Genomic DNA, 53,773 nt, shown 5'->3' with positions numbered 1-53,773 from the left:
CTGGTTGAAACTCTGGACAGCTACATCCCAGACCCAGTTCGTGTTATCGACAAGCCGTTCCTGATGCCAATCGAAGACGTATTCTCGATCTCTGGTCGCGGTACTGTTGTGACTGGTCGTATCGAGCGCGGTATCGTTAAGGTTCAAGATCCACTGGAAATCGTTGGTCTGCGTGACACTACCGTCACCACCTGCACCGGTGTTGAAATGTTCCGTAAGCTGCTCGACGAAGGTCGTGCTGGCGAGAACTGCGGCGTTCTGCTGCGTGGTACCAAGCGTGACGACGTTGAGCGTGGCCAGGTTCTGGTTAAGCCAGGTTCGGTTAAGCCGCACACCAAGTTCGAAGCTGAAGTGTACGTGCTGAGCAAAGAAGAAGGCGGTCGTCACACTCCGTTCTTCAAAGGCTACCGTCCACAGTTCTACTTCCGTACTACTGACGTGACTGGCAACTGCGAACTGCCGGAAGGCGTTGAGATGGTAATGCCGGGCGACAACATCAAAATGGTTGTTACCTTGATCAAAACCATCGCAATGGAAGACGGTCTGCGTTTCGCTATTCGCGAAGGCGGCCGTACCGTTGGTGCTGGCGTTGTAGCTAAAATCATCGAGTAATTATCTCTTTCGAGATAGCTCTTGGTTTTGAGAAGGCCCCCGCTTAGCGGGGGCCTTTTTTATTGGGTTGACACCTATCTGGGGCGTCTATAGAATTGCGCCTCCTTTTAACGGGCGTATTGCGCTCGCTGGGAATAGCAGCCGGAGTCTGAAATCCAATGCAAAATCAGCAAATCCGTATCAGGTTGAAGGCTTTTGACCATCGCCTGATCGACCAATCCACCCAGGAAATCGTGGAAACCGCGAAACGTACTGGTGCACAAGTGCGTGGTCCAATTCCACTGCCTACCCGTAAAGAGCGGTTCACCGTTCTGGTCTCCCCGCACGTCAACAAAGACGCGCGTGACCAGTACGAGATCCGTACTCATAAGCGCGTACTGGACATCGTCCAGCCAACGGATAAAACCGTTGATGCACTTATGAAGCTCGATCTGGCGGCCGGTGTGGAAGTACAGATCAGCCTCGGCTAAGACTTGGGTCTTAGTCGTGTAACGCTCTGAAATGGGCGGCCATAGCGGGTGAAAGCCCCGTACACTCATGAGGTTTACAACATGACTATTGGTGTAGTCGGTCGTAAATGCGGTATGACCCGTATTTTCACCGAAGAAGGTGTCTCCATTCCGGTCACGGTCATTGAGATCGAGCCGAATCGCGTCACCCAGTTCAAAACTGAAGAAACCGATGGCTATCGTGCAGTGCAAGTCACTGTAGGCGAGCGTCGTGCTTCGCGTGTGACTGCTGCTCAAGCGGGTCACTTCGCTAAAGCAAACGTTGCAGCTGGTCGCACTGTTATGGAGTTCCGTCTTGAAGACGGCGACTACCAGGCTGGCGATCTGATCAACGCTGAAATCTTCGCCGCTGGTCAACTGGTTGATGTAACCGGTCAGTCCAAGGGTAAAGGCTTCCAGGGTACGATCAAGCGTTGGAATTTCCGTGGCCAAGACAACACTCACGGTAACTCCGTCTCCCACCGCGTCCCGGGCTCTATTGGCCAGTGCCAGACTCCTGGTCGTGTATTCAAGGGCAAAAAAATGTCCGGTCATATGGGCGCTGAGCGCGTGACCGTGCAGTCCCTCGAAGTAGTGCGCGTCGACGCTGAACGCAATCTGTTGTTGGTCAAGGGTGCTGTTCCTGGCGCTACTGGCGGCAACCTGGTTGTACGTCCAGCGGCCAAGGCTCGCGGTTAAGGGGAAGCTGACATGCAATTAAATGTAAATGACGCTCAAGCGATCGAAGTTTCCGAACTGACATTTGGCGGCGAATTCAACGAGACGCTGGTTCACCAAGCAGTCGTGGCCTACATGGCCGGCGGCCGTCAAGGTAGCAAGCAGCAAAAGACCCGTTCCGACGTTCGTGGTGGCGGTAAGCGCCCTTGGCGTCAGAAAGGCACTGGCCGTGCTCGTGCCGGTACTATCCGTAGCCCAATCTGGCGTGGCGGCGGTACCACTTTCGCAGCTCGTCCACAGGATCACTCTCAGAAGCTCAACAAGAAGATGTACCGCGCAGCTCTGCGCTCCATCCTTGCTGAACTCGTGCGTACTGATCGTCTGGTCGTGGTTCAGGACTTCGCTGTTGAAAGTCCAAAAACCAAAGATCTGCTGGGCAAACTGAACAACATGAGCCTGACCGACGTTTTGATCGTGTCTGAAGCTGTTGATCAGAACCTGTACCTGGCTGCTCGCAACCTGCCACACGTTGATGTACGTGACGTGCAAGGTTCCGATCCAGTTAGTCTGATCGCATACGACAAGGTGTTGATCACCGTGTCGGCCGTGAAGAAATTCGAGGAGCTGCTGGGATGAACCAGGAACGCGTATTTAAAGTTCTGCTTGGCCCGCACGTTTCCGAAAAGGCTACGGTTCTGGCTGACAAGAAAGGCCAGTTCGTTTTCAAGGTTGCAACTGACGCAACCAAGCTGGAAATCAAGAAGGCCGTCGAAAGCCTGTTCAGCGTGAAAGTAGAGCGTGTTACTACCCTGAACGTTCTGGGTAAGAGCAAGCGCACTGCTCGCGGTCTGGGCAAGCGTAATGACTGGAAGAAGGCAGTTATCTCCCTTCAGCCAGGCCAAGATCTCGATTTCAGCAGCAGTGCTGAGTAAGGAAGGGGTGCATCATGGCAATCGTTAAATGCAAACCGACTTCCCCTGGCCGCCGTTTTGTGGTCAAGGTGGTCAACCAGGAGCTGCATAAAGGCGCTCCTCACGCACCGCTGCTCGAGAAAAAATCGAAGACTGGTGGTCGTAACAACAATGGTCGTATTACCACTCGTCACATCGGTGGTGGCCATAAGCAGCATTATCGTCTGGTCGACTTCCGTCGCAACGACAAAGATGGCATCTCTGCCACTGTCGAGCGTATTGAATACGATCCAAACCGTACTGCTCACATCGCTCTGCTGCTGTACGCAGATGGCGAGCGTCGCTACATCATCGCCCCTAAAGGCGTGAGCGCTGGCGACCAGCTGATCGCAGGTGCTCTGGCGCCGATCAAGCCGGGCAACGCTCTGCAGCTGCGTAACATTCCAGTTGGTAGCACCGTACACGGCATCGAATTGAAGCCAGGTAAAGGCGCGCAAATCGCTCGTTCCGCTGGTGCTTCGGCTCAGCTGATCGCTCGTGAAGGTGTCTACGTGACCCTGCGTCTGCGTTCTGGTGAGATGCGTAAAGTGCTGGCTGAATGCCGCGCGACCCTGGGTGAAGTCTCGAACTCCGAGCACAGCCTGCGTTCGCTGGGTAAAGCTGGTGCCAAACGCTGGCGTGGCGTTCGCCCAACCGTTCGTGGTGTTGCCATGAACCCGGTTGACCACCCACACGGTGGTGGTGAAGGTCGTACCTCTGGTGGTCGTCATCCGGTATCGCCATGGGGCTTCCCGACTAAGGGCGCGAAGACTCGTGGTAATAAGCGTACCGACAAAATGATCGTCCGTCGTCGCAAGTAAATAGAGGGATACGACAGTGCCACGTTCTCTGAAAAAAGGTCCTTTTATTGATCTTCACCTACTGAAGAAGATCGAAGTGGCGGCGGAAAAGAACGATCGCAAACCGGTGAAAACCTGGTCGCGCCGTTCGATGATCCTGCCACAAATGGTCGGTTTGACCATCGCTGTACACAACGGTCGTCTGCACGTCCCAGTTCTCGTGAACGAAGACATGGTTGGCCACAAACTGGGCGAGTTCGCCGGTACCCGCACTTATCGTGGGCACGTGGCTGACAAGAAAGCCAAGCGTTAAGGGGTTAGGAAATGGAAGTAGCCGCTAAGTTGTCGGGCGCTCGAATCTCCGCCCAGAAAGCCCGCTTGGTCGCCGACCAGATCCGCGGGAAGAAGGTGGGCGAAGCGCTCAACCTGTTGGCTTTCAGCAGTAAGAAAGCCGCCGAGATCATGAAGAAAGTGCTGGAGTCGGCCGTAGCCAACGCCGAGCATAACGAAGGCGCAGACGTTGATGACCTGAAGGTCAGCACCGTTTTCGTCAACGAAGGGCGTTCGCTGAAGCGCATCATGCCACGTGCCAAAGGCCGTGCTGATCGCATCGTCAAGCGGTCTTGCCATATCACTGTCAAGGTTGCTGACAAGTAACGGAGTCGAAGAGATGGGTCAGAAAGTACATCCCATTGGCATTCGCCTGGGAATCGTCAAGGAGCACACCTCCGTCTGGTACGCAGACGGTCGGACTTATGCGGACTACTTGTTCGCTGATCTGAAGGTGCGTGAGTATCTCCAAGACAAACTAAAAAGCGCGTCCGTAAGCCGTATCGATATCCATCGTCCGGCCCAAACTGCACGTATCACCATCCACACCGCTCGTCCAGGTATCGTTATCGGGAAGAAAGGTGAAGATGTTGAGAAACTGCGTCAGGACCTGACCAAGCAAATGGGTGTGCCTGTGCACATCAATATCGAAGAGATCCGTAAGCCGGAACTCGACGGTATGCTGGTTGCGCAGAGCGTAGCTCAGCAGCTGGAGCGTCGCGTAATGTTCCGTCGCGCTATGAAGCGCGCTGTACAGAACGCCATGCGCATTGGTGCCAAAGGCATCAAAATCCAAGTGAGCGGTCGTCTCGGCGGTGCTGAAATCGCACGTACTGAATGGTATCGCGAAGGTCGTGTGCCACTGCACACCCTGCGTGCCGACATCGACTATGCCAACTACGAAGCTCACACCACTTATGGTGTGATCGGTGTAAAGGTTTGGATCTTCAAAGGCGAAGTAATTGGTGGTCGCCAAGAAGAACTGAAACCACAAGCACCAGCGCCTCGTAAAAAAGCTGCTAAGTAAGGGGTACGCCAAATGTTGCAACCAAAGCGTACGAAGTTCCGCAAGCAGATGACAGGCCACAACCGTGGTCTGGCTCAGCGCGGTAGCAAAGTCAGCTTCGGCGAGTTCGCGCTGAAGTCTGTAGCTCGTGGTCGTCTCACCGCTCGTCAGATCGAGTCAGCGCGTCGTGCACTGACCCGTCACGTTAAACGTGGCGGCAAGATCTGGATCCGTGTATTCCCGGACAAGCCGATCTCCAAAAAACCTCTCGAGGTTCGGATGGGTAAAGGTAAGGGTAACGTGGAATACTGGGTAGCCCAGATTCAGCCAGGCAAAGTCCTGTATGAAATCGAGGGTGTAACTGAAGAGCTGGCGCGTGAGGCTTTTGCCCTGGCTGCTGCAAAGCTGCCGCTCGCCACCGCCTTTGTTAAACGGACGGTGATGTGATGAAAGCGAATGAACTTCGTGAAAAATCCGCACAGCAGCTGAACGAGCAACTGCTCGGCCTGCTGCGCGACCAGTTCAATCTGCGTATGCAGAAAGCAACTGGCCAGTTGGGGCAGTCTCATCTGCTCTCGCAAGTTAAGCGTGACATTGCTCGCGTGAAGACTGTGCTCAACCAGCAGGCAGGTAAGTGATCATGGCTGAAGCCGAAAAGACTGTCCGTACGCTGACTGGCCGTGTTGTCAGCGACAAGATGGACAAAACCATCACCGTTCTGATCGAGCGTCGCGTTAAGCACCCGATCTACGGTAAATATGTTAAGCGTTCGACTAAGCTGCACGCGCACGACGAAACCAATCAGTGCCACATCGGCGACAAAGTCACTATTCGTGAAACTCGTCCGATGGCCAAGACCAAGTCTTGGGCGCTGGTTGATGTTCTCGAACGCGCTGTGGAAGTCTAAGGACTAGGGGTCGGAGAAATTATATGATTCAGACTCAATCCATGCTCGATGTGGCCGATAACAGCGGCGCTCGCCGTGTTATGTGCATCAAGGTGCTGGGTGGCTCCCATCGTCGTTACGCTGGTATCGGTGACATCATCAAAGTTACCGTCAAGGAAGCAATTCCTCGCGGTAAAGTGAAAAAAGGCCAAGTGATGACTGCTGTTGTAGTCCGCACTCGTCACGGCGTACGCCGTGCAGATGGCTCCATTATCCGCTTTGACGGCAACGCTGCTGTTCTTCTGAACAACAAGCAAGAGCCGATCGGCACCCGTATCTTTGGGCCAGTGACCCGTGAACTTCGTACTGAGAAGTTCATGAAGATCGTCTCGCTCGCCCCAGAAGTGCTGTAAGGAGATCCGACATGCAAAAGATTCGTCGTGACGACGAGATCATCGTGATCGCCGGCAAAGACAAAGGTAAGCGCGGTAAGGTGCTGAAGGTTCTCGCTGATGACCGTCTGGTCGTTGGTGGTCTGAACCTGGTCAAGCGTCATACCAAGCCTAACCCGATGTCGGGCGTACAGGGCGGTATCGTCGAAAAAGAAGCGCCACTGCACGCTTCTAACGTCGCCATTTTCAACGGCGAAACCAACAAGGCTGATCGTGTTGGTTTCAAAGTAGAAGACGGTAAGAAAATTCGTGTCTTCAAGTCGACCCAAAAAGCGGTTGATGCTTGAACACTGCTAGGTAGATAAGACCATGGCACGACTACAAGAGATTTACCGGAAGGAAATCGCCCCCAAGCTTAAGGAAGAACTTAAGCTCGGGAACGTGATGGAAGTTCCGCGCGTTACCAAAATCACCCTGAACATGGGTCTGGGCGAAGCGATCGGCGACAAAAAAGTCATCGAGCACGCTGTTGCTGACCTGGAAAAGATCACCGGCCAGAAAGTCGTTGTGACCTACGCTCGGAAATCCATCGCTGGCTTTAAAGTCCGTGAAGGTTGGCCGATCGGCGTCAAAGTGACCCTGCGCCGTGAGCGTATGTACGAATTCCTGGATCGTCTGCTGTCGATCTCCCTGCCTCGGGTTCGCGACTTCCGCGGCCTGAATGCCAAGTCCTTCGATGGTCGTGGTAACTACAGCATGGGCGTGAAAGAGCAGATCATCTTCCCGGAAATCGACTACGACAAGATCGATGCTCTCCGCGGTCTGGACATCACCCTGACCACCACTGCCAAGAACGATGATGAAGGTCGCGCCCTGTTGCGTGCTTTCAAATTCCCGTTCCGCAACTGATTGGAGTAGGACCATGGCCAAGATGAGCATGAAAAATCGCGAGCTGAAGCGTCAGCTCACGGTTGCCAAGTACGCCAAAAAGCGTGCAGCACTGAAAGCAATCATCGTTGATCTGAACGCAAGTCCAGAAGCGCGTTGGGAAGCTACAGTTGCCCTGCAGAAGCAGCCACGTGACGCAAGCGCCTCGCGCATGCGTAACCGCTGCCGCCTGACTGGTCGTCCGCACGGTGTTTACCGCAAGTTCGGCCTCGGCCGTAACAAGCTGCGTGAAGCGGCAATGCGTGGTGACGTACCAGGTCTGGTTAAAGCCAGCTGGTAAGTACTTTCAACGTCCAGGTGGTCTGAATCGAAAGATACTGACCACCGGTGACCTTGAATCTGGAACAAGCCCCTTTTGGGGCTTGTTTCATTTCCGGAGTGTGTCTAGAATACCCGGCTCGCCTGAGCCCGTGTTTTCTATGCTCGGAGATTCTCGGCGACATATGTAGCCGTAAGGCTAATTTTTTTGTATTAGGAGCGTCTAGCCCATGAGTATGCAGGACCCGTTAGCGGACATGCTAACTCGTATCCGTAATGCCCAGATGGCTGAAAAGTCCGTCGTAAGCATGCCATCTTCCAAGTTGAAGGTAGCTGTTGCCAAAGTCCTGAAAGACGAAGGCTACATTGCGGGTTATCAGATCAGCAGCGAAATCAAACCACTGCTGTCCATCGAGCTGAAGTACTTCGAAGGCCGTTCGGTCATCGAGGAAGTGAAGCGCGTTAGCCGTCCAGGCCTGCGTCAGTACAAGTCCGCTGAAGATCTGCCGAAAGTTCGTGGCGGTCTGGGCGTGTCTATCGTCTCCACCAACAAAGGTGTGATGACGGATCGTGCTGCGCGCGCTGCCGGTGTCGGCGGCGAAGTTCTTTGCACTGTGTTCTAAGGGGGGATAAGCATGTCTCGCGTCGCTAAGAACCCCGTTAAGCTGCCAGCCGGTGTCGAAGTCAAATTCGCAGGCCAACAGCTTTCGGTGAAGGGTGCCAAGGGCACTCTTGAACTGAACATCCATTCGTCCGTTGAGATCGTTGAAGAAGCTGGTGAGCTGCGTTTCGCTGCTCGCAATGGCGATCAACAAACTCGCGCAATGGCCGGTACCACGCGTGCGTTGGTAAACAACATGGTCCAAGGCGTAAGCCAAGGCTTCGAGCGTAAGCTCCAGCTGGTCGGTGTTGGTTACAAAGCGCAAGCAAAAGGCACGGTTTTGAACCTGGCCCTTGGCTTCTCGCACCCAGTGGATTACGAACTGCCGGAAGGCATCACCGCTGAGACCCCTAGCCAAACCGATATCCTGATCAAGGGTATTGATAAGCAGCTGGTAGGTCAGGTGGCCGCTGAGATCCGCGACTTCCGTCCACCAGAGCCGTACAAAGGCAAAGGTGTGCGCTACGCGGACGAAGTCGTCCGTCGTAAAGAAGCCAAGAAGAAGTAGGGCATAGCAAATGACCGACAAAAAAGTTACTCGACTGCGTCGCGCTCGCAAAGCACGCCTGAAAATGCACGAACTCGAAGTCGTGCGTCTCTGCGTGTTCCGCTCGTCGCAGCACATCTACGCCCAGGTCATCTCGGCCGACGGCAACAAAGTTCTGGCAAGTGCCTCGACTTTGGATAAAGAACTGCGTGATGGTGCCACTGGCAACATCGACGCGGCCACAAAGGTTGGCCAGCTGGTCGCTACGCGTGCTAAGGCCGCTGGCGTCTCGCAAGTGGCTTTCGACCGCTCTGGCTTCAAGTACCATGGCCGCGTTAAAGCGCTGGCTGATGCTGCTCGTGAAGCTGGGCTGGAGTTCTAAGTTATGTCAAATAACGACCAAAAGCGCGACGAAGGCTACATTGAGAAGCTGGTTCAAGTTAACCGCGTAGCCAAAACCGTTAAAGGCGGCCGTATCTTCACTTTCACCGCGTTGACCGTGGTGGGTGATGGTAAAGGGCGTGTTGGCTTCGGCCGTGGCAAGTCGCGTGAAGTGCCTGCTGCGATCCAGAAGGCAATGGAAGCTGCTCGTCGCAACATGATCCAAGTTGATCTGAACGGCACCACTCTGCAGTACGCAATGAAATCCGCCCATGGCGCTTCGAAGGTGTACATGCAGCCTGCTTCTGAAGGTACCGGTATCATCGCTGGCGGCGCTATGCGTGCTGTTCTCGAAGTTGCTGGCGTTCAGAACGTTCTGGCCAAGTGCTACGGCTCGACTAACCCAGTAAACGTGGTTCACGCCACTTTCAAGGGTTTGAAAGCTATGCAATCTCCTGAATCCATTGCCGCCAAGCGTGGCAAAAGCGTCAAGGAGATCTTCTGATCATGGCTACCGTTAAAGTAACGCTGATCAAAAGCATGACCGGTCGCATCCCTAACCACAAATTGTGCGTTAAGGGTTTGGGTCTGCGTCGCATCGGTCACACTGTAGAAGTCCAGGATACTCCCGAGAATCGCGGGATGATCAACAAGGCTTACTACATGCTGCGTGTCGAGGGTTAATCGATGAAACTCAATGATCTGAGTCCAGCGCCGGGTTCCCGTCGTGAAAAGCATCGTCCGGGCCGTGGTATCGGTAGCGGTTTGGGTAAGACTGGTGGCCGTGGCCACAAAGGTCAAACCTCCCGCTCCGGTGGCACCATTGCTCCAGGCTTTGAAGGCGGTCAACAGCCGCTGCATCGTCGCCTGCCTAAGTTCGGTTTCGTATCCCTGAAAGCCATGGACCGCGCAGAAGTGCGTCTGTCCGAGCTGGCTAAAGTGGAAGGCGACATCGTTACTGTGCAGACCCTGAAAGATGCCAACGTGATCAACGTCAACGTACAACGTGTGAAAATCATGTTGTCCGGTGAAGTGACTCGCGCTGTCACTATCGGCAAGGGAATCGGCGCCACCAAAGGTGCGCGTTCGGCTATCGAAGCAGCTGGCGGCAAGTTCGAGGAATAAATGGCTAAGCAAGGTGCTCTCTCAGCGCTCGGCAAAGGCGGTATGTCTGAACTTTGGGCTCGTCTGCGTTTTCTGTTCCTGGCGATTATCGTCTACCGAATAGGCGCACACATCCCGGTTCCAGGTATCAACCCGGACCGACTCGCAGACCTGTTTCGACAGAATGAGGGGACCATTCTTAGCTTGTTCAACATGTTTTCCGGTGGCGCGCTGGAACGGATGAGCATCTTTGCGTTGGGGATCATGCCGTACATCTCGGCATCGATCATCATGCAGTTGATGACCGCCGTCAGTCCGCAACTGGAGCAGTTGAAGAAGGAAGGTGAAGCTGGTCGTCGCAAGATTAGCCAGTACACCCGCTACGGCACTGTCGTCCTCGCCCTGGTCCAAGCTATCGGCATGTCCGTTGGCTTGGCCGGGCAGGGCGTTGCGTTCACTGGTGACTTTGGCTTCCATTTCGTCGCGGTATCCACGTTTGTGGCTGGTGCGATGTTCATGATGTGGCTGGGTGAGCAGATTACTGAGCGTGGTGTTGGCAACGGTATCTCGATGTTGATTTTCGCAGGTATCGTCGCCGGTCTTCCGAGAGCGATAGGGCAGTCTTTCGAGTCTGCGCGTCAGGGTGATATCAACATTTTCGCCTTGGTTGCCATCGGTTTGCTGGCAGTAGCGATTATCGGTTTTGTGGTGTTCATTGAGCGTGGTCAGCGTCGTATTGCTGTTCACTACGCCAAGCGTCAGCAGGGCCGTAAGGTTTTTGCCGCGCAGACCAGCCACTTGCCGCTGAAAGTGAATATGGCCGGTGTTATTCCGGCAATTTTCGCGAGCAGCATTTTGCTGTTTCCGGCTTCGTTGGGTACCTGGTTTGGTCAGTCTGAAAATATGGGCTGGCTGCAGGACCTCTCTCAGTCGATCGCTCCTGGTCAGCCGTTGAATATTCTGCTGTTTAGTGCAGGGATTATTTTCTTCTGCTTCTTCTATACGGCGTTGATGTTCAATCCGAAAGACGTAGCGGAAAACCTGAAGAAGTCCGGTGCCTTTATTCCGGGCATTCGTCCAGGTGAGCAGTCTGCACGCTACATTGATGGCGTTCTGACCCGTTTAACCCTGTTCGGTGCTCTATATATGACGGCCGTGTGCTTGTTGCCCCAGTTCCTGGTGGTTGCAGCAAACGTTCCGTTCTACCTTGGCGGGACCTCGTTGCTGATCGTCGTCGTGGTTGTGATGGACTTCATGTCCCAAGTACAATCGCACCTCGTTTCGCACCAGTACGAATCCCTGATGAAGAAAGCCAACCTGAAGGGCTACGGCAGCGGCATGTTGCGCTGAGTACCCCATAAGGTTCGAGGAGTTGGTGATGAAAGTTCGTGCATCGGTGAAAAAGCTGTGCCGTAACTGCAAGATTATTCGCCGCGAAGGTGTTGTTCGAGTAATTTGCAGCGCGGAACCGCGTCACAAACAGCGCCAAGGCTGAGTGTGATCCGCTTGAAGCCCGGCAGCTAGTGCGCTGCCGGGTTGATTATTTGTTATTACAGCGATATTATCTCGCGCCCTATTTCTTGGCTTCCGGGGCGTAGGTAGCTGTCAATTGGAGTCCCACTGAATGGCCCGTATTGCAGGCGTTAACATTCCAGATAACAAGCACACTGTTATCTCGCTGACCTACATCTATGGTGTTGGTCGCACTACTGCGCAGAAAATTTGCGCAGTTGCTGGGGTAAACCCAGCCGCTAAGATCAAGGATCTGAGCGACGAGCAGATTGAACAGCTGCGTGGCGAAGTGGCGAAGTTCACCACTGAAGGTGACCTGCGTCGCGAAATCAACATGAAAATCAAGCGTTTGATGGACCTCGGTTGCTATCGCGGTCTGCGTCATCGTCGTGGTCTTCCAGTACGCGGTCAGCGTACCAAGACTAACGCGCGTACCCGTAAAGGTCCGCGTAAGCCGATCCGCAAGTAATCGCCCCAGCGAATCGACAGGAAAATTATCATGGCAAAACCTGCTGCTCGTCCTCGTAAAAAAGTTAAAAAGACAGTGGTTGATGGCATCGCCCACATCCATGCATCTTTTAACAACACCATCGTGACCATCACCGACCGTCAAGGTAACGCGCTTTCTTGGGCTACCTCCGGTGGTTCGGGTTTCCGCGGTTCCCGCAAGTCCACCCCGTTTGCTGCTCAAGTAGCTGCTGAACGTGCTGGTCAAGCTGCGCTGGAATACGGCCTGAAAAACCTCGACGTTAACGTCAAAGGTCCAGGTCCAGGTCGTGAGTCTGCTGTCCGTGCTTTGAACGGCTGTGGCTATAAGATCGCCAGCATCACCGACGTGACGCCAATCCCGCACAACGGGTGCCGTCCGCCGAAGAAGCGCCGCGTGTAATCCAGGAGATTGTAAAGAATGGCTCGTTACATTGGTCCAAAATGCAAACTCGCTCGTCGCGAAGGCACCGATCTCTTCCTGAAGAGCGGCGTGCGCGCGATCGAATCGAAGTGCAACATTGAAGCAGCACCTGGTATCCACGGCCAACGCCGCGGTCGCCAGTCCGATTACGGCACCCAACTGCGTGAAAAGCAGAAGGTCCGTCGTATCTACGGCGTTCTCGAGCGTCAGTTCAGCGGCTACTACAAAGAAGCTGCTGGCAAGAAAGGTGCAACCGGTGAAAACCTGCTGCAACTGCTCGAATGCCGTCTGGACAACGTTGTATACCGTATGGGCTTTGGTTCTACTCGTGCCGAATCCCGTCAGCTGGTATCGCACAAGTCGATCAGCGTTAACGGTCAGACCGTAAACGTTCCGTCCTACCAGGTTCGTGCTGGTGACGTGGTCGCAGTTCGCGAGAAAGCTAAAAACCAACTTCGCATTGTCCAAGCTCTCGATCTGTGTGCCCAACGTGGCCGCGTAGAATGGGTAGAAGTAGACACTGAGAAGAAGTCGGGCGTTTTCAAGAACGTTCCAGCTCGCAGTGATCTGTCCGCCGACATCAACGAAAGCCTGATTGTCGAGCTCTACTCCAAGTAAGGGCTAGAAAATAGGTGCATCCATGCAGATTTCGGTAAATGAGTTCCTGACACCCCGCCACATTGATGTGCAGGTTGTCAGTCCAACCCGCGCCAAGATCACTCTCGAGCCTCTCGAGCGTGGTTTTGGCCACACCCTGGGCAACGCGCTGCGCCGCATCCTGTTGTCCTCAATGCCCGGCTGTGCAGTAGTCGAGGCCGAGATTGACGGTGTGCTCCACGAGTACAGCGCCATCGAAGGTGTACAGGAAGACGTAATTGAAATCCTGTTGAACCTTAAAGGTCTGGCTATCAAGCTGCACGGCCGTGACGAAGTTACGCTGACCTTGTCGAAGAAGGGTTCGGGGGTGGTTACCGCTGCCGATATTCAGCTGGATCATGATGTCGAGATCGTTAACCCCGATCACGTAATCGCTAACCTGGCGTCTAACGGCGCCCTGAACATGAAGCTCACTGTAGCTCGTGGTCGTGGTTATGAACCGGCCGACTCGCGTCAGAGCGATGAAGACGAAAGCCGCAGCATTGGTCGCTTGCAGCTTGACTCTTCGTTCAGCCCGGTTCGCCGTATCGCATACGTGGTGGAAAACGCCCGTGTCGAACAGCGTACTAACCTGGACAAGCTGGTTATTGATCTGGAAACCAACGGTACTCTGGATCCTGAAGAGGCTATTCGCCGCGCTGCAACCATTCTGCAACAGCAGTTGGCTGCGTTCGTCGACCTCAAAGGTGACAGCGAACCAGTGGTAATCGAGCAGGAAGACGAGATCGATCCGATCCTGCTTCGCCCGGTTGACGATCTGGAACTGACTGTACGTTCGGCTAACTGCCTTAAGGCGGAAAACATTTACTACATCGGTGACCTGATTCAGCGTACCGAAGTAGAACTGTTGAAGACTCCGAACCTGGGCAAGAAATCCTTGACTGAAATCAAGGACGTTCTGGCCTCCCGCGGTCTGTCCCTCGGCATGCGCCTCGACAACTGGCCGCCTGCAAGTCTTAAGAAGGACGACAAGGCGACTGCCTGATCGTCGTAATCACCGAACGTGAGTTTGGTAAGGAATGAACCATGCGTCATCGTAAAAGTGGTCGTCACCTGAGCCGTACCAGCTCGCACCGCAAGGCCATGTTTCAAAACATGGCGGTGTCGCTGTTCGAGCACGAGCTGATCAAAACTACACTGCCGAAAGCTAAAGAACTGCGTCGCGTTGCTGAGCCGCTGATCACTTTGGCCAAGACAGACAGCCTGGCTAACCGCCGTCTGGCTTTCGACCGTACTCGTTCGAAAGCTATCGTTGGTAAGCTCTTCAACGACCTGGGCAAGCGTTACGCTACCCGTGAGGGTGGCTACCTGCGCATCCTCAAGTGCGGTTTCCGCGCTGGTGACAACGCGCCTATGGCGTACGTTGAGTTGGTTGATCGTGCTACTGCCGGCGAAGCTGTAAGCGCCGAGTAAGACGACAAGCTGTAACGAAGAACCGGGCCTTAGTGCCCGGTTTTTTGTGGGCGATAGAAAAGCCATCTATATTATTCGGGTCGCTACCGGTTCTCTTTTAAGCAGACGCTATTCGCCCTGACGGGTAATTAGTTATTTTCTATCAAAGCCCATAATTTAATGCATTTGATGGTGTCATCTTGATGGTCAATACTCCCTCCAAGCCGATAGCCGGCAGTTAAGCCTGACCTGAGGAAGATTGAGCATGAGCCTGAAAACGCTTACGACCGCCAGTGGCGCTCCCGTTGCTGACAACCAGAACTCCCGCACTGCTGGCCCGCGCGGCCCGTTGCTGCTTGATGACTTTCATCTGATTGAAAAGCTTGCGCACTTCAACCGCGAAAACATTCCTGAGCGTCGTGTGCACGCCAAGGGTTCAGGTGCCTACGGAACGTTCACCGTTACACGCGACATCACTCAATACACACGTGCCAAGTTGTTCGAGACCGTTGGTAAACAAACGCCAACGTTCCTGCGCTTCTCTACCGTGGGTGGTGAGCGTGGTTCGGCAGACACTGCGCGTGACCCGCGGGGCTTCGCTTTGAAGTTCTATACCGAAGAAGGTAACTGGGACATCGTTGGCAATAACACCCCGGTATTCTTCATCCGCGATCCGCTCAAATTTCCCGATTTCATCCACACCCAGAAGCGACTGCCGCAGAGCAACCTTGGCAGTAACCAAGCCAAATGGGACTTCTGGTCACACTCGCCCGAGGCGCTGCATCAGATCACCATTCTGTTTTCGGACCGCGGTATCCCCGACGGCTACCGTCATATGCACGGCTTTGGTAGCCACACCTACAGCCTGATCAACGCTAAGGGTGAGCGTCATTGGGTGAAGTGGCACTACAAAACCAAACAAGGCATCAAGAACCTGGCGCCAGATGTGGCTGCGCGCTTGGCCGGTACCGATCCTGATTACGCTCAACGCGACCTGTTTGCTGCGATTGAGCGCGGCGACTTTCCGAAATGGAGTGTCAATATCCAAATCATGACCGAGGCTCAGGCTGCCGCTCACTATGAGAACCCCTTCGATGTGACCAAGACCTGGTCGCAGCAGGAGTTCCCACTGATCGAAGTCGGCGAGTTGGAGCTGAATCGCAATCCCTTGAATTATTTTGCCGAGGTCGAGCAGGCTACATTTGGCCCAAGCAACATGGTGCCTGGTGTTGGGTTGTCGCCGGATCGCATGCTGCAAGGTCGCGTGTTTGCCTATGCTGATGCACACCGCTATCGCGTAGGGACCAATCACCAGCAACTGCCGGTGAACGCCCCGCGAAGCCCGGTGAACAGCTATCAGCGTGACGGCTCCATGGCATTTGGTAGCAATGGCGCAGCTGCACCAAATTATGAGCCTAACAGTTACGCTGATGCTCCAAAGCAGGCACCCCAGTATGCAGAGCCGCCCCTGCCGTTGAACGGTGCAGCAGACCGGTATGATCAACGTGAAGACACCGATTACTACAGCCATGCAGGTGCGCTGTACCGGTTGATGGATGATGCCCAGAAAGCTCTGCTGGTCAGCAACATCGCCGGTGCGATGGAAGGCGTCACCAGCGCAGTGGTACAGGTCCAACTGCAACACTTCTACAAGGCCGACCCGGCTTATGGAGAAGCAATCGCAAAGGCGCTGGGTGTAACGCTTAGCTGACTCTAAACGAGAAGCAGAACCGCCCTCATTTGGGCGGTTTTTGCGTTATTTCAGCTACTTTTCTCCGGAAATCTGCACTTTTATGCCGTTGATCCCGTGACCTCCGAGTCATGATGGTTCAAACTACAGGCTTTCAAGCAGGGAGATGTAGGGCGATGCAAGGTCACCCCGACGTAATCGATTACCTCAACACGTTGCTGACGGGCGAACTGGCAGCTCGTGACCAATATTTCATCCACTCGCGTATGTACGAAGACTGGGGTTTTACCGAACTCTACGAGCGTATTAACCATGAGATGGAAGAAGAGGCACAGCACGCCGATGCATTGATGCGCCGGATTCTAATGCTCGAAGGCACGCCGCGTATGCGTCCCGACGATCTGGATGTGGGCACCAGCGTACCTGACATGCTTGCAGCTGATCTTCGTCTTGAATACAAGGTGCGTGCCGCACTCTGCAAGGGCATCGAGCTCTGCGAGCAGCACAGCGACTTCGTCACGCGGGAGATTCTGCGGGTGCAGTTGAACGACACCGAAGAAGATCACACCTATTGGCTGGAAAAGCAGTTGGGCCTGATCAAACTGATTGGCCTGGAAAACTACCTGCAATCGCAATTCTGATTTCCGCTTACAAAAAAGCCCCTGTCACCGCAACGTGACAGGGGCTTTTTCTTGGGCCTGAATCACTCAGGCCCGATCGCGTTCCAACAACGGTTTCAAGTAGTAACCGGTGTGGGACTGCGCCATCTCGCTGACCTGCTCCGGCGTACCTACCGCAATGATCTGGCCACCCTTGGAACCGCCTTCCGGCCCCAGATCCACCAGCCAATCCGCGGTCTTGATCACATCAAGGTTGTGCTCGATCACTACCACCGTATTGCCGTGGTCGCGCAACCGGTGCAACACGTCCAACAGTTGCTGGATATCCGCAAAATGCAGCCCCGTGGTCGGTTCGTCGAGGATATACAGAGTCTTGCCGGTATCGCGTTTGGACAGCTCGCGAGACAGCTTGACCCGTTGCGCCTCGCCACCAGACAGCGTGGTCGCCGATTGCCCCAGCTTGATATACGACAGGCCCACATCCATCAACGTTTGCAGCTTGCGCGCCAACGCTGGGACCGCGTCGAAAAACATACGAGCTTCCTCGATAGTCATCTCCAGGGTTTCGTGGATGCTCTTGCCTTTGTATTTGATCTCCAGGGTTTCACGGTTATAGCGTTTGCTCTTGCACACATCGCACGGCACGTAGATGTCCGGCAAAAAGTGCATCTCTACCTTGATCAAGCCATCGCCCTGGCATGCTTCGCATCGCCCGCCCTTGACGTTGAACGAGAACCGACCAGGCCCGTAACCGCGCGAGCGGGACTCCGGTACTCCGGCAAACAGCTCGCGAATCGGCGTAAACAGCCCGGTATAGGTTGCCGGGTTGGAGCGCGGTGTACGGCCGATCGGGCTCTGGTCGATGTCGACCACCTTGTCCAGGTGCTCCAGGCCCTTGATGCTGTCATGCGCAGCGGCTTCCAGGGTAGTCGCGCCGTTCAGGGCAGTGGCGCTCAAAGGGAACAGCGTGTTATTGATCAGCGTCGATTTGCCTGAGCCGGAAACACCGGTCACGCATGTCAGCAGGCCCAACGGAATCTCCAGGTCGACATTGCGCAGGTTGTTACCGCGCGCGCCCTTGAGGTGCAACGCCATCTTTTTGTTACGCGGTGTACGTTTGGCCGGTACTTCGATCTTGACGCGGCCGGACAAGTACTTGCCGGTCAACGAGTCGGGATGCGCCATCACTTCGGCCGGGGTGCCCTCGGCAACGATATGCCCACCATGCACACCGGCGCCCGGGCCGATATCGACTACATAGTCCGCCAGGCGGATCGCGTCTTCATCGTGCTCGACCACGATCACGGTGTTGCCAATATCGCGCAGGTGTTTCAGCGTACCCAGCAGGCGATCATTATCCCGTTGGTGCAAGCCAATCGACGGCTCATCGAGGATATACAACACACCCACCAGGCCGGCACCGATCTGGCTGGCCAGACGAATGCGCTGCGCCTCACCGCCGGACAACGTGTCGGCGCTACGATCCAGCGACAGGTAGTCGAGGCCCACGTTAACCAGGAACTGTAACCGCTCGCGGATTTCCTTGAGGATCTTGTCGGCAATTTCCCCGCGGCGTCCGGTCAGCTTGAGTACGCCAAAGTACTCGCAGGCATCGCCGATGGGCAGGTTGGTCACCGCTGGCAGCGTTTTCTCGCCTACCCACACATGCCGCGCCTCACGACGCAGGCGAGTGCCTCGGCAATCCGGGCAGGGCTGGGTGCTGAGGAATTTCGCCAGCTCTTCGCGCACGCTGGCCGATTCGGTCTCGCGGTAGCGCCGTTCCAGGTTCGGCACGATGCCTTCAAACGGATGCGAGCGCTTAACAATGTCGCCGCGGTCGTTCAAATATTTGAAATCGACATTCTGCGAGCCACTGCCGTGGAGGATGACTTTCTGCTGGTCCGCCGGCAGTTGATTGAAGGGCATTTCCAGGCTGAACTTATAGTGCGACGCCAGCGACCCCAGCATCTGGAAGTAATAGACGTTGCGCCTGTCCCATCCGCGTATCGCACCCTCCGCCAAGGTGAGTTCACCGTTAACCAGGCGCTTGATGTCAAAGAACTGCTTCACACCCAGGCCATCACACGTCGGGCAGGCGCCGGCCGGGTTGTTGAAGGAAAACAGCTTGGGTTCCAGTTCGCTGATGGCATGGCCACAGATCGGGCAGGCGAAGCGCGCGGAGAAGATGATCTCTTCGCCCGGCTCGTCATCCATCGGTGCTACCAGGGCGATGCCGTCCGCCAGCTTCAGCGCTGTCTCGAACGACTCCGCCAGGCGCTGCTGCAGGTCGGCACGTACTTTGAAACGGTCGACCACCACATCAATGGAGTGCTTCTTCTGCTTGTCGAGCTTGGGCGCTTCGTCCAGTTCATAGAGCTTGCCGTTGATGCGCGCGCGCACAAAACCCTGGGCGCGCAGCTCTTCGAAGACGGAAAGGTGTTCGCCCTTGCGCTCGCGAATCACCGGGGCCAGCAGCATCAGCTTGGCGCCTTCCGGCTGGGCCAGCACCAGGTCGACCATCTGGCTGACGGTCTGGGCTTCCAGGGGAATGTCGTGGTCCGGGCAGCGCGGAATACCGACTCGCGCATAGAGCAGGCGCAAGTAGTCGTAGATTTCGGTGATGGTGCCCACGGTGGAGCGCGGGTTATGGGAGGTCGACTTCTGTTCGATGGAAATCGCCGGCGACAGGCCCTCGATGGTGTCGACGTCGGGTTTTTCCATCATCGACAGGAACTGGCGGGCATAGGCCGACAGTGACTCCACATAGCGACGCTGGCCTTCGGCATACAGCGTATCGAACGCCAGGGACGATTTGCCGGAGCCGGACAGGCCGGTGATGACGATCAGTTTGTCCCGGGGCAGGGTCAGGTCGATGTTCTTCAGGTTGTGGGTTCTAGCCCCACGAATCAGGATCTTGTCCAAGATGGCCTCGCACGGCGGGCGTAAATAATGCGGGAGTATACGACGGAAGACTGGATGAATATACACTGTCAAAGTGCCGGGTGCAGCCTTACATGAAAGCTGCGCGGCAAAGCGCCGCATATACCCTCTCAATCGATGGGACTGGTAGAATCGCCGCCGGTTCACACGAGGTTTTTCCATGCACGATCCCCACAGCGAACGCATGAGTAGCGGCGAGACCCGAGCAGCAAGCGGTCTGGCCCTGGTGTTCGCCTTCCGTATGCTGGGCATGTTTATGGTGTTGCCGGTACTGGCGACCTATGGCATGGACCTCGCCGGTGCGACCCCGGCACTGATCGGCCTGGCCATTGGCGCCTATGGTCTGACCCAGGCGATTTTTCAGATTCCGTTCGGGATCATCTCCGACCGCATTGGCCGCCGCCCGGTGATTTACCTGGGGCTGATCGTCTTCGCCCTCGGCAGTGTGCTGGCGGCCCAGGCCGATTCGATCTGGGGCGTGATCGCCGGACGTATCCTGCAAGGCGCCGGCGCGATTTCCGCTGCGGTGATGGCACTGCTGTCGGACCTGACCCGCGAACAGCACCGTACCAAGGCCATGGCCATGATCGGCATGACCATAGGCCTGTCGTTTGCCGTGGCCATGGTGGTTGGCCCGTTGCTGACGCGTGCGTTCGGCTTGCACGGTTTGTTTCTCGCTACCGGCGGCATGGCGCTGATCGGTATCCTCATCGTGGCCTTCATGGTGCCGCGCTCCACCGGCACGTTGCAGCACCGCGAGTCCGGGGTTGCGCGCAAGGCGTTGTTACCGACGCTCAAGCACCCGGACCTGCTGCGCCTGGATTTAGGTATCTTCGTATTGCACGCCATGCTGATGTGCAGCTTCGTCGCCTTGCCCCTGGCACTGGTGCAAAAAGCCGGCCTGCCCAAGGAGCAGCACTGGTGGGTGTACCTCACCGCGCTGTTGATTTCGTTCTTCGCCATGATCCCGTTCATCATCTATGGCGAGAAAAAACGCAAAATGAAACGAGTTTTGCTGGGCGCCGTCGCGACATTGATGCTCACTGAACTATTCTTCTGGCAGTTCGGCGACAGCCTGCGGGCGCTGGTGATCGGCACGGTGGTGTTCTTCACCGCGTTCAACCTCCTGGAGGCTTCGCTGCCTTCGCTGATCAGTAAAGTTTCACCGGCCGGCGGCAAGGGCACGGCGATGGGGGTGTATTCCACCAGCCAGTTCCTGGGCTCCGCGCTCGGCGGCATTATGGGCGGCTGGATGTTCCAGCATGGCGGTTTGTCGGTTGTGTTCCTGGGATGCGCAGGTCTGGCTGCCCTCTGGTTGGCCTTTGCTGTTACCATGCGCGAACCTCCGTATGTGACGAGCCTACGCCTGCCGTTATCGCCTGAAGCGATTCGCGAAGCTGGCTTGGCCGAGCGCCTGAAGGCCGTCGTTGGAGTAACGGACGCAGTAGTGGTCGCAGAAGAAGCTGCGATCTACATCAAATTGGACACCGAATTATTGGACCGCGCGACGCTCGAGCAACTGGTCAACCCAGTGCCGACAGCGCGCCCAGCCTAGGAGAACGTTATGGCCCGTGGGGTTAACAAAGTCATATTGGTCGGTACGTGCGGCCAGGATCCCGAAGTTCGCTACTTGCCTAACGGTAACGCCGTGACCAACCTGAGTCTGGCGACCAGTGAACAGTGGACCGACAAGCAGACCGGTCAGAAGGTCGAAAAGACCGAATGGCACCGTGTGTCGATGTTCGGCAAGGTCGCGGAAATCGCCGGCGAATACCTGCGCAAAGGTTCGCAGGTCTACATCGAAGGCAAGCTGCAAACCCGCGAGTGGGAAAAGGACGGCATCAAGCGTTACACCACTGAAATCGTGGTCGACATGCAAGGCACCATGCAACTGTTGGGCGGTCGTCCACAGGGCGACCAACAGGGCCAGGGTGGCATGTCCAACTCGGCTCCGCGTCCACAGCAGTCGCGTCCACAGCCAAGCCAGCAGCCGCAGCGTGAGTCGCGTCCAGCGCCACAGCAGGCCGCTGCGCAACCGGCTCCTGACTTTGACAGCTTTGATGACGATATCCCGTTCTAAAACGGATAGTCGCAACGGTTGTCGATAACAAATAAAGCCCCTGTGCATTCACCAGGGGCTTTATTTTTGCCCGCAAAATACTGCGCAGGTCTGCACCCCTGCGCGGTCAGGCACGTCAGGGATAGCAGAATGGAACAGGAGTTGAAACGTGAGTACTGATACGTCCGCATCGGATGCGTTGGCCCAGGCCCTCAAAGCCTGCCGAGAGCAAACTCAGGATGCCGAGCAGCGCATCCAGGAAGCCCTCGAGAGGGTTCGCCAGTTGGAAGCGAACCAGGCGGCTCAAATAAGCCATCTGAAGTACGAACTGAGCAAAGAGATTCTAGAGCAGGCCAATGCGCCCATTACCCGGGCGACCCAGGCGCTGACCTTCATCATCTCGGTGGTTGTGGTCGGCGGGTCTGCGCTGACCTATTTCATCAGCAGCAATTTGCAGACGACATTTGAATCCCAGATGAAGCAGCGTGTGGAGTCGTGGCTTTCACTTGAGAACGAATCCTCAGTCGCCAGCAAGACGCTGGATACCTACCGCACCCGAGCATTGCTTGACTCCTACATGATCCAGTTGGCTCGCCGCAAGGCGCGCGGGGAGTCCATGGTTAACCTGGATTTCAGAAAGGGCGACGAAAACCGCCTGCTGTCGATTATCGAGTCGAAAGACTCGGACAGCTCGGATTTTCTCGATGCGCTCAAACTGCTCTCGGTGGCCCGTGGCGGCTGGGCCTTCGGCGCGCGTAACGACTCAATCAGCGTGCGGTTGAGAGCGCTCTTCCAGGATGTTGATTTCGACAACAACCGCAAGCTCTACATCCTCGAAATCATGGACCGCGATGAGGGATTGATGCCCGTGGCGGTCAGTATTCTCAAGCGTGCCGACTCCCCGAAGCCGTTTCGCTTCCAGGCCTTCAAGATGTTGCAGAACGAGCGTCTTGATTCCGAGGGCGGCGCGTTGGCGCACCAATACGCCCTTGAGCGGTTGGACGCCACTCAGGATCCCGACAGCACCGTTGAAGTTGCGCAATATCTGGCAAAGATCGATCCCTTCAACCCCGCACTCACCACGTTTGTGCAGCAGTTGCAAAAGCAGCCCCGAGCAACGCGGATTATCTTGCACACCTCGCTTGCCGCCGGATGGATCAGCTTGCTGCCACACCCGTCGTTTCAGTCAATGGCTGACCTTGACCCAGCGAATCCTCCGGCGGATCGAGCGAAGCTACGACGGATGATTGCCGAGAGTCTCTCTCTGGCCATGGCCGATGGGCTGGGCTTGGGCGTGATTGACAATATTGCCGGGAAACCGGGGCTATCGATGCAGTTCACTCACACCTCCGGCACCATTAATCACGTTGATTTCCCCCTTGATCGGCTGTTCGAAGATTCGCAGCTGCTAAGCGCGTTGTTCGCGCTTGAACAACCGAAAAACCTGGTCGCATTCGCACGGTTTTTCAATACGGTTCATCAGGATGAGGTGGTTACTAGCCTGCGCTTGGAGGTACCTGCCGAGGCATTTGAGCCGGCGCAGCGACAACACCTGGGCGAGCAGGTCGAGGCCCAACTGAAAGTGTCGCCGCAGGGCTCCGCCTATTACCGGTGGACGGACAAGAACGGCGACGTTCATCAGGAACCACTGCTCCGCTCCTTCCACCCCAACGGCATCAAGGTTATGTTTGAGCGCGACTACCTGATCTTCAAGGCGCCTTACGATACGTGGATGTTTTAGCGCTATGCGCGGCTCCAGTACGGTCCACTACCACCACGGGTTAGAAGGAAAGCGGCAATGACCTGGTCTGCCAAGCAATACACCCTGTTTGAACAACAGCGCACCCGCCCCGTCCGGGACTTGGTTGCCGCCATTCCCGATACCAATGTGCGTACCGCTGTCGACCTGGGCTGCGGGCCCGGCAACTCCACCGAAGTCTTGGCCGAGCGGTTCCCTCAAGCCCGCGTCACCGGCCTGGACAGTTCCGATGACATGCTGGCCGACGCGCGCAAAAGGCTGCCCGCGTTGACTTTCGAACTGGCGGACATTGGTGCGTGGAGCCCCGCGCAACCATTCGACGTGATCCTGGCCAATGCCTCCCTGCAATGGCTGCCGGATCACGCCAAGCTGTACCCGCACCTGGTCAGGCAACTGAACCCCGGCGGCACGCTGGCGGTGCAAACCCCGGACAACCTCGACGAGCCGGCGCACCGCCTGGCTCGGCAAGTCGCGGCGGATGGCCCGTGGGCTGCCAAGGTTGGCACGATCAAACACAACGAGCGACACACCGCGAGCTACTACTACGAACTGCTGAGCCGGCATTGCAGCACTGTCGATGTATGGGGCACCACCTACCAGCATCCCCTGGCCGATCATGCCGCTGTGGTGGAGTGGTTCAAGGGCTCGGCGTTGCGCCCCTATCTCGCACCGCTCACGCAGAGCGAAAAAGTCGCGTTCCTGCAGGATTATCAAGCGCGGATTACCCAGGCTTATCCCGCCCTGGCCGATGGCACGGTATTGCTGCCATTCCCGCGCCTGTTCGTCATCGCCACCTGCTAAAACCAGTGGTGGTCATGCCGTTGCGCGGGCCTGCACATACTCGTCCGCCGACACCACATTCGCATACCCAAACGCCAGCGCCGCCATATACGCGGCATGCACCTGCGCCGCCGGAATCACCTGCCCGTTGAACTCCAGGTCCAGGGTGGCGCAGGCGTCGTGGATCACCGTGACGGTGTAACCCAGGTCGGCCGCTGCCCGCACCACGGCATCGACGCACATATGGCTCATGCTGCCCACCACCACCAGTTCGGTGATGCTGCGTTTTTCCAGCAGGGTGCGCAGGTTGGTTTCGCGAAATGCATTCACGAAATGTTTAAGCACCACCGGCTCGTTGCCTTCGTTCAGCACTTTTGGATGCAGGTGCGCACCCTTGGACTCGGGTGTGAAGAACGGCGCGTCCTCGGAGGTGAACTCATGACGCACATGAATCACCGCATCCCCGGCCTCGCGGAAAGCCTGCAGCACCTGGGCGGCCTTGTCCGCAGCCGTTTCCACGCCGTCAAGCGGCCACTTGCCTTGGGGGAAGTAGTCGTTCTGGATATCGATTAGGATGAGCGCTTGCTTGGCCATGGGTAATTGCCTCTTGATGGGTTGATGGGCTCAGTATCTTAGCTGGCGCCGGCGCCGGGCATTGGCTGCACCGACAATAACAGGGGGAAAACTGACAATGGCTGTTGTTGAGTTGGGTGTGTTGATTTACCAAGGTGCGCAGTTGGCCGCCGTGCATGGCTTGACCGACCTGTTTGGGGTGGCCAACCGGATTGGCGCCGAGCACCAGTCGGCGCAATTGCCGCTGCTACGCGTCAGCCATTGGCAAGTGCAGGCCGATGGCCTACCGGCAAAAGTATTCGACACTCACCCAGGCCCCGAGCAGCCGCTGATGGCCGTGCTGGTACCGCCTTCGATCGGCGAGTTCACCGAGGCACAGGCGCCGGCGGCGCTGCTGGCATGGATCCGCCAACAACATGCGGCCGGCACCGTCCTTGGCGGCGTGTGCATCGGCTCAATCATGCTGGCGCGCAGCGGTTTATTGGATGGGCGCAGCGCCACCACTCATTGGTCATCCGCCGAATCCTTCGCCGCACGTTACCCCGCAGTGCGCCTGGAAGCGGACAAACCCATCGTCGATGACGGCGACTTGATCACCACGGCCGGGTTGATGGCCTGGTCCGAGCTGGGCTTGCGCCTGGTCGATCGGCTGATGGGGCCAAGCATCGCCGCCGACACGGCGCGCTTTCTGGTGATCGAACACAGCGACAGCGCCAGCCAGTGCGGCAGTAATTTTGCGCCGATCCTCGGCCATGGCGACGCGGCCATTCTCAAGGTTCAGCACTGGTTGCAGGCCAGCGGCGCGGTGGATGTGTCTGTCGCGGCCATGGCGCAGGAAGCGGGCCTGGAAGAACGCACCTTCCTGCGGCGTTTTCGCGGCGCCACCGGCCTGAAGCCCACCGAATACTGCCAGCACCTGCGCGTGGGCAAGGCGCGGCAGATGCTGGAGTTCACCAACGGCACCATCGACCATATCGCCTGGACCGTGGGCTACCAGGACCCCAGTGCCTTTCGTGCCACATTCAAAAAAATCACCGGCCTGGCGCCCAGTGATTACCGCAGCCGCTTTGGCGTGTAAGTCGTGCAGAACGCCGCGCCCTCGCATCGCCGTCGTGCAGAATAAAACAGGCCATCTGCCATCTTTTTTCCACAACGGATGAAATTCCGGACCCTACGCGTCAATCAGCCTTGGCCTGATCCCTGCAACCCCTTGTTGTACACACACGGTGGGATAGCCAAGGGGGAAGCATGACCCCAAATCAACGTAAAAAACTGGTGGTTGCTCACTCCTCGCGAGCGGGCGCGCCACAGCATGAAGTCGACACCAACCGCGCCTTGGCCCGTTGGCTGGCGCAGGTCCTGGGGCTTGAATTCGGTGGTAGCTACGACCGGCAAAAACACGCAGGCCGCGAACTTTACCTGCTGCCCACCCAAACGTTGGTGGGGCCGGAGCAGGCGCTCGCCCTGAATATCAGAGGCCCGCAAGACTTGTGGGGCGGGTATGTCGAGCACGATTTCATCTGCACCAAAGCCATCAGCCATGGCCTGTTAGGTCCCGAAGCCAAGGCGCCCGAAGGCTGGTCGGCGTTGTTCTGTGAGCGTGTACGCGATGTGGTGCTCGACGGCCTCAGCGTATTTGCCCTGGACGATGCACGGCCCGCCGCCACGCGCTTGCTCTACAGCGGGCCCATTCGGCTGAAACCGGTGCATGCGTGTGCTGGGCGCGGTCAGGAAGTTATCCACAGCCTCGACGAATTCGATGCGCTGCTGGCGCGGCCCGATGCGGCGCAACTGTTCAACCAAGGCGTGGTGCTGGAACAAGACCTGCACGATGTGGTCACCCATAGTGTGGGCCACAGTTGTATCGGCGAGCGTGTGTTCAGCTATTGCGGGGAGCAATACCTCACCGAGGACGGGCAGGGCGAGAAGGTCTATGGCGGCTCCAACCTGCTGGTGGTGCCGGGTGATTACGCGGATTTGCTGAAGCTCGACCTGCCCGACGATGTGCGCCTGGCTATCGAGCAAGCCCAGGTCTTCGATGCCGCCGCGGATGAAGCCTACCCCGGCTTCTACGCCTCGCGGCGCAACTACGACATCGCCCAGGGCCTGGACAGTGATGGCCAGCGCCGCAGTGGCGTGCTTGAACAATCCTGGCGCATGGGCGGGGCCAGCAGCGCGGAAGTCGCGGCGCTGCAGAGCTTTGTCAATCAACCAGGTCTCAAGGCCATTCGTGTGTCCTCGGTAGAGACCTACGTGGAGCAGGCGCTGCCGGCGGACGCCATCGAGGTGTACCGCGGCCCGGCGCAAAACAGCGACTTTCTCCTTAAGTACGTAACGGTTAACTCTTATGACGGCTAGAAGCGAAAGCATTGCGATCGATATCGACGACGAACAGATGAGCGGGACGTTCCTGAGCCCCAAATCCAAAGTGCCGGGCGTGTTGTTCGTACACGGTTGGGGCGGTAGCCAGGAGCGCGATCTTGAGCGCGCCAAAGGCATCGCCGGCCTCGGCTGTGTGTGCCTCACCTTCGACCTGCGCGGCCATGCCGGCACCGGTATTCCGCTATCGCGCGTCACCCGCGAAGACAACCTGTGCGACCTGTTGGCCGCCTACGACCGGCTGCTCTCGCACCCGGCTATCGACACGTCGGCGGTGGCCGTGGTGGGCACCAGTTATGGCGGTTACCTGGCCGCGATCCTGACGTCGTTGCGCCCGGTACGCTGGCTGGCGCTGCGGGTGCCGGCGCTGTATCGCGACCAGGAATGGACCAAGCCCAAGCGTGACCTGGACAAGATGGACTTGATGGATTACCGCAGCACGCTGGTGCATGCGCAAACCAATCGCGCCTTGCAGGCGTGCTCGGCATTTACCGGGGATGTGCTGATCGTCGAATCGCAAACCGACGACCATGTGCCCCACGCCACCATCATGAGCTACCGCGCGGCGTGCCAGCAGACCCATTCCCTGACGCACCGCATCATCGACGGTGCCGACCATGCCTTGAGTGATCCGGTGTCGCAACAGGCTTACACGTCGATTCTGGTGGACTGGATCACCGAGATGGTAGTGGGGGAGCGCTTGAGCATCATCCAGTCCAGGTAATTCGTGTAGGTGGGCGTACCCGCGAAGGCGGTACGCCCGGCAACTCTTCCCTCACGTGGCGGTTTTCTTAACCCGCAACGCCTTCGCCTTGGCCTCCACCGCCAGGTACATCACCAGCGCAATCAGCAGCGGGCAAATAAAGTAGATCGCCCGATAAGCAATCAAGCCGGCCAACAAACTGCCCCGTGATGCTTCATGCTGCAACAAGCCGATGAACACCGCTTCCAGCACGCCGAGCCCGGCCGGGATATGCGTCAACACCCCGGCAATCGCGCTGATCAGCAACACGCCGAGTACCAGTGGATAGTCCAGCTTGGCGGGCAGCAGGGTAAAAATCACCGCGGCCATCAGCGACCAATTCAGCGCACCCAGGGCCAACTGCAAGCAGGCCATGCGCAGCGAGGGCAGATTGATCTCGATGCCGCGAATCGACCAGGCGCGTTTTTTTGCAAACCGGCACGCCGCCAGGTAACCCAGACTGGCCAGCACCAACAGCACGCCCACCCCCTGCAAGGCGCCGCTGCTCAGCTTCCAACCCGGCGGCATCGTCACCAGCCCGCTGCTGAACACCGCGCCGGCCAATGCCATGTAGCCAAACCAATTGGTGGCCAGGCTCAAGCCGAGGATCTTGGCGATATTGCCGGTGCTCACCCCCAGGCGCGAGTACAGCCGGTAGCGCATGGCGATGCCGCCGACCCACGCGCTCAGGTTGAGGTTGAACGCGTAGCTGATGATCCCCACCGGCAGGATCTGCTTCCAGCGCAAGGGCTGGCGGATGTAGGTGCGGCCGATCAGGTCGAAGCAGGCGTAGACGATAAAGCTGCATAAGGTCAGCGCGCTGGCGACCAACAACGTGCGCAGTTTGAAATCGCCCAAGGTCTGGACCACTTCGCTCCAGTCGATCCTGCGAGCGAGCAGGGTGAACAGCGCGATCAGCAGCAGGAAGAATGCGACGGTCAGGGGTTTCTTCCAGCGTTTGAAGCGTTCAGACGTCATGGGCCTGGCCCTCGTGTACAAAAGGTTTCAAGCGCGGTTTGTGCGCCGGCAGCCAGCCGGTCAGCGCCGGGAAGTGGCGCATCACATGGAACACCAGGAAACCCACGGTCAATCGCCACAGCCATAGGCGCGGCTTGCGCTTTTGCGGGATGGTCCGGCAGTGATTTTTCGCAAGGGCTTGCAGGCGTTCATACAACTGCTGGTTGAACGCACGGTCGCCAATCAACACGTTGGCTTCCAGGTTCAGCGCCAGGCTCAACGGGTCCAGGTTGCTGGAGCCCACGGTGCTCCAGGCGTCGTCCACCAGCGCCACTTTGCCGTGCAGCGGGCGCTGGCAGTATTCGTGGATCACCACGCCATCCTTGAGCAGGTAGTCGTAGAGCATGCGCGCCGCCAGCTTGGCCAGCAGCACGTCGGGCTGGCCCTGCATGATCAGTTGCACCTGCACGCCACGGCGTGCGGCATTACGGATCTCGCGCAGCAGGCGGTAGCCGGGAAAGAAATACGCATTGGCGATCACCGCCCGTGTTTGGGCTTTGCTCAGTGCCTGGATATAGGCCTCTTCGATATCGTCGCGGTGTTGCAGGTTGTCGCGGTAAATCAAACGTACCCAGCCATCGCCCTGCTCGGTCGACCAAGGCGCAGGCCGTTGCTGGCGGCGCCGCCAACCGCGTCGCGTGCGCACTTGGCGGCCGCTTTGCGCCAGGGCGAAGTGATGCAGGTCGGCCACTGCCGGGCCAACCACTTGCACGGCGTAATCCTGTTTGGCTTCGGCGCCGAAATCGGCCAGGTGATCGGCCGAAAAATTGATCCCGCCGATAAACCCCACGCTGGCATCCACCACCACGATCTTGCGATGCAGGCGGCGAAACCAGTTGGTGCGGATGCCGAGGGTTTTGGCGGCGGGATCAAACATTTGCACCATCACCCCGGCGTCGGCCAATTCGCTCAGGAACGCCGGGCTCAGTTCGCCACAGCCAAAACCGTCAAGGCTCACCACCACCTTCACGCCACGCTGCGCCGCCGCGATCAGGATGCGTTGCAGCGCGTACCCAACCTTGTCTTCGAAGAGGATGAACGTCTCCAGCAGGATCTCGCGCTGGGCTTGGCGCATGGCCTCGAACACCCGTGGAAAGTAGGCCTCGCCGTTCTCCAGCAACTGGATCTGGTTGCCGCTTTGCCAGCCGTAGTCCAGGTCGCGGGCCTTGGTTTCATCCGGCGGTTGGTCGGTGGGAATGTGCTCTACCGCGACGTTCATAGTTCGACCTCCACCGAGAGCGGCACATGGTCCGACAGATGGGACCAGGGCCGTGTGTTCAGCACTTTCGGGTGATGGGCCTTTAAGTTGCGCACGTAAATGCGGTCCAGCGCGAGCAACGGCAGGCGCGCGGGAAAGGTGCGCGCCGGCTTGCCCAAGGCTTCGACGAACACTTCCTTGAGGCCGCTCTGGCTCAGGTCGGCGCGCTGGCGCCAATCGTTGAAATCCCCGGCCACCACCAACGGCGCATCGGCGGGAATCTCACTGATACGCTGCTCCAGCAGGCGCAGTTGCTGCTGGCGATGGACCTCGCGCAAGCCCAGGTGCATACAGATCGCGTGGACTTCTTGCCCGGTACCCGGCAGGCGCAGCACGCAATGCAGCAGGCCACGGTTTTCGTGCCCGCTTTGGGATATGTCCAGGTTGTCGTGGCGCACGATCTGGAATTTCGACAGCAGTGCATTGCCATGATCGCCATGGGGGTAAACCGCGTTGCGCCCGTAGGCAAACTGCGGCCAGATGCTGTCGGCGAGGAACTCATATTGCGGCATGCTCGGCCAGTCGCTGTAGCGCTGTGGATGGCGTTCATGAGTGCCGTGGATCTCCTGCAAAAACACCATGTCGGCGCCTACGCTGCGCACCGCCTCGCGCAACTCGGGCAGGATGAAACGCCGGTTCAGGGCGGTGAAACCCTTGTGAATATTCACCGTCAGCACCGTAAAACGTCGGATGGCGGCGGAGGGCGGGGTGGGGATCAGTTCCGGGTGGGTCATGGCAATACCCCCGGTTGCGGCAGTTGGCCGGGCTCGGTGGCGAGGTGTTTATCCAACCCGAAACGGTGGAGCAATTGGCGCGCGTCGAAGGGCGCCCGCACCTTGATGTCATTGTCGAAAAAACAGAACACATCACGCTGCTTACGCGCATGGGGCGTGTGATGCGGGTCGATCAGGTGAGCGTCCGGCGGTTGTTTGCCGTGGCGCCAGCACTCGATGCGGTCACCCCAGCGCTTGAGCGCCTCGCTCGTATAACCGCTGGCGTACAACTGCTTATCGCCGTGCAGGCGCAGGTACACGAAATCGGCGGTGACGTCTTCCAGATACGGCCACTTGCCGGCGGTGTCCGCCACCACCAAGGCTACGCCGTGCTGCTCAAGCAATTGCACAAAGGCCGGTTCGGCAAAACTTTTATGCCGTATCTCCACCGCATGGCGCAGCACGCGTTTGCCGTGGGCTTGCAGGCTCGCTTTGCCGTTCAGGCGCGGCTCATGCTGGCGGGCGAGGGCGGCGGCCTGTTGGGTGTCGGTGGGTAATTGCTTTAAAAAGCCTTCGAACAACGCGGGATCAAATTTGAAACTGGGCGGGAATTGCCAAAGGATGGCGCCCAGCTTTTCTTTGAGTTCAAGCACGCCGGAGGCAAAGAAATTGGCCATGGCCGCGTGTGCGTCCTTCAAGCGCAGGGTGTGCGTGATGTAGCGCGGCGCCTTGACGCTGAACATGAACGCTTCAGGCGTGTCGGCATACCACTCGGCGTAACGCTGGGGAGTTTGCAAGGCATAGAAGGAGCCGTTGATTTCGATACTGTTGACGGCACGCGAGGCAAACTGCAATTCGCGTTTCTGAGTCAGCCCCTGGGGGTAGAAGCCCCCGCGCCAGGGCGTGTAGCGCCAGCCGGAAATGCCGATATGAATCGCCGCCATGGTTGCTCCCGTAGAGATAGGGTCGTTGTGGGATGACTGCGCTATTTGGCTGAAAGTTTCGCTGTTCCTACAGACGGCACATTCCCGGGAACGATCAGAGCGCAAATCCGTCAGTTCCTTACGGACCCGTCTGAAGGAGCTCGGAGTTTTGCTGAACTTAAAAACTGCCTTACTGCTCGGCGTGCTGCTGTGTTGCGGCAACGGCGCGTTGCACGCCGCGGCGACCGCGCCGGAACCGGAGGCGCCGGCCAAGCCGGAGTTGCTGGTGGAGGGCGGGCTGCTTGGCGCCATCAGTTCCAGCATTGATGACGTACAGCAGAAGCTGGATCTCAATCAGAACGTCATTGACGAATGGCGCCTGCGTGCCGACCGGGCCGCGAACGAAGTCGGGCGCCTGGTCGACCAGACGGCTGCGCGTTCGCCGTGGAGCGTGGCCGGCGATTTCCTCTTGTTGTCGGGTGTGTGGCTGGGCGCCTTTGCGCTGCTGACGCTGCTGGGGCGACTGCTCGTGCGGCGCCTGAGCCAGCGCGCATTCGTCGAACGGCGCGGGCGCCTGCTGGGCGTGCTTGGCTATGTGCTGCCCTATACGATCCCGGCCCTGATTTGCCTGCCGCTGACCCTGTATGTCAGTTATTTTTTAGCCACTTCGGTCGGCCGCGCACTGGCGCTGTGTTTTGCCTATGCGACCAGCAGCGGCATCTTTACCACCTCGATGCTGCTGTGCGTGATCGTGATGTTCACTGTCGGCCATAAGCGCCGGGCGGTGCGGATTATTCGCGGCTACTGCCCCAAACCGCTGTTCCTGATCGGCTTTCTCGCCGCCCTCAGTGACGCGCTGACCAGCCCGCAAATCGCCCGTCAACTTGGCGGCAATATCACCAGCAGCGTCGCGGTATTTACCGCGCTGTTCGCGACGCTGATTTTCGGCGTGCTGGTGGTGCGCCTGCGCAGGCCTGTCGCGCATTTGATCCGCAACCGGCCACTGGCCCAGCGCCTCAAACACCCGGCTTTGCAGCAATCGCTGCGGATCTTCTCCGGGCTGTGGTACTGGCCGATTTTATTGATGGTGCTGGTCTCGGCGATCAACCTGATCGGCGCCGGTGACGATAATCAAAAGGTCCTGCGCTGCGCACTGTTCACCACCATCCTGCTGATCGGCACGGTATTTCTCAGCACGGTGTTGCAGCACCTGTTCAAATCCCGCAGCCAGGTGGCGATCCAGCGCAGCAGTGCCTACAAAGAGCGCTTCCTCAGTTTGTTGCACGCGGTCTTGCGCATTGTCATGGCCGTGGCTTTTATCGAAATCCTCGGGCGCATCTGGGGCGTGTCATTGTTTGAGTTTGCCGAGCGCAACTCCATAGGTCGCGCCATCAGCAACTCCTTGAGCAGCATCGGGCTGATCCTGCTGGTGACCTGGCTGTTCTGGGTGGTGCTCGACACGGCCATCCAGGAAGCGCTGAAACCACCGGTGAATAAACGCGCCAGCCGCCAACCGAGCACACGGGTCAAAACCATCCTGCCGCTGCTGCGCAATGCGGTGAAGATCATCCTGGTGGTGATCTGCGCGATCACCACCATGGCCAATCTGGGCATCAACGTCGCGCCGCTGCTGGCGGGCGCCGGCGTGGTCGGGCTGGCCATTGGTTTTGGCTCCCAGCAACTGGTGCAGGATGTGATCACCGGGCTGTTCATCATCATCGAAGACACGTTGTCCATCGGCGATTGGGTGGTGCTCGACTCCGGCCACGCCGGCACGGTCGAAGGCCTGACCATTCGCACCCTGCGCCTGCGCGACGGCAAGGGCTTTGTCCACTCGGTTCCGTTTGGGCAGATCAAGGCGGTCACCAACCAGTCGCGACAATTTGCTTATGCGTTCTTCTCGGTGCAGTTCACCTACGACACCGATGTGGACAAGGCCGTGGAGCTGATTCGCGAGGCCGGGCAGTCGATCCGCGACGATGTGTTCCTCAAGTACAACCTGCAAGGCCCGCTGGAAGTGTTTGGCGTCGACAGGATGGACCTCAACGGCGTCGTGCTCACGGCGCAGTTTCGTACCGTCTCGGGCGGGCAATATGCGGTGAGCCGGGCGTTTAACCAGCGCTTGAAAAAGCTTGTGGATAACTGCGCCGAGGTGCACTTCGCACAAACTTATCCACAGCAGGTTTTGTTGCCCCGGCGGATGGCGCAGGTGGATGAGGATAGGCCCGCCTCGGCGGCGCTGACCGAGCAGCCCGGGCAACAAGAATGAGGTTGGCTGCTCTGGCTTGCTCGCAATGACGGCCAACACGTTGCCAGTGCGTACTTTATCCGTGACGGTTGCGCTACAAACCCGCAAAATGCAACGATTCTGGCAAATGCCAACGGCAAGGCTCACGGGCCTGCCGACCATAACCATCGTTCCCAACAGACCGGGCCTGCTCAATCTATGCGAATGCGCCTTATGTTACTGGGCGGCGGGAATGCCCTCGGGCAGGCGCTGATTCGCCTCGGTGCGGAGGAAGACATCGGTTTCCTCGCCCCTAAACCGCCCCAAGACGGCTGGGATGCCGCGAGCCTCACCCAATTGCTCGACGACACCCGTCCCGATGCCTTGATCAACCTCGCCTACTATTTCGACTGGTTCCAGGCCGAAGCGGTCAGCGAAACCCGTTTGGCCGCCCAGGAGTTCGCCATCGAACGCCTGGCCGAACTCTGTCAGCACCACACCATCACCTTGGTGCAACCGTCCAGTTACCGCGTGTTCGATGGCTCCCGCGCCACCGCCTACAGCGAGAAGGACGAGCCGGTGCCCCTGGGCCTGCGCGGCCAGGCGTTGTGGCGTATCGAACAGAGCGTGCGTGCCACGTGCCCGCAGCATGTGCTGCTGCGCTTTGGCTGGTTGCTGGACGACAGTGTCGACGGCACCTTGGGTCGCTTTCTGGCCCAGGCCGAACAACCGGATCAATTGCTGATGGCGGACGACCGTCGCGGCAACCCGACACCGGTGGACGATGCGGCGCGGGTGATCATCTCGGTGCTCAAGCAACTCGATTGCGCGGCGCCGCTATGGGGCACGTACCACTACGCCGGGCATGAGGCGACCACGCCGCTGGCGCTGGGCCAGGCGATACTCACCGAAGCGCGCAGCTACCACGCGCTGGCCATCGAAGCGCCTACCGCCCAGGCCCACGCGGCCCGGCCGGACGCGGCGGACGAACCGCAGCACGCGGTGCTGGCCTGCAAGAAAATCCTGCATACCTTTGGCATCAAGCCACGGGCATGGCGGGCGGGGCTGCCGGCGTTGCTGGACAGGTTCTACCGCCACAGCTGAGCCACCGCAAAGCAAAATGTGGGAGGGAGCAAGCCCCCTCCCACATGGGTTATGCGGTGCCGATTAGAACTTGTAGCCAATACCCACCATGTAAACCATCGGGTCTACGTCCACATTTACCTTGGCGCGAGTGCCCGGCGCGACCGCGTTGTTTTCCACGGTGGCCTTGGTGCTGATGTCGATGTAACGCGCCTGGGCGTTGATCATCCACTTGTCGTTGATCATGTAGTCAGCACCGATCTGCGCGGCCCAACCCCAAGAGTTTTCGGCTTTGAAATTGCTGAAGCCGGCTTCGGAGGCGCGGCTGCCGACGTGTTCGTCGTAGATCCAGGTGTAGTTGATACCGGCGCCGACGTAGGGTTGGAAGGCGGACTTGTTGTCCAGCGGGTAGTACACGACGCTCAGGGTTGGCGGCAGGTGCTTCAGGGTGCCGAGCTTGCCGTTGGCGGCGCCGAGGGCGGTGCCTTTGATCTTCACGTCATGCTCGAAGGGCGTGGCCGCCAGCAGTTCGATACCCACGTGGTTGGTCAGCATATAGGCGAAGTTCAAGCCCAGTTGCGTGTCGCTGCTCATGGTCGCCTTACCGCCCAGGTTGGCGCCGGCCAGTGGGCCCTGGTCAACTTTGACAGTGCTGCTGTCGGCCTTCGGGTTCACGGTGATTGCACCGGCGCGAATCAGAATGTCACCCGCTTCGTGAGCGTGGGCAACGGGGGCGACGAGGGCGAGCGCGAAGAGGGACGCGCCGAGCAGAGACTTGTTCATGGGAGCTCCAAAGGACGTTTAAAAGTTGTACGTCCAATGGTAAAGATCGTTCCGTTCTGTCCGTTGACTCAGCTCAATGAAAGGGCGATCAGCGTTATTCCGGCAGTTCGTACATGTAAATTTTCTCGGCATCCATCTGGTAGCCGGCGTCGGCCAGTTCGCTGGTGGACGGTTTGACCTGCATCGCGCCTTCAATCCAATACGGCTGGTACAGCTCGTCGAGCTTCACGCCGACTTCGCTTTTTACATGCACGATCTGGTTCGACGGCGGCGGCGGCACGTGGATGCACGCGCCGAAATACGGCACCAGCAAGAACTCGGTGGTGCGGCCTTCTTCGCTGACTTCCAGCGGCACGATATAGCCCGGCAAGCGAATATGCTGACCATTGAGGCTTTGCACCACCGGCGCGTTGGGCAAATCCTGCTTGGCGGCCGGCGCGGCTTCCACCGACAAGGCATCGGCCATGTTCGACAGGTTGTGCAGCGGTTTCATATTGGGCACTTCCGGCGGGGCGTCCGGCGGGATCATCTCCTGCCAGGACAAATCCTTGGGCTGATCCTGCGCCCACGCGGGCACGGCCACCAGCAACAACAGCGCAAACAGGGCACGACGCATCGAAACCTTCCTCATAAACGGATGGACAGGCCATCGGCCAAAGACTGGCGGTAGGCGCGCCACGCGGGCACGCTGCCCATCAACAGCGCAGCGCCCAGGATACCGGCGAGCAAGGTCCATTCATATTCGCTCGGCCACGCCATCGGCAGGTCCAGGCCATAGTTGGCCTGCAAATACCCGCGCGAGGCGGCGATGCATACATACAGCAGACCGCCGCCTGCGATCACGCCGGACAAGGCCAGGGCGAATGCTTCGAAGATCAGCAACGTAGCGATGTGCCAAGGCCGCGCGCCCACCGAACGCAAAATCGCCATTTCGCGGCGACGTTCGTTGAGGCTGGTGAGGATCGCCGTGAGCATGCCGATCAAACCGGTCAGCACCACGAACAGCGAGATCACGAACAGGGCTTTTTCGGCGGTGCCCATCATGCTCCACAGCTCTTGCAGCGCCACGCCCGGCAGGATCGCCAGCATCGGTTCACCGCGAAATTCGTTGATCTCCCGTTGCAGGGCGAAGGTGGAAATCTTGTTGTTCAGGCCGAGCATGAAGGCGGTGATGGCCTGCGGGGTCAGGTCCATGTTGCGCGCCTGGTCGGCGCTGATGCGGCCTTTGCCCTGGGCCGGCACGCCGTTGTGCCAGTCGATGTGGATGGCTTCCATGCCACCCAGGCTGATGTGCAACGTGCGGTCCACCGGCGTGCCGGTGCGCTTGAGAATGCCGACCACGGTGAACGGTTTGTCATCGTGCTTGACCAGGCTGACCACCGCCACACCGTGGGCCAGTACCAGTTTGTCGCCGAGTTTGTAGTGCAACGCGTCGGCGACTTCGGCGCCGAGTACCACCTCGAACGGGTCGGTGGCGAAGGCGCGGCCGCTGGCCAGTTCGAGGTGTTGTTTGCGCCCGTACTGGTAGTGCGCAAAGTAGGAATCGTTGGTGCCCATCACCCGGTAGCCGCGGTGAGAGTCGCCGAGGGAAATCGGGATCGCCCATTTCACCTGGGGGTTGGCGGCAAAATGCTCGAAGCTGTCCCAGCGGATATTGTTGGTGGCGTTGCCGATGCGAAATACCGAATACAGCAGCAGGTTCACCGAGCCGGAACGCGCACCGACGATCAGGTCGGTGCCGCTGATGGTGCTGGCGAAACTGTTGCGCGCCTCAACGCGTACGCGCTCCACCGCCAGCAACAGGCACACCGACAGGGCGATGGCGAAAGCGGTGAGGATCGCGGTAAAGCGGCGGTTAGCCAGGCTGGCCATGGCTAGACGAAACAAATACATCTCAAACCTCTGCGGGCGTGGCGGCGCGATTGAGTTCGGCCAGCGACAGGTTGCGGTCGAACAACGGCGCCAGGCTCTGGTCATGGCTGACAAACAACAGGCTCGCGCCGGCTTCGCGGCATTCGGCAAATAACAGTTGCAGGAAGGCTTCGCGGGCGTCGTAGTCCAGGGCCGAGGTGGGCTCATCGGCAATCACCAGTTCCGGTTGGCCGATCAGCGCGCGGGCGGCGGCCACCCGTTGCTGCTGGCCGATGGACAGCGAGTCGGCGCGACGCTCCAGCAGCTCGTGGTCTTTCAACCCCAGGTGCGCAAGCAGGGCGGCGGCGGCCTGGGCCACGCTGCCGTGGCGCTGCCTGGCGCGTTGCGCGCGTAGCTTGGAAAAGTGACAAGGCAACTCGACGTTCTCGCGCACCGACAGAAACGGCAGCAGGTTGAACTGCTGGAAGATATAGCCGGTGTGGTCAACCCGGAAACGGTCGCGGGCGCCGGCCGACAGTGCGGTCAACTCCTGGTCGAGCAGGCGAATGCTGCCCCGGCTGGGTTTTTGCACCCCGCCGAGCAAACCCAGCAAGGTGGTCTTGCCACTCCCGCTGGGGCCTTTGAGAAATAGCGTTTCCCCGCGTTCCAGACGGAACGTGGGGATGTCCAGCAACTGTGGGTGACCAGGCCAGTTGAAGCCCAGGTCAGACAGTTCGATTAAGGCTTGAGTCATTGGGTATCTCAGAACTTCAGGGTGGCTGCCTGGGCCGTCGCATCAACACCCTGCTGGCCGCTTGGGCCGATCAGTTGTACCTGAATTTTCTGGGTGGCGGGGAAGGTCTTGAAGACCTGGCTCAGGTCCAGGTTGCTCAGCGCGGTCGGCGTGGCGCAGGTGAACTGGTAGTGGGCGTGGATTTCGCTGTGGTCGTGGTGATGCTCATGGGCGCCGTCCTTGGCGTCATGGTCATCATCATCGTCGTCGTGGTCGGCCTCGGGTTTGTCGCCGAACAGGGGGCTGTTCAGTTCCTGGCTGCTGACCACGCAACCGGCGGCCTCTGGCAGGTTGAACAGGGCCAGTGGGTTTTCAAGTTGTTTGCGCACGGCGGCGACCTTGGCTTTGTCCGCCGCGCTAGTGGCGAGGTGTTCGAAGCCCACCAGGTTCATTGCCGGGCTGTCCAGCTCCAGCTCCAGGGCCTGGCCGTCGAGTGCCGCGTTGAGGCGGCCCACGCCATGTTCGTGGGCACCGAGGCTGCCGTGCTCATGGTCGTGATCATGTTCGTCTGCGGCATGGGCAATGGCCAGTGGCAGCAGGGCAAACGGCAAAGCGAGCAACAGACGGCGCATGAGTACACTCCAGAAGATGAAAGTTTTGTTATGTGATCTTATAACAATATGCCCGAGAGTTTGACCGCCTGCTTGGCGTTGCGCAAGCCGCATGGGAGCATGCCCGTCAGAAAAATGCAGGAGTGAGGACGATGTTGCGAATTCGTGGAACCGTCGGCAACCTGCCGGTGGACTTGACCCTGGAGCTGGACGACGGCGATTGGGCACGGCTGGGCGCGCAGTTGCAGACGGCGCCCGCGGCCAACACGGCCACCGCGCCGGCGGCACCGGCTAAACACAACGATGAATTGTGGCAGAGCGCCCAAGACCTGTTGCGCAACGCCGGGCAGCTCAGCGGCCTGGAACTGCTCGACCGGCTCGAAGGCCTGGCCGGCGACGCCTCGGCGGGTAAGCGCCTGCTCGTGCGCCTGCGCCACAGTGCCAAGGTCAAAGTCGCCAGCGGCGGGGATACGCCGCTGTACAGCTGGGTCGGCGATTAGTACAGCGCAGCGAATAATTTGCGGCGGTATGCAGTGACCAGCGGGTGATCGTTGCCCAGCAACTCGAACACCTGCAGCAAGGTCTTGTGCGGCAGGCCTTCACTGTAGCTGCGGTTGCGGATAAACAATTTGAGCAGTCCTTCCAGCGCCGCGTCGTATTGCTGGCGGGCCAGTTGCTGGATGCTCAGTTGATAGGCGGCTTCATCGTCCTGCGGGTTTTGCGCCAGGCGGCTTTTCAAGTCGGCGGCGTCCGGCAGGTCGGCAGCCTGGCGCAGGAAGGTGATTTGCGCCTTGGCGCCGGCGAGGGCGGCTTTATGGTCATCGCTTTTCACCGCGTCGAGCACGGTCTGGGCTTCACCCAGCTCACCGCGTTCGGCCAGGCAGCGGGCGTACAGAATCAGCGCGGCGGCGTTGCTGTTGTCCTCGCCCAGCAGCGCGACCAGCACGGCTTCGGCATCGCTGATGCGGCCTTCGGTGAACAATGCCCGGGCCTGTTCCAACGGATCTGCCGCCGCGGGCGGTGGCATCTGCACATGCGGCGCGAGCAGCGCGCGCACCGCTGATTCGGGCTGCGCCCCGGCAAAACCGTCGACCGGCTGGCCATCCTTGAACAGCACCACGGTCGGCAGGCTTTGGATGCCAAACCGCGCGACGATATCCTGCTCGGCTTCGCAATCGACCTTGGCCAATAGCAACTCACCCTGATAACTCTCGGCAATCTGCGCCAGCATCGGCATCAACGCCTTGCACGGCGCGCACCACTCGGCCCAGAAATCCACCAATACGGGTTTTTCGAAAGAGTTCTGAATCACGGCCTGGTCGAAGTTGGCGCTGGTGACGTCGAAGATGTACGGCGTGGGCTCACTCATGGGGCGTCTCGAATAAAGCGGGAATGGGGCAACTATAAGGGCTGGCGCCGCGAATGGTACAGGCTCACCTTGCGAAACTCCCAAGGCTCGGCCAGGTCGGGCAGGGTCAGGGCATCCAGGATTTCCAGGCGCTGATAGCTCGGATGCTGGAAGTCTCGCACTCGCGAATCCGCCACCAGCGCTTCGCGGCCACGGGTGAGGAACTGGTCCAGCAGCGGCAGGTTGGCGCGGTCATAGAGCACATCGGCCACCAGGATCAGGTCGAAGCGGTCAGCCTCGGCGAAAAAGTCCGCCGAATAGGTCAATGCCACGTTATTGAGCGCGGCATTTGCGCGGCAAGCGGCTAACGCCAGCGGGTCCAGGTCGCAGGCCACCACTTCCAATGCGCCTGCCTTGACGGCCGCAATCGCAGCCACGCCGGAGCCTGCTCCGAAATCCAGCACGCGTTTGCCGGCGACCCACTCGGGGTTGGCCGCCAGGTAGCGCGCCAATGCCAGGCCGCTCGCCCAGCAAAAGCTCCAGTAGGGCGGTTCGTGCAGGATGCGTCGGGTTTCTTCGGGGCTGAAGGCGCGGTCCATATTGTCGGCATCCAGCAGCCACAACGACAGCTGCGTGCCCGGCAGCGGGCAGGGCACCAAGTGGGCGTCGCCGATCAGCTCGCTCAGCGCGCGCTGCAAGTCCAACGGTGGCGTCATGGTGCCTTGACGAGTTCCAGTGGGCCGGTGGTCTGGGTGATCGCCTGGGTAATGCGCACGGCGGGCAGGTGCAGGATCAACTGGCCAGACTGGCTGGCGCGGCCGCGCAGTTCGACCCGCGCACCGGCCGGGAAGGCCTCGGGGTTGAAGCGCAGGCGGAACGCCAGGGGCTTGCCGTTGCCGGTGAGCACGCTGCTGGCGAGCAATTGTTGTGGGCGTGAACGGTCGTCGATCACCAGCAGGGCCATCTCGACTTCCGCGCCGGCAGGCACGTTGGTCAGGCTGCCATTGATTTCACGCTGGTACGCCGGCAACGGGCCGAGGTCTTCGATCCCTGGGACTTTTTTCTCTTGCGCGGGCACGGGTTGAGGCGTGGACGGTTTGGGGGCTTCGCTGCTGCAGGCGACCAGAACACTGAACAAAGCGAGCAAAACAAAGGGTCGTAACTGCATGTACGGCTCCAAAAAGGACAAAATCCGTGACGTGAAAGGTAACAAACATAATAGCCCGCCTGTATACCGGAAAGGCTATGGCTTGTCTTGCCACGGGGATGCGCTACCATGGCCCTCCCTTTTTTTGTTGCCTGCCACCATGCACTGTCCCTTCTGCGGTGCCAACGACACCAAGGTCATTGACTCGCGTCTGGTCGCCGAGGGCGATCAAGTGCGTCGCCGGCGCGAATGCCTGGCCTCTGGCTGCGGTGAACGTTTCACCACCTTCGAAACCGCCGAACTGGTATTGCCGCGTCTGATCAAGTCCGACGGCAGCCGCCAGCCCTTCGACGAAGAAAAACTGCGCGCCGGTATGCAGCGCGCCCTGGAAAAACGCCCGGTGAGTGTCGAGCGCCTGGAAGCGGCGCTGGCGCATATCAAGCACAAGCTGCGGGCGACCGGCGAGCGCGAGGTCAAGAGCCTGGTGGTAGGAGAGCTGGTGATGAGCGAGCTGCAAAAGCTCGACGAAGTCGCCTATATCCGTTTCGCTTCGGTGTATCGACGCTTCCAGGACCTCAATGAGTTCCGCGAAGAGATCGACCGCCTGGCCCGTGAGCCTGCCAAACAATGACCTCTGAACAGGCAGTGCTCGACGCCCACTACATGGCCCGCGCCCTAGAATTGGCGCGCAACGGCCTGTACACCACTCACCCCAACCCGCGAGTGGGCTGCGTGATCGTGCGCGATGGGCAGGTGGTCGGTGAAGGTTGGCACGAACGCACCGGCGAACCGCATGCCGAACCCAACGCCCTGCGCGCCGCCGGTGACAAGGCCCGTGGCGCCACGGTGTACGTGACGCTCGAACCGTGCAGCCACCACGGCCACACGCCGCCCTGCGCCGATGCGCTGGTGAGTGCCGGCGTCGCGCGCGTGGTGGCCGGCATGCAGGACCCGAACCCGGAAGTGGCGGGGCGCGGCATGCAGCGTCTGGCCCAGGCCGGGATCGAGGTTCGCAGCGGCGTGCTGGAAGCTCAGGCGCGGGCGTTGAACCCGGGGTTTCTCAAACGTATGGAACATGGCCTGCCGTTTGTGCGGGTCAAGCTGGCGATGAGCCTGGACGGGCGCACCGCCATGGCCAGCGGCGAAAGCCAATGGATCACCGGCCCCGCTGCCCGCGCGGCGGTGCAGCGCCTGCGTGCCGAGGCCAGCGTGGTACTGACCGGCGCCGACACGGTGTTGGCGGACGGCGCCCGCCTGACCGTGCGCGCCGCCGAGCTGGGCCTGGATGCCGCCACCACGGCCCTGGCCATGTCGCGCCCGCCGCTGCGCGTATTGATCGACGGCCGCCTGCGCGTGCCGCTCAATGCGCCATTCTTCAAGGCCGGCCCGGCACTGGTCATTACGTGCGTCACCCCGGAAAACCAGTTTCCCCGTGGCCCCGAGTGCCTGGTGGTGCCCGGCGTGGACGGCCAGGTCGACCTGCGCTCGGCCCTGGTCGCCCTCGCTGCGCGTGGCGTCAACGAGGTGCTGGTGGAAGCCGGCCCAAGCCTGGCAGGCGCCTTTGCCCAACAAGGCCTGGTGGACGAATACGTGATTTTCATCGCCGGCAAGTTCCTCGGTTCCGCTGCGCGGCCGTTGCTCGACTGGCCGCTTGAGAAACTGGCCGATGCCCCCCAACTCAAGATCACTGAAATGCGCGCTGTAGGCGATGACTGGCGAGTCACTGCCATCCCTGTGCCAGCAGCGAGCGTATAATTCCCGGCCTGCGCTTGAGCGTCAGCCCCCCGTTTTCAGGAGAACGAAATGTTCACCGGCATTATCGAATCCATCGGCAGCATCCGTGCAATGACCCCCAAAGGCGGCGACGTGCGCCTGCTGGTTGAAACCGGCAAACTCGACCTCGGCGACGTGAAGCTGGGCGACAGCATCGCCGTCAGCGGTGTGTGCCTGACCGTCGTCGAGCTGCCTGGCAACGGCTTTGCCGCCGACGTCAGCCGGGAAACCCTGGACTGCACCGCGATGAACGACCTCAAGGCCGGCAGCCCGGTCAACCTGGAAAAAGCCCTGACCCCCACCACGCGCCTGGGCGGCCACCTGGTCAGCGGCCATGTCGACGGTGTCGGTGAAGTGGTTGCGCGCAGCGAAAACGCGCGCGCCGTGGAATTTCGCATCCGCGCGCCCAAAGAGCTGGCCAAGTACATCGCCCACAAAGGCTCGATCACCGTCGACGGCACCAGCCTGACCGTGAACGCCGTGAATGGCGCCGAATTCGAACTGACCATCATTCCCCACACCCTGAGCGAAACCATCATGGCGTCGTACCAGCCGGGTCGCCGGGTGAACCTGGAAGTCGACTTGCTTGCCCGTTACCTGGAACGCCTGCTGATGGGCGACAAGGCCGCAGAGCCTGCGTCCGGGAACATCACTGAAAGTTTTCTGGCCGCTAACGGCTACCTGAAATCCTGACCAAGGGGGTGCCACGTGGCGCTCAATAGCATCGAAGAACTGGTTGAAGACATCCGCCAAGGCAAGATGGTCATCCTGATGGATGACGAAGACCGCGAGAACGAAGGCGACATCATCATGGCCGCCGAGGCCTGCAAGCCCGAGCACATCAACTTCATGGCCAAGCACGCCCGTGGGCTGATCTGCATGCCCATGAGCCGCGAACGCTGCGAGCTGCTCAAGCTGCCGCTGATGGCGCCGCGCAATGGCTCTGGTTTTGGCACCAAGTTCACCGTATCGATCGAAGCGACCACCGGCGTCACCACCGGTATTTCCGCCGCCGACCGCGCCCGCACCGTGCAAGCCGCGGCCGCGAAGGACGCCAAGGCCGAAGACATCGTCAGCCCCGGCCATATCTTCCCGCTGATGGCCCAGCCGGGCGGCACCCTGGCCCGTGCCGGCCACACCGAAGCCGCCTGTGATTTGGCGCGCATGGCCGGTTTCGAGCCGAGCGGCGTGATCTGCGAAGTGATGAACGACGACGGCACCATGGCCCGTCGCGCCGAACTCGAAGCCTTTGCCGCCGAACATGGCATCAAGATCGGCACCATCGCCGACCTGATTCACTACCGGATGATCCACGAACGTACCGTTCAGCGGATTGCCGAGCAGCCGCTGGACAGCGAACTGGGCCAATTCAACCTGGTGACCTACCGTGATTCGGTGGAAGGCGATGTGCACATGGCACTGACCCTGGGCGCCATCAGCGGTGAAGAACCGACCCTGGTGCGCGTACACAACATGGACCCGCTACGCGACCTGTTGATGGTCAAGCAACCCGGCCGTTGGAGCCTGCGCGCCGCCATGGCTGCGGTGTCCGAGGCCGGCAGCGGCGTGGTGCTGCTGCTGGGCAACCCGGTGGATGGCGACGTGTTGCTGGCGCATATTCGCGAAACTGCCGAGCAGACCCAGGTGAAAACACCGACCACCTACAGCATCGTCGGTGCCGGTTCGCAGATCCTGCGCGACCTCGGGGTGCGCAAAATGCGCCTGATGAGCGCACCGATGAAATTTAATGCGATATCCGGATTCGATCTGGAAGTTGTAGAATACGTGCCCTCCGAATAAAGGCCGGCTATTTTTGCCCCTTGTTCGCGGTTAAATCATCACTGAGGGGCGCACTTTTCGCGTCCCGGCTCTTTAAGAGATTTGTCGAATGACCCTGAAGACCATCGAAGGTACCTTCATCGCCCCCAAAGGCCGCTATGCCCTGGTGGTTGGCCGCTTCAACAGCTTCGTGGTTGAAAGCCTGGTAAGCGGTGCCGTGGATGCCCTGGTTCGCCACGGTGTGAGCGAAAGCGACATCACCCTCATCCGCGCCCCTGGCGCCTTCGAAATTCCACTGGTTGCGCAAAAAGTTGCCCAACAGGGCGAATACGCGGCGATCATCGCCCTGGGCGCGGTCATTCGTGGCGGTACTCCGCACTTCGAATACGTGGCCGGTGAATGCACCAAGGGCCTGGCCCAGGTGTCCATGGAGTTCGGCGTGCCGGTCGCGTTCGGCGTACTGACCGTTGATTCCATCGAGCAAGCCATCGAGCGTTCCGGCACCAAGGCCGGTAACAAAGGCGCTGAAGCTGCCCTGTCCGCCCTGGAAATGGTCAGCCTGCTGTCGCAGTTGGAGGCCAAGTGATTTCCGACGAGAGCGATCAGTTCAACCCTCAGGACCCGCGCCCTGCGGATGCCGGCAAGCCATCCAAGAGCGAAAAGCGTCGTAAAGCGCGTCAGCTCGCGACCCAGGCGCTGTACCAGCGTCACCTGGCAGGCGCTTCGCTGAACGAAATCGAGGCGCAGTTTCGCGTCGATAACGACTTCACCTTCGCCGACCAGAGCTATTTCCACGACATCCTGCACGGTGTGCATGCCAACCTGACCGAGATCGATACAGCCCTGGCGCCCTGCCTGGACCTGACCCTCGAAGAACTCGACCCGGTTGAGCTGTGCGTACTGCGCCTGTCCACCTGGGAGTTGCTCAAGCGCGTCGACGTGCCGTACCGCGTGGTGATCAACGAAGGCATCGAACTGGCGAAAGTCTACGGTTCGACCGACGGCCACAAGTTCGTGAACGGCGTGCTCGACAAGCTGGCCCCGCGCCTGCGTGAAGCCGAAGTGAAGGAACACAAGCGCTAAGTTGCGCTTGAGTCCCGAATGGGTGAGTTTGAGCTGATCCGCACCTACTTCGCCGCCGCGCCCTGTGCGCAGGGTGGCGAAGGCATTGCCCTGGGGATCGGCGACGACTGCGCCTTGCTGGTACTCCCGCCTGGGGAGCAACTGGCAATTTCCACCGATACCCTGGTGGCCGGCGTGCATTTTGCCGACCCTTGCGATCCGTTCCTGCTCGGCCAGCGCTCGCTGGCCGTGGCGGTCAGCGACTTGGCTGCCATGGGCGCCAACCCCCTCGCATTCACCCTTGCCCTGACCACGCCGACGGTCGAAGCCGACTGGCTGCAACGCTATGCCCAAGGGTTGAACGCCATGGCGCAACGCTGCGGTGTGGGCCTGGTGGGCGGCGATACCACGCGCGGGCCGCTCAGCCTGACCCTGACGGTGTTCGGCCGTGTGCCGGCCGGGCAAGCGTTGACGCGGCGCGGTGCGCAACCGGGCGACCTGATGTGTGTCGGCGGCGCCTTGGGCAACGCCGCAGGTGCCTTGCCGCTGGTACTGGGCCAACGCAATGCCGATGCGAGCATTGCCGACCCGCTGCTGGCGCATTACTGGTCGCCGCAACCGCAATTGGCGCTGGGCCTGGCGCTGCGGGGCAGGGCGACAGCCGCCATGGATATTTCGGACGGTTTGTTGGCCGATTGCGGGCATATCGCCAAGGCGTCGGGCGTAAGCCTGTTGATCGAGCGTCAGCGCTTGCCGTTGTCCGAGGCCTTGCTCGCGTTTTTGGGGGATGAGCAGGCCAGGGTGGCCGCGTTAAGCGGCGGCGACGACTATGTGCTGGCGTTCACCCTGCCGCCCGTCGAGTTGGCGCCGTTACTGGCCGCCGGCTGGCCGGTGCATGTTATCGGCCGCGTCGAGGCCGGGCAGGGCGTAACGCTGCTTGATGCCGGCGGGCAAGACATCACTCCCGCTCTGCGTGGTTATCAACATTTTGGCCAGACGCCCTGAATCGGTGTGCTGGGCTACCCTCTATAACGTCATTACCGATGCAAGGCTTTGCAGGAGGTCGTACCGATGCACGTGCGCCGCTGGCTGCTGATACTGCTGTGTGTCGTTTCGACCTGTGGGCGGGCAGAGGATAGCGCGGTGCCTCCCGGCAACGTCATGTTGGCCAGTGAGGCCTGGGACGACTACACCAATGCCGACGGCAGCGGCCTGGCCTGGGACGTATTGCGACGGGTATTCGAACCGGCCGGGATCACCTTGCACACCCGCATCGAGCCCTACACCCGCTCCGTGGGCCTGGCCCAGTGCGGTGAAGTGGACGGCTGGGTCGGTTCTTACCGCGATGAGGTCAAGGGCGTGCTGTACCCGCGCTGGAACTTCGACTCCGACCGGATCTATGCCCTCGGGTTGGCCTCCTCACCGACGCCGAGCGCGGCAACGCTGGGCGACTACCGCCTGGCCTGGATGCGCGGTTACAAGTACGAAGGGTATTTGCCTAACATGCGGCGCTTTAAACAGATCGAGCGGCGCGAGGGCATTTTGCCGATGCTCCAGCATGGCCGTGCCGACTTCTACATCGATGCCCTCGCCGAAGCCAACGAGGTTCTCAGCCAGGCGCAAGACCCCGCCACATTCCGGCTTACTCACATCATCGACTTGCCGCTCTACGTAGGTTTTGCCGATACCGAACGCGGGCGGGCATTGCGCACGGTGTTCGACCAGCGCATGGCCGTCCTGGTAAAAAGTGGCGAGCTCAAGCCGATCTTCCAGCGCTGGAAACTGCCGTATCCGTTCTAACCTGCATAGAACCGGGACGAAGGCCAATCAAACCGATTGATCTTTATCAGCGATCATTCAGCTTAAGCGTCTGTAGGAACCTGCTGTTACAATGCCCGCCTCTGTGAAATCTGAAATCAGGAGCACACGGTGCCCGTCGTTTTCGTCGCTGCTTCCAAGCTGCCTACCCCTTTTGCCACGTTCACCATGAATGGCTTTCTCGAAGAAGCCACTGGCCGCGAGCACGTTGTGCTCAGCCTGGGCGATATCGCCGATGGCGCGCCGGTGCTGGGGCGAGTGCACTCCGAGTGCCTGACCGGCGATGCGTTGTTCAGCCAGCGCTGTGACTGCGGCTCGCAACTGGAAGCCGCCATGCGCGCCATCGCCCATGAAGGCCGTGGCGTGCTGCTGTATTTGCGTCAGGAAGGTCGTGGCATTGGCCTGTTGAACAAGATTCGCGCCTACGAACTGCAAGACGGCGGCGCCGATACCGTTGAGGCCAACGAGCGCCTGGGCTTCGCCGCCGACCAGCGTGACTACGCGATCTGCCTGCCGATGCTGGAACATCTGGGCGTGAAATCCCTGCGCCTGATGACCAACAACCCGCGCAAGGTCAAAGCCTTGACCGAAATGGGCATCACCGTGGCCGAGCGCGTGCCGCTGCACACCGGGCACAACCCGCACAACAAGCTCTACCTGGCCACTAAAGCCAGCAAGCTCGACCACATGATGGGCAATGAGCACCAAGGCGAGGTCGATCGCGCGTGACCCGTGGCCAGGTAAAGCGACGACTGTCCTTCAACTGGTGGCAATACCTGGCCCTCGCGCTGCTGCCATTGTTCGTGATCAACCTGGTGTTCGGCCGCGCCGAAGCCCTGCTGCCGGTGCTGGCCATGCCGTTCTTTATCGCCGGCATGGCTTCGATGTTTCTCAGCCTGCGCTTCTTTAACGGCTATAAACACGCGTTGATCGCGACCTCCAAAGCCCTCGATACCCCTGAAGAACCGGCGGCCTGGATCACCTTGGCGGCGCGTCGTCGCATGGCGTTGCTGGTGGCGGCGCTCCCGGCCTGGGTCGGCGCGTTGGCGGTGTTTGTCGGCCTGGAGGCGGTACCGCTGTTTTTGCTGGCGCTGTCGACGCTGGTGCTGTTTTACCTCTATCGCATTCCGCGTCAGTTGGGATGATGCGCCACTGGCTGGCGGTTCTGCTGCTGGCAACGAGTGCCCAGGCCTCGGCCGCGGAGCGGGTGGTGAGCTTGGCGCCGTCGCTGTCGGAAATTGTGCTTGAACTGGGGGCCGCCGACCTGCTGGTGGGCGTGCTCGATGGCGGTGAGCGGCCGGCCGCGTTGACGCAGGTGCCGTCGGTGGGCCGATACGGCCAGTTGAACATCGAGCGCCTGCTCAGCCTCAAGCCCGACTTGATCCTGCTGTGGCCCGGCAGCCTCGGCCCGGCCCAGCGTGAGCAGTTGCAACGCCTGAATATCCCCGTCTACGTGGCCGAACCCCATAGCCTTGAACAACTGACCACCCAGGTCGAAGCGATTGCCCGGCAACTGGGCCGTGCCGATGCCGGCCGCCAATTGGCCGCTCAACTGCGCCAGCGTCTGGCCGAGCTGCGCCAGCGTTATCAGCGGGCCGAGCCGGTGCGGGTGTTTTACCAAGTCTGGAACCAGCCGCTCTATACCGTGGGCGGCGGGCAGATCATCAGCGATGCCTTGACGGTATGCGGTGCGCGCAATGTGTTTGATGACCTGAAGCTGCCTGCGCCGCAGGTGAGCATTGAGTCGGTGTTGCAGCGCGATCCCGAGGTGATTCTGGTCGGTGACCAGGCTCAGGCGGATGCCTGGAAGGTCTGGCCGGCGATGGCGGGGCGGGTGCGGCTTGTGACGGACAAAGGCCTGGAGCGGCCCAGTGCGCAGATGGTCGACGCAGTGGCGAAGCTGTGCCAATTGATTGCGCCACAGCGCTAGCCTGAGCCTGGGCATTTTCCGACGGGTTATTAAGACCTGAACGTCGGCTTCACCGACAGGCGCGCCTAAGGCTTCATCACCTGTGCCGAGGCAATCAAAGCGGGTTACCTGAGCGACAACGAACCTATGCGCCAGGTCTATTGAGTCGAGTCGCTACAGGTGGGGCGTCCACGTGAGCCCCAACAGCCAGGTGCGGCCCTCTTCGCGGTAGTCGTGGTTGTTGGAAAAGTCCGCTGCGTCATAGCTGTAGCGGGCCCGCGCATAGCGGCGGTCCAGCAGGTTGTCGACTTTCAACGACACACTGACATCATGATTGATCGCCCAACTGCTGCGCAGACCGAGCAGCGCATAGCCGCCCAGACGGTTGCGGTTGTCTTCGTCGTCATAGTTGCGGCTGATTGCCTGCCAGTTGGCGCCCACCCCGAATCTGTCGAATTGCCGGTCCAGGTCCAGGCTCAACGTGCGCCGTGCGCGGCGGGCCAGGGTATGGCCGCTGTCGCGGTCACGCGGGTCGATGATCGAAAGCCCGAGGTTGCCCTGCCAGCCGAATAACGTCTGCTTAAGCGCCGCTTCAAAGCCATTGATGCGCGCCGACGCCACGTTCTGCGGCTTGCCGGAGCTGTCGAGGATAATCGCATCGCTCAAATCGGTGCGGTACAGCGAGGCTTCCAGCTGCGTGCTATCCGTCAGTTGACTGCGCCATTGCAGCTCGTAGCTTTTTGAGGTTTCGGGCAGCAGGTTGGGGTTGCTGTACTTCGTGTCCGGGTAATACAGGTCGTTGAAGGTCGGCGCGCGAAAGCCTTCGCTGTAGGTCAGCAGCAGGTCATTGTCGGGGTTGATTGGCAAGGTCAGGGTGCCGCTCCAGCTGTTCTGGCCACCGAACTGTTGGTTCTGGTCGCGGCGCAGGCCCAGTTCGGTGGAGAACCACTCGCTGTGGAAGCGGTGCTGCACAAATGCGGCGCGGTTCCAGCGGCTGTTTTCGCTGAAGGTGGTAGAGCCGTGGAAGCGGTCTTCGTACCAGTCGCCTCCAAGGATCAGGCGGTTTTGCTCGTCCAGCGTCACATCGTTTTGCCAGTTGACCGAGTCGCGGTAGGTGTTGAATACGCTGAATTCATCACTGAGCGTATCGCGCTTGGTGTCGCGGTTTTCGCTGTGGCCCAGTTCCAGGCGCGACTGCCAGCGCTCACTGAGCGTGGCGTCCAGATAGCCGCTGGCGCTGCTCACGGCGTAATCGGTGTAGGGCTTTTGCCCCAACGTCTGCCCGCTGGCGGCGTCATAGCGACCGAAGCTGTTGTCATACTCCGACTTGCCACGGTTATCCAGCAGGTTGAATCCCGCCTCCAATTCATCGCTGAACGAATGACTGAGGTTCAGGCTGATCGACTGGTTGCGATAGGCATCATGGTCGCCGTCGCTGGGGAAGGATCGGTGGGTTGAGTTGATACCGGCGGTGTCATCCAGGCTCGCCCCGAGGTTGAACCGCGTGCGTGCGTCGCCGCCCGACAGCCCCAGGCTGCGCTCCCAGGTCTGGCGGCTGCCAACACCCAGTTTCAGGCGCGGTTGCAGACCTTGTTCGGCGTTGCGCCGGGTGAACAGCTGGATCACCCCGCCGATTGCATCGCTGCCGTAGATCACCGAACGTGAGCCGCGCAGCACTTCCACACGCTCAATTTGGTCGACATTCAGGTATTGCAGGCCGCTGTCGCCGGACGTGGCGTTGGCGATGCGTTGGCCGTCCACCAGCACCAGGCTTTGGGCGGATTTGGTGCCGCGCAGGTAAATCCCCGGCAGGCTGCCGCGCCCGCCGGTGGGTGCCACTTGTACGCCGGGAACGCGGCTGAGCAGGTCGGCGAGGCTGGTGGGTTGCAGGCGGTCGATGTCGTCGCGGGTGAAGACGGTGTTGGCCGCACTGCTGTCATTGCGCGCCTGGACCTGGCGGTTGGCGCTGATGACCACATCGGGGAGTTTGAGGGCGGCGTCGCGGGTGTCGGCGAGCAGGTCGGGTGCGGGGAGAAGCAGCAGGGGCAGGGCGAGGCGCAGGCGGTTCATGGGTTGTACGTGGCTTTTAAAATTGACACAAAACCAAGGGTGGGAGGGGCAAGCCCCTCCCACCTTTCAGGTCCCGGTTTCTACAGGCCCAGCATCGCCATGCGCTCGCGCACCGAAGCCTCGATCCCTGCTTCATCCAGCCCACATTCCGCCAGCATCTGCGCCGGTTTGGCATGTTCGACATACACATCCGGCAAGCCCAGGTGCAGCACCGACTTGAGGATGTTTTCCCGCGCCAAAAACTCACTGACCGCCGCACCGGCACCGCCCATGATGGCGTTTTCTTCGACGGTCACCAGCAATTCATGGCTGCCGGCAATCTCACGAACCAGGGCTTCATCCAGCGGTTTGACGAAGCGCATGTCGACCACGGTTGCGTCGATCTTCTCGGCGACTTTCAGCGCTTCGGCCAATTGCACGCCGAACACCAGGAACGCGACCTTGCTGCCTTGGCGCCGCACGATGCCTTTGCCGATCTCGATTGGCTCCAGGTCTTTTTCGATTACGGCATTCGGGCCGTTGCCGCGCGGGTAGCGCACGGCGGCCGGGCCGTTGTACAGGTGACCGGTGCTGAGCATCTTGCGCAGTTCGTTTTCGTCGCTCGGCGTCATCACCAGCATGCCGGGGATGCAGCGCAGATAAGACAAATCGAAGCTGCCGGCGTGGGTCGGGCCGTCTTCGCCGACTAAACCGGCGCGGTCGATGGCGAACAGCACATCGAGGTTCTGCACCGCGACGTCATGTACCAACTGGTCATAGCCGCGCTGCAAGAACGTGGAGTAGATCGCCACCACCGGCTTGGCGCCCTCACAGGCCATGCCGGCGGCGAAGGTGACCGCGTGCTGCTCGGCAATGGCCACGTCGAAGTAGCGCAGCGGGAAACGCTCGCTGAACGCCACCAGGTCGGAGCCTTCCTTCATCGCCGGGGTGATGCCTACCAGGCGCGGGTCGGCGGCGGCCATGTCACACAGCCATTCGCCGAACACACCGGAATACTTTGGCCCGCTGGGCTTTTTCGGCGCGGCGGCGGGGGCGTCCAGTGGTTCGAGCTTGGTGATGGCGTGGTAACCAATTGGGTCGACTTCCGCCGGGGCGAAGCCTTTGCCCTTCTTGGTAACGATGTGCAGGAACTGTGGGCCCTTGAGGTCGCGCATATTGCGCAGCGTGGCGATCAGGGTGGGCAGGTCATGACCGTCGATCGGGCCGATGTAGTTCCAGCCCAGCTCCTCGAACAGCGTGCCGGGTACCAGCATGCCCTTGGCATATTCTTCGGTGCGCCGGGCAATTTCCCACGCACCGGGCAGGCGCGACAGCACTTTCTTGCTGCCTTCGCGCATGCTGGCGTAGGTACGGCTGGAGAGAATTTTTGCCAGGTAATTGGACAAGCCACCGACGTTGCGCGAAATCGACATGTCGTTGTCGTTGAGGATCACCAACATGTTGGCGTCCACTTCCGGCGCATGGTTCAGCGCTTCAAACGCCATGCCGGCGGTCAGCGCGCCATCACCGATCACTGCAATCGCCTTGCGATCGCTGTTTTGCAGACGGGCGGCAATCGCCATGCCCAGTGCTGCGCTGATCGAGGTGCTGGAGTGGCCGACGCCGAAGGTGTCGTATTCGCTCTCGGAGCGACGTGGGAAGGCGGCGACGCCGTCCTTCTGGCGCAGAGTGCCC

The 53,773-nt window shown here is 59.7% G+C and carries 68 protein-coding genes (2 of these 68 running past the window's edge); 52 read left to right on the top strand and 16 right to left on the bottom strand.

What is annotated here, in order from left to right; translation table 11 throughout:
* From tuf to bfr, 31 genes are all read left to right on the top strand, one after another.
* Window positions 1-612, top strand: partial view of an elongation factor Tu gene (gene tuf, locus KSS96_RS25795; RefSeq protein ID WP_003176426.1) — the 3' portion only. 582 nt of this gene lie to the left of the window's left edge; only the last 612 of its 1,194 coding nucleotides appear in the window; its start codon lies off the left edge, out of view; the stop codon is at window positions 610-612.
* A gap of 158 nt (window positions 613-770) precedes the next feature.
* The gene (gene rpsJ / locus KSS96_RS25790; protein WP_003186070.1) at window positions 771-1,082 is read left to right on the top strand and encodes a 30S ribosomal protein S10; all 312 of its coding nucleotides are present in this window, start codon (window positions 771-773) and stop codon (window positions 1,080-1,082) included.
* A gap of 81 nt (window positions 1,083-1,163) precedes the next feature.
* Window positions 1,164-1,799, top strand: a complete 636-nt coding sequence (gene rplC / locus KSS96_RS25785) for a 50S ribosomal protein L3 (protein ID WP_003194649.1) — start codon at window positions 1,164-1,166, stop codon at window positions 1,797-1,799.
* A gap of 12 nt (window positions 1,800-1,811) precedes the next feature.
* The gene (gene rplD / locus KSS96_RS25780; protein WP_003176424.1) at window positions 1,812-2,414 is read left to right on the top strand and encodes a 50S ribosomal protein L4; all 603 of its coding nucleotides are present in this window, start codon (window positions 1,812-1,814) and stop codon (window positions 2,412-2,414) included.
* Window positions 2,411-2,710 (top strand): 50S ribosomal protein L23, encoded by a 300-nt coding sequence (gene rplW, locus KSS96_RS25775; RefSeq protein WP_002555488.1) that lies wholly within the window; start codon window positions 2,411-2,413, stop codon window positions 2,708-2,710. Before rplD ends, rplW begins: the two co-directional genes overlap by 4 nt.
* 14 nt (window positions 2,711-2,724) lie before the next feature.
* Complete coding sequence (rplB, locus tag KSS96_RS25770) at window positions 2,725-3,549, top strand: 50S ribosomal protein L2 (RefSeq protein ID WP_003176423.1); 825 nt, start codon at window positions 2,725-2,727, stop codon at window positions 3,547-3,549.
* A gap of 16 nt (window positions 3,550-3,565) precedes the next feature.
* Complete coding sequence (rpsS, locus tag KSS96_RS25765) at window positions 3,566-3,841, top strand: 30S ribosomal protein S19 (RefSeq protein ID WP_003232420.1); 276 nt, start codon at window positions 3,566-3,568, stop codon at window positions 3,839-3,841.
* Between the two features lie 11 nt (window positions 3,842-3,852).
* Window positions 3,853-4,185: a 50S ribosomal protein L22 gene (gene rplV, locus KSS96_RS25760; protein WP_003103908.1), complete on the top strand. Its 333-nt coding sequence runs from the start codon at window positions 3,853-3,855 to the stop codon at window positions 4,183-4,185.
* Between the two features lie 13 nt (window positions 4,186-4,198).
* Entirely contained in the window at window positions 4,199-4,885 is a 687-nt protein-coding gene (gene rpsC / locus KSS96_RS25755; protein WP_003176422.1) for a 30S ribosomal protein S3, read from the top strand.
* A 12-nt stretch (window positions 4,886-4,897) separates the two neighbouring features.
* Window positions 4,898-5,311 (top strand): 50S ribosomal protein L16, encoded by a 414-nt coding sequence (rplP, locus tag KSS96_RS25750; RefSeq protein ID WP_003232424.1) that lies wholly within the window; start codon window positions 4,898-4,900, stop codon window positions 5,309-5,311.
* Window positions 5,311-5,502: a 50S ribosomal protein L29 gene (gene rpmC, locus KSS96_RS25745; protein WP_002555481.1), complete on the top strand. Its 192-nt coding sequence runs from the start codon at window positions 5,311-5,313 to the stop codon at window positions 5,500-5,502. The genes rplP and rpmC overlap by 1 nt, the downstream gene beginning before the upstream one ends.
* Before the next feature lie 2 nt (window positions 5,503-5,504).
* Window positions 5,505-5,771, top strand: a complete 267-nt coding sequence (rpsQ, locus tag KSS96_RS25740; protein WP_003194644.1) for a 30S ribosomal protein S17 — start codon at window positions 5,505-5,507, stop codon at window positions 5,769-5,771.
* Between the two features lie 23 nt (window positions 5,772-5,794).
* A complete protein-coding gene (gene rplN / locus KSS96_RS25735) occupies window positions 5,795-6,163 on the top strand; it encodes a 50S ribosomal protein L14 (protein WP_002555479.1) in 369 nt (122 codons plus the stop codon).
* A gap of 11 nt (window positions 6,164-6,174) precedes the next feature.
* Window positions 6,175-6,489: a 50S ribosomal protein L24 gene (gene rplX, locus KSS96_RS25730; protein ID WP_007896770.1), complete on the top strand. Its 315-nt coding sequence runs from the start codon at window positions 6,175-6,177 to the stop codon at window positions 6,487-6,489.
* A gap of 22 nt (window positions 6,490-6,511) precedes the next feature.
* A complete protein-coding gene (gene rplE, locus KSS96_RS25725) occupies window positions 6,512-7,051 on the top strand; it encodes a 50S ribosomal protein L5 (protein WP_003194642.1) in 540 nt (179 codons plus the stop codon).
* A gap of 13 nt (window positions 7,052-7,064) precedes the next feature.
* Window positions 7,065-7,370 (top strand): 30S ribosomal protein S14, encoded by a 306-nt coding sequence (gene rpsN, locus KSS96_RS25720; protein ID WP_003176414.1) that lies wholly within the window; start codon window positions 7,065-7,067, stop codon window positions 7,368-7,370.
* A gap of 208 nt (window positions 7,371-7,578) precedes the next feature.
* Window positions 7,579-7,971: a 30S ribosomal protein S8 gene (rpsH, locus tag KSS96_RS25715; RefSeq protein WP_003176413.1), complete on the top strand. Its 393-nt coding sequence runs from the start codon at window positions 7,579-7,581 to the stop codon at window positions 7,969-7,971.
* Between the two features lie 12 nt (window positions 7,972-7,983).
* Window positions 7,984-8,517, top strand: coding sequence for a 50S ribosomal protein L6 (rplF, locus tag KSS96_RS25710; RefSeq protein WP_003176412.1), 534 nt, complete (start codon window positions 7,984-7,986; stop codon window positions 8,515-8,517).
* A gap of 10 nt (window positions 8,518-8,527) precedes the next feature.
* Window positions 8,528-8,878 (top strand): 50S ribosomal protein L18, encoded by a 351-nt coding sequence (gene rplR / locus KSS96_RS25705; protein ID WP_003186037.1) that lies wholly within the window; start codon window positions 8,528-8,530, stop codon window positions 8,876-8,878.
* A 3-nt stretch (window positions 8,879-8,881) separates the two neighbouring features.
* On the top strand, window positions 8,882-9,382 hold the full coding sequence (gene rpsE, locus KSS96_RS25700; protein WP_003186035.1) for a 30S ribosomal protein S5: 501 nt from the start codon (window positions 8,882-8,884) through the stop codon (window positions 9,380-9,382).
* A 2-nt stretch (window positions 9,383-9,384) separates the two neighbouring features.
* Window positions 9,385-9,561 carry a 50S ribosomal protein L30 gene (rpmD, locus tag KSS96_RS25695; RefSeq protein WP_003176408.1) on the top strand — a complete coding sequence of 59 codons (177 nt, stop codon included), beginning with the start codon at window positions 9,385-9,387 and terminating at the stop codon, window positions 9,559-9,561.
* A 3-nt stretch (window positions 9,562-9,564) separates the two neighbouring features.
* Window positions 9,565-10,002 (top strand): 50S ribosomal protein L15, encoded by a 438-nt coding sequence (rplO, locus tag KSS96_RS25690; RefSeq protein ID WP_003176407.1) that lies wholly within the window; start codon window positions 9,565-9,567, stop codon window positions 10,000-10,002.
* Complete coding sequence (gene secY / locus KSS96_RS25685) at window positions 10,003-11,331, top strand: preprotein translocase subunit SecY (protein WP_003194637.1); 1,329 nt, start codon at window positions 10,003-10,005, stop codon at window positions 11,329-11,331.
* A gap of 28 nt (window positions 11,332-11,359) precedes the next feature.
* On the top strand, window positions 11,360-11,476 hold the full coding sequence (gene rpmJ / locus KSS96_RS25680; protein WP_002555468.1) for a 50S ribosomal protein L36: 117 nt from the start codon (window positions 11,360-11,362) through the stop codon (window positions 11,474-11,476).
* A 129-nt stretch (window positions 11,477-11,605) separates the two neighbouring features.
* Window positions 11,606-11,962 carry a 30S ribosomal protein S13 gene (gene rpsM, locus KSS96_RS25675; RefSeq protein WP_003194635.1) on the top strand — a complete coding sequence of 119 codons (357 nt, stop codon included), beginning with the start codon at window positions 11,606-11,608 and terminating at the stop codon, window positions 11,960-11,962.
* A 30-nt stretch (window positions 11,963-11,992) separates the two neighbouring features.
* Window positions 11,993-12,382, top strand: coding sequence for a 30S ribosomal protein S11 (gene rpsK / locus KSS96_RS25670; protein ID WP_002555466.1), 390 nt, complete (start codon window positions 11,993-11,995; stop codon window positions 12,380-12,382).
* A gap of 18 nt (window positions 12,383-12,400) precedes the next feature.
* Window positions 12,401-13,021 (top strand): 30S ribosomal protein S4, encoded by a 621-nt coding sequence (rpsD, locus tag KSS96_RS25665; RefSeq protein ID WP_003176404.1) that lies wholly within the window; start codon window positions 12,401-12,403, stop codon window positions 13,019-13,021.
* 22 nt (window positions 13,022-13,043) lie between these two features.
* Window positions 13,044-14,045, top strand: a complete 1,002-nt coding sequence (locus tag KSS96_RS25660) for a DNA-directed RNA polymerase subunit alpha (protein ID WP_003176403.1) — start codon at window positions 13,044-13,046, stop codon at window positions 14,043-14,045.
* A 41-nt stretch (window positions 14,046-14,086) separates the two neighbouring features.
* A complete protein-coding gene (gene rplQ, locus KSS96_RS25655) occupies window positions 14,087-14,473 on the top strand; it encodes a 50S ribosomal protein L17 (RefSeq protein WP_003176402.1) in 387 nt (128 codons plus the stop codon).
* A gap of 244 nt (window positions 14,474-14,717) precedes the next feature.
* Entirely contained in the window at window positions 14,718-16,163 is a 1,446-nt protein-coding gene (locus KSS96_RS25650) for a catalase (RefSeq protein ID WP_068931681.1), read from the top strand.
* Between the two features lie 155 nt (window positions 16,164-16,318).
* Entirely contained in the window at window positions 16,319-16,783 is a 465-nt protein-coding gene (gene bfr / locus KSS96_RS25645; RefSeq protein ID WP_017525959.1) for a bacterioferritin, read from the top strand.
* Between the two features lie 66 nt (window positions 16,784-16,849).
* Here the strand turns inward: bfr and uvrA are convergent, their stop codons facing one another.
* On the bottom strand, window positions 16,850-19,684 hold the full coding sequence (gene uvrA, locus KSS96_RS25640) for an excinuclease ABC subunit UvrA (protein WP_065879151.1): 2,835 nt from the start codon (window positions 19,682-19,684) through the stop codon (window positions 16,850-16,852).
* Between the two features lie 178 nt (window positions 19,685-19,862).
* On the opposite strand from uvrA, the gene KSS96_RS25635 reads away from it, so the two are divergent.
* From KSS96_RS25635 to tam, 4 genes are all read left to right on the top strand, one after another.
* Complete coding sequence (locus tag KSS96_RS25635; protein WP_017525961.1) at window positions 19,863-21,257, top strand: MFS transporter; 1,395 nt, start codon at window positions 19,863-19,865, stop codon at window positions 21,255-21,257.
* Window positions 21,258-21,266: 9 nt separating this feature from the next.
* The gene (locus tag KSS96_RS25630) at window positions 21,267-21,782 is read left to right on the top strand and encodes a single-stranded DNA-binding protein (RefSeq protein WP_003176397.1); all 516 of its coding nucleotides are present in this window, start codon (window positions 21,267-21,269) and stop codon (window positions 21,780-21,782) included.
* A gap of 148 nt (window positions 21,783-21,930) precedes the next feature.
* The gene (locus KSS96_RS25625) at window positions 21,931-23,502 is read left to right on the top strand and encodes a hypothetical protein (RefSeq protein ID WP_217855468.1); all 1,572 of its coding nucleotides are present in this window, start codon (window positions 21,931-21,933) and stop codon (window positions 23,500-23,502) included.
* 57 nt (window positions 23,503-23,559) lie between these two features.
* Window positions 23,560-24,321 (top strand): trans-aconitate 2-methyltransferase, encoded by a 762-nt coding sequence (gene tam / locus KSS96_RS25620; protein WP_217855467.1) that lies wholly within the window; start codon window positions 23,560-23,562, stop codon window positions 24,319-24,321.
* Window positions 24,322-24,333: 12 nt separating this feature from the next.
* Here tam and KSS96_RS25615 read toward each other — a convergent pair whose 3' ends face one another.
* Entirely contained in the window at window positions 24,334-24,894 is a 561-nt protein-coding gene (locus tag KSS96_RS25615) for a cysteine hydrolase family protein (protein WP_217855465.1), read from the bottom strand.
* A 97-nt stretch (window positions 24,895-24,991) separates the two neighbouring features.
* Here KSS96_RS25615 and KSS96_RS25610 point away from each other — a divergent pair, with 97 nt between their 5' ends.
* The 3 genes from KSS96_RS25610 (at window position 24,992) to KSS96_RS25600 (ending at window position 27,976) form a co-directional block, all read left to right on the top strand.
* Window positions 24,992-25,951 (top strand): GlxA family transcriptional regulator, encoded by a 960-nt coding sequence (locus tag KSS96_RS25610; protein ID WP_026067109.1) that lies wholly within the window; start codon window positions 24,992-24,994, stop codon window positions 25,949-25,951.
* A 170-nt stretch (window positions 25,952-26,121) separates the two neighbouring features.
* Window positions 26,122-27,231, top strand: coding sequence for a DUF3182 family protein (locus tag KSS96_RS25605; protein WP_217855463.1), 1,110 nt, complete (start codon window positions 26,122-26,124; stop codon window positions 27,229-27,231).
* Entirely contained in the window at window positions 27,221-27,976 is a 756-nt protein-coding gene (locus KSS96_RS25600) for an alpha/beta hydrolase family protein (RefSeq protein WP_217855461.1), read from the top strand. Before KSS96_RS25605 ends, KSS96_RS25600 begins: the two co-directional genes overlap by 11 nt.
* Before the next feature lie 51 nt (window positions 27,977-28,027).
* Here KSS96_RS25600 and KSS96_RS25595 read toward each other — a convergent pair whose 3' ends face one another.
* The 4 genes from KSS96_RS25595 to KSS96_RS25580 are packed head-to-tail and all read right to left on the bottom strand — an operon-like array spanning window position 28,028 to window position 31,926.
* Window positions 28,028-28,972 (bottom strand): lysylphosphatidylglycerol synthase domain-containing protein, encoded by a 945-nt coding sequence (locus KSS96_RS25595; RefSeq protein ID WP_068934167.1) that lies wholly within the window; start codon window positions 28,970-28,972, stop codon window positions 28,028-28,030.
* Window positions 28,962-30,230, bottom strand: a complete 1,269-nt coding sequence (gene clsB / locus KSS96_RS25590) for a cardiolipin synthase ClsB (protein WP_135196959.1) — start codon at window positions 30,228-30,230, stop codon at window positions 28,962-28,964. Before clsB ends, KSS96_RS25595 begins: the two co-directional genes overlap by 11 nt.
* A complete protein-coding gene (locus tag KSS96_RS25585) occupies window positions 30,227-31,003 on the bottom strand; it encodes an endonuclease/exonuclease/phosphatase family protein (RefSeq protein ID WP_017525971.1) in 777 nt (258 codons plus the stop codon). Before KSS96_RS25585 ends, clsB begins: the two co-directional genes overlap by 4 nt.
* The gene (locus tag KSS96_RS25580) at window positions 31,000-31,926 is read right to left on the bottom strand and encodes a DUF72 domain-containing protein (protein WP_017525972.1); all 927 of its coding nucleotides are present in this window, start codon (window positions 31,924-31,926) and stop codon (window positions 31,000-31,002) included. The genes KSS96_RS25585 and KSS96_RS25580 overlap by 4 nt, the downstream gene beginning before the upstream one ends.
* A gap of 148 nt (window positions 31,927-32,074) precedes the next feature.
* On the opposite strand from KSS96_RS25580, the gene KSS96_RS25575 reads away from it, so the two are divergent.
* Both KSS96_RS25575 and KSS96_RS25570 read left to right on the top strand, forming a co-directional pair.
* Window positions 32,075-34,174: a mechanosensitive ion channel family protein gene (locus tag KSS96_RS25575; RefSeq protein WP_217855459.1), complete on the top strand. Its 2,100-nt coding sequence runs from the start codon at window positions 32,075-32,077 to the stop codon at window positions 34,172-34,174.
* 177 nt (window positions 34,175-34,351) lie between these two features.
* On the top strand, window positions 34,352-35,236 hold the full coding sequence (locus KSS96_RS25570; RefSeq protein ID WP_017525974.1) for a sugar nucleotide-binding protein: 885 nt from the start codon (window positions 34,352-34,354) through the stop codon (window positions 35,234-35,236).
* A 63-nt stretch (window positions 35,237-35,299) separates the two neighbouring features.
* Here the strand turns inward: KSS96_RS25570 and KSS96_RS25565 are convergent, their stop codons facing one another.
* The 5 genes from KSS96_RS25565 to KSS96_RS25545 form a co-directional block, all read right to left on the bottom strand.
* The gene (locus KSS96_RS25565) at window positions 35,300-35,998 is read right to left on the bottom strand and encodes an OmpW/AlkL family protein (RefSeq protein ID WP_017525975.1); all 699 of its coding nucleotides are present in this window, start codon (window positions 35,996-35,998) and stop codon (window positions 35,300-35,302) included.
* Window positions 35,999-36,092: 94 nt separating this feature from the next.
* Window positions 36,093-36,614: a DUF3299 domain-containing protein gene (locus KSS96_RS25560; RefSeq protein WP_065879161.1), complete on the bottom strand. Its 522-nt coding sequence runs from the start codon at window positions 36,612-36,614 to the stop codon at window positions 36,093-36,095.
* 11 nt (window positions 36,615-36,625) lie between these two features.
* Window positions 36,626-37,891 (bottom strand): ABC transporter permease, encoded by a 1,266-nt coding sequence (locus KSS96_RS25555; protein WP_068934171.1) that lies wholly within the window; start codon window positions 37,889-37,891, stop codon window positions 36,626-36,628.
* Window position 37,892: 1 nt separating this feature from the next.
* Window positions 37,893-38,603, bottom strand: coding sequence for an ABC transporter ATP-binding protein (locus KSS96_RS25550; protein ID WP_017525978.1), 711 nt, complete (start codon window positions 38,601-38,603; stop codon window positions 37,893-37,895).
* Between the two features lie 8 nt (window positions 38,604-38,611).
* Window positions 38,612-39,214, bottom strand: coding sequence for a DUF2796 domain-containing protein (locus tag KSS96_RS25545; RefSeq protein WP_137220455.1), 603 nt, complete (start codon window positions 39,212-39,214; stop codon window positions 38,612-38,614).
* Window positions 39,215-39,345: 131 nt separating this feature from the next.
* Here KSS96_RS25545 and KSS96_RS25540 point away from each other — a divergent pair, with 131 nt between their 5' ends.
* Complete coding sequence (locus tag KSS96_RS25540; protein ID WP_137220456.1) at window positions 39,346-39,693, top strand: hypothetical protein; 348 nt, start codon at window positions 39,346-39,348, stop codon at window positions 39,691-39,693.
* Here the strand turns inward: KSS96_RS25540 and trxA are convergent.
* Genes trxA through KSS96_RS25525 form a run of 3 tightly spaced genes read right to left on the bottom strand, consistent with a single transcriptional unit; the run spans window position 39,690 to window position 41,709 of the window.
* Window positions 39,690-40,562, bottom strand: coding sequence for a thioredoxin (gene trxA, locus KSS96_RS25535; protein ID WP_217855457.1), 873 nt, complete (start codon window positions 40,560-40,562; stop codon window positions 39,690-39,692). The genes KSS96_RS25540 and trxA overlap by 4 nt on opposite strands.
* Before the next feature lie 32 nt (window positions 40,563-40,594).
* Window positions 40,595-41,257, bottom strand: coding sequence for a class I SAM-dependent methyltransferase (locus tag KSS96_RS25530; RefSeq protein ID WP_065879165.1), 663 nt, complete (start codon window positions 41,255-41,257; stop codon window positions 40,595-40,597).
* Entirely contained in the window at window positions 41,254-41,709 is a 456-nt protein-coding gene (locus KSS96_RS25525; RefSeq protein ID WP_017525983.1) for a YbaY family lipoprotein, read from the bottom strand. Before KSS96_RS25525 ends, KSS96_RS25530 begins: the two co-directional genes overlap by 4 nt.
* 139 nt (window positions 41,710-41,848) lie before the next feature.
* Here KSS96_RS25525 and nrdR point away from each other — a divergent pair, with 139 nt between their 5' ends.
* From nrdR to KSS96_RS25470, 11 genes are all read left to right on the top strand, one after another.
* Window positions 41,849-42,319 (top strand): transcriptional regulator NrdR, encoded by a 471-nt coding sequence (gene nrdR, locus KSS96_RS25520; protein WP_026067112.1) that lies wholly within the window; start codon window positions 41,849-41,851, stop codon window positions 42,317-42,319.
* Complete coding sequence (ribD, locus tag KSS96_RS25515; RefSeq protein WP_065879166.1) at window positions 42,316-43,443, top strand: bifunctional diaminohydroxyphosphoribosylaminopyrimidine deaminase/5-amino-6-(5-phosphoribosylamino)uracil reductase RibD; 1,128 nt, start codon at window positions 42,316-42,318, stop codon at window positions 43,441-43,443. Before nrdR ends, ribD begins: the two co-directional genes overlap by 4 nt.
* Window positions 43,444-43,491: 48 nt before the next feature.
* Window positions 43,492-44,154 (top strand): riboflavin synthase, encoded by a 663-nt coding sequence (locus KSS96_RS25510; RefSeq protein WP_017525986.1) that lies wholly within the window; start codon window positions 43,492-43,494, stop codon window positions 44,152-44,154.
* 15 nt (window positions 44,155-44,169) lie between these two features.
* On the top strand, window positions 44,170-45,261 hold the full coding sequence (gene ribBA, locus KSS96_RS25505) for a bifunctional 3,4-dihydroxy-2-butanone-4-phosphate synthase/GTP cyclohydrolase II (RefSeq protein WP_017525987.1): 1,092 nt from the start codon (window positions 44,170-44,172) through the stop codon (window positions 45,259-45,261).
* Window positions 45,262-45,349: 88 nt separating this feature from the next.
* Window positions 45,350-45,826 carry a 6,7-dimethyl-8-ribityllumazine synthase gene (ribH, locus tag KSS96_RS25500; protein WP_003194576.1) on the top strand — a complete coding sequence of 159 codons (477 nt, stop codon included), beginning with the start codon at window positions 45,350-45,352 and terminating at the stop codon, window positions 45,824-45,826.
* Window positions 45,823-46,323 (top strand): transcription antitermination factor NusB, encoded by a 501-nt coding sequence (nusB, locus tag KSS96_RS25495; protein WP_017525988.1) that lies wholly within the window; start codon window positions 45,823-45,825, stop codon window positions 46,321-46,323. The genes ribH and nusB overlap by 4 nt, the downstream gene beginning before the upstream one ends.
* Before the next feature lie 18 nt (window positions 46,324-46,341).
* Window positions 46,342-47,307 (top strand): thiamine-phosphate kinase, encoded by a 966-nt coding sequence (thiL, locus tag KSS96_RS25490; protein WP_217855455.1) that lies wholly within the window; start codon window positions 46,342-46,344, stop codon window positions 47,305-47,307.
* Between the two features lie 66 nt (window positions 47,308-47,373).
* A complete protein-coding gene (locus KSS96_RS25485; protein ID WP_065879168.1) occupies window positions 47,374-48,102 on the top strand; it encodes a substrate-binding periplasmic protein in 729 nt (242 codons plus the stop codon).
* Between the two features lie 129 nt (window positions 48,103-48,231).
* Window positions 48,232-48,849, top strand: a complete 618-nt coding sequence (gene ribA / locus KSS96_RS25480; protein WP_017525991.1) for a GTP cyclohydrolase II — start codon at window positions 48,232-48,234, stop codon at window positions 48,847-48,849.
* On the top strand, window positions 48,846-49,265 hold the full coding sequence (locus tag KSS96_RS25475) for a nuclear FMR1 interacting 1 family protein (protein ID WP_065879169.1): 420 nt from the start codon (window positions 48,846-48,848) through the stop codon (window positions 49,263-49,265). Before ribA ends, KSS96_RS25475 begins: the two co-directional genes overlap by 4 nt.
* Window positions 49,262-50,050 carry a cobalamin-binding protein gene (locus tag KSS96_RS25470; protein WP_068936641.1) on the top strand — a complete coding sequence of 263 codons (789 nt, stop codon included), beginning with the start codon at window positions 49,262-49,264 and terminating at the stop codon, window positions 50,048-50,050. Before KSS96_RS25475 ends, KSS96_RS25470 begins: the two co-directional genes overlap by 4 nt.
* Before the next feature lie 153 nt (window positions 50,051-50,203).
* Here KSS96_RS25470 and KSS96_RS25465 read toward each other — a convergent pair whose 3' ends face one another.
* Together KSS96_RS25465 and dxs are read right to left on the bottom strand one after the other, a co-directional pair.
* Window positions 50,204-52,099 carry a TonB-dependent receptor domain-containing protein gene (locus tag KSS96_RS25465; RefSeq protein WP_217855453.1) on the bottom strand — a complete coding sequence of 632 codons (1,896 nt, stop codon included), beginning with the start codon at window positions 52,097-52,099 and terminating at the stop codon, window positions 50,204-50,206.
* 80 nt (window positions 52,100-52,179) lie between these two features.
* Window positions 52,180-53,773: the 3' portion of a 1-deoxy-D-xylulose-5-phosphate synthase gene (gene dxs, locus KSS96_RS25460; protein ID WP_068936637.1), read on the bottom strand. Its footprint extends 305 nt past the window's final position; 1,594 of the gene's 1,899 nt are visible here — the last part of the coding sequence; its start codon lies off the right edge, out of view; it ends in the stop codon at window positions 52,180-52,182.

This window comes from Pseudomonas asgharzadehiana (assembly GCF_019139815.1).
Taxonomy (GTDB): Bacteria; Pseudomonadota; Gammaproteobacteria; order Pseudomonadales; family Pseudomonadaceae; genus Aquipseudomonas; species Aquipseudomonas asgharzadehiana.
The sequence above is the reverse complement of the archived record's forward strand: the minus strand, read 5'-3'. Positions and strand labels throughout refer to the sequence as shown.

Bases quoted from the DNA above. Each gene is read 5' to 3' on its own strand.
- KSS96_RS25585 (WP_017525971.1), bottom strand. From the start codon at position 31,003: ATGACCCACCCGGAACTGATCCCCACCCCGCCCTCCGCCGCCATCCGA.
- KSS96_RS25610 (WP_026067109.1), top strand. From the start codon at position 24,992: ATGGCTGTTGTTGAGTTGGGTGTGTTGATTTACCAAGGTGCGCAGTTG.
- rpsJ (WP_003186070.1), top strand. From the start codon at position 771: ATGCAAAATCAGCAAATCCGTATCAGGTTGAAGGCTTTTGACCATCGC.
- rpmC (WP_002555481.1), top strand. From the start codon at position 5,311: ATGAAAGCGAATGAACTTCGTGAAAAATCCGCACAGCAGCTGAACGAG.
- KSS96_RS25565 (WP_017525975.1), bottom strand. From the start codon at position 35,998: ATGAACAAGTCTCTGCTCGGCGCGTCCCTCTTCGCGCTCGCCCTCGTC.
- KSS96_RS25555 (WP_068934171.1), bottom strand. From the start codon at position 37,891: ATGTATTTGTTTCGTCTAGCCATGGCCAGCCTGGCTAACCGCCGCTTT.
- KSS96_RS25635 (WP_017525961.1), top strand. From the start codon at position 19,863: ATGCACGATCCCCACAGCGAACGCATGAGTAGCGGCGAGACCCGAGCA.
- rpsD (WP_003176404.1), top strand. From the start codon at position 12,401: ATGGCTCGTTACATTGGTCCAAAATGCAAACTCGCTCGTCGCGAAGGC.
- KSS96_RS25650 (WP_068931681.1), top strand. From the start codon at position 14,718: ATGAGCCTGAAAACGCTTACGACCGCCAGTGGCGCTCCCGTTGCTGAC.
- KSS96_RS25530 (WP_065879165.1), bottom strand. From the start codon at position 41,257: ATGACGCCACCGTTGGACTTGCAGCGCGCGCTGAGCGAGCTGATCGGC.
- KSS96_RS25525 (WP_017525983.1), bottom strand. From the start codon at position 41,709: ATGCAGTTACGACCCTTTGTTTTGCTCGCTTTGTTCAGTGTTCTGGTC.
- KSS96_RS25540 (WP_137220456.1), top strand. From the start codon at position 39,346: ATGTTGCGAATTCGTGGAACCGTCGGCAACCTGCCGGTGGACTTGACC.
- rplE (WP_003194642.1), top strand. From the start codon at position 6,512: ATGGCACGACTACAAGAGATTTACCGGAAGGAAATCGCCCCCAAGCTT.
- rpsC (WP_003176422.1), top strand. From the start codon at position 4,199: ATGGGTCAGAAAGTACATCCCATTGGCATTCGCCTGGGAATCGTCAAG.
- rplW (WP_002555488.1), top strand. From the start codon at position 2,411: ATGAACCAGGAACGCGTATTTAAAGTTCTGCTTGGCCCGCACGTTTCC.
- KSS96_RS25615 (WP_217855465.1), bottom strand. From the start codon at position 24,894: ATGGCCAAGCAAGCGCTCATCCTAATCGATATCCAGAACGACTACTTC.
- ribH (WP_003194576.1), top strand. From the start codon at position 45,350: ATGACCCTGAAGACCATCGAAGGTACCTTCATCGCCCCCAAAGGCCGC.
- KSS96_RS25465 (WP_217855453.1), bottom strand. From the start codon at position 52,099: ATGAACCGCCTGCGCCTCGCCCTGCCCCTGCTGCTTCTCCCCGCACCC.
- KSS96_RS25510 (WP_017525986.1), top strand. From the start codon at position 43,492: ATGTTCACCGGCATTATCGAATCCATCGGCAGCATCCGTGCAATGACC.
- trxA (WP_217855457.1), bottom strand. From the start codon at position 40,562: ATGAGTGAGCCCACGCCGTACATCTTCGACGTCACCAGCGCCAACTTC.
- thiL (WP_217855455.1), top strand. From the start codon at position 46,342: ATGGGTGAGTTTGAGCTGATCCGCACCTACTTCGCCGCCGCGCCCTGT.
- KSS96_RS25660 (WP_003176403.1), top strand. From the start codon at position 13,044: ATGCAGATTTCGGTAAATGAGTTCCTGACACCCCGCCACATTGATGTG.
- rplX (WP_007896770.1), top strand. From the start codon at position 6,175: ATGCAAAAGATTCGTCGTGACGACGAGATCATCGTGATCGCCGGCAAA.
- nrdR (WP_026067112.1), top strand. From the start codon at position 41,849: ATGCACTGTCCCTTCTGCGGTGCCAACGACACCAAGGTCATTGACTCG.
- clsB (WP_135196959.1), bottom strand. From the start codon at position 30,230: ATGAACGTCGCGGTAGAGCACATTCCCACCGACCAACCGCCGGATGAA.
- rplN (WP_002555479.1), top strand. From the start codon at position 5,795: ATGATTCAGACTCAATCCATGCTCGATGTGGCCGATAACAGCGGCGCT.
- rpsM (WP_003194635.1), top strand. From the start codon at position 11,606: ATGGCCCGTATTGCAGGCGTTAACATTCCAGATAACAAGCACACTGTT.
- rpsK (WP_002555466.1), top strand. From the start codon at position 11,993: ATGGCAAAACCTGCTGCTCGTCCTCGTAAAAAAGTTAAAAAGACAGTG.
- rpmJ (WP_002555468.1), top strand. From the start codon at position 11,360: ATGAAAGTTCGTGCATCGGTGAAAAAGCTGTGCCGTAACTGCAAGATT.
- rplF (WP_003176412.1), top strand. From the start codon at position 7,984: ATGTCTCGCGTCGCTAAGAACCCCGTTAAGCTGCCAGCCGGTGTCGAA.
- tam (WP_217855467.1), top strand. From the start codon at position 23,560: ATGACCTGGTCTGCCAAGCAATACACCCTGTTTGAACAACAGCGCACC.
- rplV (WP_003103908.1), top strand. From the start codon at position 3,853: ATGGAAGTAGCCGCTAAGTTGTCGGGCGCTCGAATCTCCGCCCAGAAA.
- rplQ (WP_003176402.1), top strand. From the start codon at position 14,087: ATGCGTCATCGTAAAAGTGGTCGTCACCTGAGCCGTACCAGCTCGCAC.
- KSS96_RS25595 (WP_068934167.1), bottom strand. From the start codon at position 28,972: ATGACGTCTGAACGCTTCAAACGCTGGAAGAAACCCCTGACCGTCGCA.
- rplD (WP_003176424.1), top strand. From the start codon at position 1,812: ATGCAATTAAATGTAAATGACGCTCAAGCGATCGAAGTTTCCGAACTG.
- rpsH (WP_003176413.1), top strand. From the start codon at position 7,579: ATGAGTATGCAGGACCCGTTAGCGGACATGCTAACTCGTATCCGTAAT.
- rplB (WP_003176423.1), top strand. From the start codon at position 2,725: ATGGCAATCGTTAAATGCAAACCGACTTCCCCTGGCCGCCGTTTTGTG.
- KSS96_RS25560 (WP_065879161.1), bottom strand. From the start codon at position 36,614: ATGCGTCGTGCCCTGTTTGCGCTGTTGTTGCTGGTGGCCGTGCCCGCG.
- KSS96_RS25570 (WP_017525974.1), top strand. From the start codon at position 34,352: ATGCGAATGCGCCTTATGTTACTGGGCGGCGGGAATGCCCTCGGGCAG.
- bfr (WP_017525959.1), top strand. From the start codon at position 16,319: ATGCAAGGTCACCCCGACGTAATCGATTACCTCAACACGTTGCTGACG.
- rpsN (WP_003176414.1), top strand. From the start codon at position 7,065: ATGGCCAAGATGAGCATGAAAAATCGCGAGCTGAAGCGTCAGCTCACG.
- KSS96_RS25630 (WP_003176397.1), top strand. From the start codon at position 21,267: ATGGCCCGTGGGGTTAACAAAGTCATATTGGTCGGTACGTGCGGCCAG.
- rpmD (WP_003176408.1), top strand. From the start codon at position 9,385: ATGGCTACCGTTAAAGTAACGCTGATCAAAAGCATGACCGGTCGCATC.
- rplO (WP_003176407.1), top strand. From the start codon at position 9,565: ATGAAACTCAATGATCTGAGTCCAGCGCCGGGTTCCCGTCGTGAAAAG.
- KSS96_RS25605 (WP_217855463.1), top strand. From the start codon at position 26,122: ATGACCCCAAATCAACGTAAAAAACTGGTGGTTGCTCACTCCTCGCGA.
- KSS96_RS25550 (WP_017525978.1), bottom strand. From the start codon at position 38,603: ATGACTCAAGCCTTAATCGAACTGTCTGACCTGGGCTTCAACTGGCCT.
- rplC (WP_003194649.1), top strand. From the start codon at position 1,164: ATGACTATTGGTGTAGTCGGTCGTAAATGCGGTATGACCCGTATTTTC.
- rplP (WP_003232424.1), top strand. From the start codon at position 4,898: ATGTTGCAACCAAAGCGTACGAAGTTCCGCAAGCAGATGACAGGCCAC.
- rpsE (WP_003186035.1), top strand. From the start codon at position 8,882: ATGTCAAATAACGACCAAAAGCGCGACGAAGGCTACATTGAGAAGCTG.
- rpsQ (WP_003194644.1), top strand. From the start codon at position 5,505: ATGGCTGAAGCCGAAAAGACTGTCCGTACGCTGACTGGCCGTGTTGTC.
- KSS96_RS25600 (WP_217855461.1), top strand. From the start codon at position 27,221: ATGACGGCTAGAAGCGAAAGCATTGCGATCGATATCGACGACGAACAG.
- KSS96_RS25545 (WP_137220455.1), bottom strand. From the start codon at position 39,214: ATGCGCCGTCTGTTGCTCGCTTTGCCGTTTGCCCTGCTGCCACTGGCC.
- ribD (WP_065879166.1), top strand. From the start codon at position 42,316: ATGACCTCTGAACAGGCAGTGCTCGACGCCCACTACATGGCCCGCGCC.
- KSS96_RS25580 (WP_017525972.1), bottom strand. From the start codon at position 31,926: ATGGCGGCGATTCATATCGGCATTTCCGGCTGGCGCTACACGCCCTGG.
- rplR (WP_003186037.1), top strand. From the start codon at position 8,528: ATGACCGACAAAAAAGTTACTCGACTGCGTCGCGCTCGCAAAGCACGC.
- KSS96_RS25485 (WP_065879168.1), top strand. From the start codon at position 47,374: ATGCACGTGCGCCGCTGGCTGCTGATACTGCTGTGTGTCGTTTCGACC.
- KSS96_RS25470 (WP_068936641.1), top strand. From the start codon at position 49,262: ATGATGCGCCACTGGCTGGCGGTTCTGCTGCTGGCAACGAGTGCCCAG.
- secY (WP_003194637.1), top strand. From the start codon at position 10,003: ATGGCTAAGCAAGGTGCTCTCTCAGCGCTCGGCAAAGGCGGTATGTCT.